Raw genomic sequence first — 57,671 nt, 5'->3', positions numbered from 1 at the left:
CGGGCCGCGTCCAGCCCGCGCCCGGCGAACCCGTGCTCGCCGAGGTGCACAGCGTCTCGGGCCCCGGCGCGGGCCGCAGTTGGCAGCTCGCGCAGGGCAGTTACGAGATCGGCACGGATGTCCGCTGCGCGATCCGGGTCCGCGGCGCCGACGCGCCCGAGTACGGGCTGTGGGTGACGATCGCCGCGGACGGCAGCGCGTACTGGCACCGCGAGCGCGCCGAGGACCGGATCGACGGCGGCTCCGTACGGCTCTGCGTCCCCGTCCCGCCCTCCGATGTCGACCCGCTGACCGGCACCGCGCCCGACCGGACCACACCCGAGGAGCGGATGGACGCGGCGCGCGCCGTGGACGAGGCGGAGAAGGCGGCGCGGGCCGCGCGGAAGGCGGCCAGGAAGGCGGCGCGCGGACCGGCCGCCGACCCCCGTACCGTCGCGGCCCGTACGCCCGCGCAGGCCGACACCACCGCCCGCCGTGAGGCCGACCACCGCACCGCGTGGCCGGTTGACGTCGACCTCGCCGTCGGCACGACGCTGCTGCGCATGGTCGCCCCCGTGGAGGCGGACGCCGCGGTCGCCGACTCCGCCGACGGCATCGGCGTCGACTTCAACCGGCCGCCGCGCATCGCGCCGCACCTGGACGCCGAGTCGCTGCGCCTGCCGTCCCCGCCGGGACAGCGCGTCCGCGTGCCGTTCCCGCTGCTGATGATGTTCGCGCCGGTCGTGCTCGGCCTGGTCATGGTCGGCATCTTCCACTCGTACTTCTACCTGGTGTTCATCCTCTTCACGCCGCTGATGGCGATCTCCAACTGGGTGATGGGCCGCCGCAACAACCACAAGACGCACGTGGAGTCGCGCCGCCGCTACCGGGCCCGCCGCCGCGTGGTGGAGCGGGAGATCCGCGCGGCCGTCGTACGCGAGCGCCGGGTGCGCTGCGACACCGGACCCGACCCGGCGGCCCTCGGCCTGATCGCCACCGGACCCGGCAGCCGGCTGTGGGAACGCCGCCGCCGCGACCCCGACCACCTCGTGCTGCGGGTCGGCACCGTCGACATGCCGTCGGTGAAGGCGATCGAGGACCCGGCGCAGGACGAGAACCACCGCACCGTGCGCTGGAATCTGCCCGACATCCCGATCGGCGTGGAGATCACCGAACTCGGCGTCGTGGGCGTCGCGGGCACCGCCGCGCCCGTCCAGGCGCTGGCCCGCTGGTGCGTGGCCCAGTCCGCGGTCCTGCACAGTCCGCGCGACCTGCGGATCGTCGTGCTCACCGAACCGTCCCGCGCGCAGGAGTGGGGCTGGGTGCGATGGCTGCCGCACCTGCGGCCGTACTCGCCCAACGGCCCGGTCGTGGCCATCGGCAACGACCCGGAGAGCGTCGCCAACCGCGTCTCGGAACTGGTCTCGCAGATCCAGGCACGGCAGCGGGCGCTCGGCTCGTCCATCGGACGCGCGATGTTCACCGCGCCCGACATCCTCGTGATCGCCGACAGCGCACGGCAGTTGCGCGACGTGCCGGGCATGGTGCAGATCCTCACCGAGGGTCCGCCGGTCCGTGTCTTCAGCCTCTGCCTCGACGAGCAGGAACGGCTGCTCCCCGAGGAGTGCGGCGCGGTCGTCACCGTCTCCGGCACCGGTCTGACGGTCCGCAGGACCGGATTGCCCGAAGTCACCGGCGTACGGCCCGATCTGGTCGCCTCCGCCTGGTGCGAGCGGGTGGCCAGGGCGCTCGCGCCGCTGCGCGACGTCAGCCCGGACAACGACAGCGGACTGCCCGACGAGGTACGGCTGCTGGACCTGCTCGGCCAGGAACCCCCGGACGCCCGGGCGCTGGTGGACCGCTGGACCAGGCGCCCGGCGACCACCACCTTCGTACTGGGCACCGGATACGACGGGCCGATGTCGCTGGACCTGGTACGCGACGGGCCGCACGGCCTGGTCGCCGGGACCACCGGATCCGGCAAGTCCGAACTCCTCCAGTCCTTCGTCGCCTCCCTCGCCGCGGGCAACCGCCCCGACGAACTCACCTTCGTACTGGTCGACTACAAGGGCGGCAGCGCCTTCCGCGAGTGCGCCAACCTGCCGCACACCCTCGGCATGGTCACCGACCTCGACGCGCACCTCGTCCAGCGCGCCCTGGACTCGCTCGCCGCCGAACTGCGGCGCAGGGAACGGATCCTGGCCGAGCACGACGCCAAGGACCACCCCGAGTACCGGGCCAAGCGCGCCGCCGCCGCTGGCTCCGCCACCGGCCCGCAACTCCCCCCGCTGCCGAGGCTGTTGCTGGTCATCGACGAATTCGCCACGCTGGTGCGCGAGGTGCCGGACTTCGTCACCGGGCTGATCAGCATCGCCCAGCGCGGCCGGTCGCTCGGCATCCACCTCATCCTCGCCACGCAGCGCCCGGCGGGCGCGGTCACCGCGGACATCAAGGCCAACACCAACCTGCGGATCGCGCTGCGCGTCACCGACATGGTCGAGAGCCAGGACATCATCGACACCGGCGACGCCGTGCACATCTCGCCGAGCACCCCGGGACGCGCGCTGGTCCGCTACGGACACCGCTCGGCCGTCCCGTTCCAGTCCGCGTGGGTCGGCGCGGAACGCCCCGCCGAGGAGAGCGAGGACCCGGACGGCCGGCCGCGCCCCGCGCTCGCCCGGCCCAAGGTCCACGCCGCGGAACTGTCCTGGACCCGGCTCGGCCGCCCCGCCGCCCCGCCCGCGGGCGACGACGACACCCCGCAGGAGCAGGGGCCGCTCGCGCCCACCGACCTCCAGGTCCTGGTGGCGGCGCTGCGCGAGGCCGCCGACCTGCTCGACGACTACGAGCCGCAGCCCAGCCCGTGGCTGCCCGCACTGGAGCCGAAGGTGCTGCTGGAGGAGCTGCCCGCGGTCGAACGCCCCGGCGCCACCGGCCTGAAGACGCTCCCACCGCCGTTCCCGTACGCCCTGGAGGACATCCCGCAGCTCCAGGAACGCCGGGTCGCCACCGTGGACCTGGCCACCTTCGGGCACCTCTACGTGATCGGCGCCCCGCGCTCGGGCCGCACCCAGGCGCTGCGCACCATCGCGGGTTCCGCCGCGCGCACCGCCCGCCTCAGCGACCTGCACATCTACGGGATCGACGCGGCGGGCGGCGGACTGGCCGCCGTGGCCGCGCTGCCGCACTGCGGAGCCGTGGTGTCCCGGCACGACTTCGAGCACCTGGAACGCCTCCTCGGCCGCCTGGTAAGGGAGTTGACCGAGCGTCAGGAGGCGTGCTCGGCGCGGAGCTGTTCCGGGCTCAACGAACTGCGCGACCTGCTGCCGGAGGCGGAACGGCCCGCGCACATCCTGCTGCTCGTGGACGGCTGGGACGCGCTGTCCCCGCTGATCGACGACTACGACAACGGGCGGCTGCTCGGCGACATCACCCGCCTGCTGCGCGAGGGCGCGGCCGCGGGCATCCACGTCGTCGCCACCTCGGAACGCTCCCTGATCGCGGGCCGGATCGCCGCCCACAACGACCACAAGCTGCTGCTGCGGCAGGCCGACCGCAGCGACTACAACCTCATCGGCATGCTGCCCAGCCAGGTCCCCGCGTCCGTCCCCGACGGCCGCGGCTGGCACATCGTCAGCCGCACCGAGACGCAGATCGCGCTCCTCGACGCCGACGACAGCGGCCAGGGCCAGGTCGAGGCGCTGCGCAGGATCGGCGCCGCGGCCGCCCGGCGCGCGGTGAACGTACCCGACGACCGGCGCCCGTTCCCGGTCGCCCCGCTGCCCGCGGTGGCCGACTTCTCCGAGGTCTACGAGAAGGTGCCCGCCAATCTGCGCCGCCCGATGTGGGGCCTGCTGGGCGTCGGCGGCGACGGCGCGGGCGCGGTCGGCGTGGACTTCGCGCAGGGCGCGCCGTCCTTCCTCGTCGCCGGGCCGCCCGGCTCCGGGCGCAGCAACACCCTTGCCTGCCTGGCCGTTTCGCTGCTCGCGGGCGGCACCTCGCTGGTGGTGCTGACCCCGCGCGAGTCGCCGCTGCGGGCGCTCGCCCGGCACCCGCAGGTCCGGCTGCTGACCGAGCCCGACCCGTCCGCCGACGCCGTGCGCGAGGCGCTGGACGCGATGGCGGGACCGCGCGTGGTCATCGTGGACGACGCCGACCTGGTCGCGATGGGCGGCGCGGAGAAGATCCTCAAGGACATCGTGGTCTCCGGAAGGGAACGCGGCATCGGCCTGCTCGCCGCCGGTCCCGCCGACTCCCTCTCGCTGGGCCTGGGCAGTTGGCTCACCGCGGCCAAGCGGTCCCGGCGCGGCCTGGTCCTCGCCCCGCGCAACATGTCCGACGGCGACCTGATCGGCGCCCGGCTGTCCATCAGCGCCGTACGGTCGCACGCCCGCGCGGGCCGCGCCTGGACCTCGGGCCCCGGCGGCACGGCGCTCACCGTGCAGGTCCCGGTCACCACGCTCAAGACGTCCTGAACGCACAAGCGCCGGGCTCCCGTACCAACGGGAAGCCCGGCGCGAGTGCGTGACGGACCGTCAGCCGTTGGCGGCGTCGCGGATCTTCTTCGCCAGGTCGGCGTCGTTGTCCGCCATCGACTGCTTGATGCCGCGGAACTGCTCCGCGAAGTCCTTGATGCCCTTCACCGCGAGCAGCAGGCTGGAGTTGAACTTCTCGTACGACTCCTTCAGCGCCGCGCTGGACTGCTCGAAGACCATGCCGTCGTCCAGCAAATTGTTCACGTCGGTGCGGAGCTGGTTGAGCATCGGGACGATGTTCTCGTTGGCGGTGTCCAGCTTGGACGAAGTGGTCTCGATCTTCTCGTAGTCGAGGGAGATGTTGGGCATCGCGGGTGTGCTCCTCGCGGGTTGACGGGCCGGGCTGACGGGCAGGTTGACGGCGCTAGTAGCCGATGTAGTCGTAACTGGGGTCGGGTTCTTCCTCGCTGTCCACCACGCCGTCGCCGTCCTCGTCGCCGACGAGCTTCCACTCCGCGCCCGCCCCGGTGCGCGTGTAGTCGCTCTCCTTGCCGTCACCGTCGGTGACGGCCATGGTGCCGCTGCCGTCCTCGTTGATGTGGACGTCGGAGTGCGCCTTGCTGCCGTCGGCGTAGACGGTGTCCGTGATGTACGACCGGTGGTCGTCCTGGTACGTGGTGGTCGAGGTGTACGTCTGACCCGCGCCGGTGGTGACGGTGGTCTTCTCCGTGACGACGTTGTAGTCGTCGTCCAGGGTCAGTTGGGTGTGTACGGTGCCGCCGTCCGCGGTGGTCAGCGTCTTGTCGGTGGGCGGCGCGCCGGGGTCGGTGGGCTCGGGCCCCGGGTCGGACGCCGAGCAGTACGCCGGGGCGGTCTCGCCCGGCGCGACCTCGCAGGAGTCCGGATTCGCCTGGTACTGCTCCCACAGGTCGTGGTCCTTGACCCACTGGTCGTGGCCCAGCCACGCCTTGTGCTTGGCGACCCAGTCGCTCAGGCCCATGTCGGCGCTCATGATGCCCGCGCCCTCGGCGATCTGCGCGTCCATGTTGAAGAAGCCGTCGGCCACCGCCCCGAAGGTGTCCCCGAGTTGCCGCAGGTCGTCCTCGGCCTTCTCCATCGGGTGCTTGGAGCGGTAGTACAGCGTGCTGAAGGCGGCGGTGAGCTGGGCGTCGCCGAACACGTCCTGCGCGTCGCCCGAGTCGTCGTTGCCGAGCGTGGCGTAGTCGCTGTTCTTGAGCGTCGGCCCGATCTTGTCGGCCAGCTCGTGCAGGTCGTTGCGGGCGGTGTGCAGAACGGTGTAGTCGAGCGCGAAGTCGACCAATGCCATCTCCTCCTTACGGGCGCCGGGCGCCGGGGGCCGCCGGGGTCACCGGAACCAGCCGGTCCGACATGTTCACGTACCAGCGGTCCCCGCGGTTCACCCAGGTCCGGGACGTGGGTCCGGGACTTCCCGCAGTGAACCGCCGGGGCTCCTCGTACGTGAGACATGCGGCAGACCTTCGCGGCACACGGCGGTACGGCAGGAGAGGACCCGGAATGCCACGCCCCATGGACTGGGACGCGCTCGGTGTGAGCGGCGACCCCACGCCCGGCGACCCGGTGCGGATCCACACCGTGGCGACCTCGATCGGCGACCTGGGCAGGACCGCCCGGGAGATCGACACCGCGATGGAGACGGTCCTCAACAAGACCGGGCCTGAGGCGTTCTCGGGCGAGACCGCCGAGGCGCTGCGGGACCAGATCAGCGGGCGGCTGCGCGGCTTCGTACAGAGCATCGCCGAGGCGTTCGAGTGGTCGAGCACCGCTCTGACCACGTACGCGGACGCCATGTCGACCGCGCAGAGCAAGGCGGACGCGGCGCTCGACCAGGGGCGCGGGCTGGCCAAGGACGACCCGAATCTGGAGACGCTGGCGAGCACCGCGCGCGACGCGGGTCAGACGCAGAAGGACGCGGCGAGTGCCGCCACCACCACGCTGCGCAAGGCGTCGGGCAACATCAAGTCGCCGGTGTCCGGCTGCGCGGAGTTCTGGGAGATCTTCCAGTGGATCGCCATCGCGCTGATCCTGCCCGCGCTGATCTTCGGCGGTCCGATCGCGCTGGTCGCGATGGCGGTCAACCTCACCATCTTCATCAAGACCGCGGTGGACTTCGCGCAGGGCAAGGTCGGCGCGCTCGACCTGTTCCTGTCCGCGCTCGGCATGATCGCGCCCACCACCCGCGCCGTGCCGATCTTCTCGCTGATCGCGAAGGGCTTCAAACTCGGCTGGCAGGCCATCAAGGCGGGCGGCATCGCCACCCTGACCTTCCTCAAGGACATGATGACCGGCATCGCCAAGCCGTTCGTCGCGCTGCCCTCGTTCAGTGAACTCGCCCACCTGACCGGGAGCTGGACCAAGGCGGGCGGGCTGTGGCTGTCGGGCGTCGGCAAGGGCCTCGGCCAACTCGGCGCCAACGCCTTCAAGGTCGGCTCGCTCACCGTCCTCACCGGCATCAAGGGAATTCCCGCCTTCTTCAAGGGAGTTCCGGAATTCGTCACCAACTTCGGCAAGGGCAGCGCGACGTTCTTCAAGAACGAGTTCGGCGGCGCGAAGTGGCTGCGGGTGTTCCTGCCCGCCGAGGGCGACGAGATCGGGAAGTTCGGCGTCTTCGGCGCCATGAAGATCGCGCTCGTCGACCGCGGTGTGTTCGGCAAGTTCAAGTACGGCGCGGCGGACATCGTACGGCCCGGCGTGCAGGCCGTCGGCAGCGGCGTCAGCCACCTGCCGACGCCGGAGTTCAGCGGCGCGGGCCACTCGGCGCCCGGCCTGTTCATCCCCGACCCGCCCAAGCTCAGCCTCGACCTCGGGCCCAAATTCAGCGACTCGATCACCTTCAGCTTCCAGGCGATCATGGGCAAGGACGCGCTGCTTGACACCCCGATCACCGAACTGTCCTCGATGCACCTGGGCGAGTGGGCGAACGTCACGCACACCCCGACCGGCATCACCTTCGACGTCGGCGCAGGGGTGCACGCGCTGCCGCCGCCCGCCGCCGCGATCCTGGCTCCGCCGCCGCCGATCCACATCTCCACCACCGGCATCAACACCGCGGGCATCGGCGCGACCGGCGTGCACGCCCAGGTCGGCGCGCCCTCCTTCCACGTGCCGGGCATCGGCGCCAACGCCGTCCCCAGCCACATCGTCACGCAGGCCACCGACCTGGTCGTGCCGCCGCAGACCGTGGTCTCCTCGATCGGGGTCCCGCACATCACCCCGGCGGCCGTCGTGACCACCCCGCCCGCCGGGACCGTGCACACCTTCACCCCGACCACCCCGGTGACCAGCGCCCATCTGACGAACCCGGCCGCGGCGATCGCCACCCCGCCGCCCGCCTCGGCCGTCAACGTCAATGTGAACGTCAACGTGAGCGTGGCGGGCGCGGTCTCGATGCCGCCGCCCGCCGCCACCGCCGGTTTCGCCCACACGGTGCCCGCGCCCGCCTTGCCGCACCTGGCCACCAACGGCGCGTTGAACTTCCACGCGGCGACCGTGCCGGTCACCGGGCACGTCCCCGCGACCTTCACCGGCGGCGTCACCCACGTGGTCACCGACATCCACACCGGCGGCTCCTTCAACGCGCTCGACCTGCTGCACACCCCGAACCCGGTCGCCGTGCACGCCCTGGCGCCGACCCCCAACGCGCTCATCACCGGCACCGCCGCGAACATCGCCAACAGCCACACGATGGCGACGCTCGCCCAGCACATCTCGGTGGACCTCGGCCCGGTCCACACCGTCGGGCACACCGCGAGCGACCTCACCCCGCCGCCGACCACCGCGCTGACCGCGACCCCGCCGCCCGCGTCGGTCGTCTCCGCCCCGCCGCCCGCGAGCGTCACCCACATGCCGCCGCCCGCGACGGTCGCCCAGGTCCCGCCGTCCGCCGCGGTCACGCACATGCCGCCGCCCGTGGCCGTCACCCACATGCCGGGTACGCCCGCGGTGACCACCTTCGACCTCGGCGGTACGGGCGCGGGGGTGGGCAAGGGCAAGGGGCCCGAAGTCCTCACGGCCAACGGCAGCGGAAGCGGCGCGGCGGGCGTGGACCTCCCGCCCGCGCACCGCTTCGACGCCGCGATGGACCTGCTCGACAACGGCTCACTCGGCCGCCCCTCGCCGCTGCCGCACCCCGCGTCCGGACACGGCACAGCTGGCCACGGCGCTTCGGGCCACGGGGCTTCGGGCCACGGCGCGGACGGCCCGGCCTTCGCCGGCACCGCCGTGCCGGGACTCGGCGACAAGGCGTTCGCGGGCGCCCCTGCGCGTTTCCCCGAACCGGCACACGTCCCAGAACCGGCACACGTCCCAGAACCGGCCCCCGCTCCCGAACCGGCCCCCGTGCCCGCCGCGACCCCGCACACGACCGGTGACGTACGGCTCGGCGGACCGCCGCCGCGGCTGACCGCCAAGGAACTGGACCGGGCGTGGTCGGCCGACAGCGAGCGGATCGGCGCGCTGTTCGGCCCGGCGACCGACCCGTCACGGCCGCTGCGCTTCGACGCCTGGGGCGACTTCGTCCTGGCACGCCACTACCTCGGGCGCCTCGAACAGCACCTGGACGACCTGCGCGCGATGCCCGGCGGACCCTCCAGCGGCGAGTCCCGCGCGGTCACCGAGATCAGGACCCAACTGGCCGCCGCCCAGCAGCAGTTCAACGTCGCGGTACGCGGCCTGCGCGAGCACGGCATCAACCCGGCCGCGATGGACCAGCACATCACCGACCTCAACCTCCAGTCGCTGCGCGAGCGGCCCCGGCTCCTCGGCGGCGCGGTGCCGCCGCCCGTCATCCGGGTCGAGGGCGCCGAAGGCGGGCGTCTCATCGAGGAGTCGGTGCCGCTGAGCGGCCCGACCGGCCTGCCGCACGGCCTCAGCGTCAGCATCGGCTACCACGTCAACGGCGTGGACATCAGGCTCCTCGACGGCGCGGGCAACGACCTGACCGCCACCACCCACCAGGTCGTCCAGGTCAACGGCGGCGGACTGTCCGTCCACGACGTGAACACCGGCATCCGGCAGACGTTCGACTCGCACGGATCGCTGCGCGCCGAGACCGTCCCGCTGCGCGGCCCGCAGGCGCCGCTCGGCACCGGCATCTCCGTCACCTTCGACCCGACGGGCGCGGCCACCCACCACCTGGTCACCGGCGGCGCCGTGGACGCGGGCGCCACCGTCACCCGGCTGCCCGTACCCGGCGACGGCTTCCGCGTCGACCGCGCCGCGACACCCGGCACGTCCGCCACCTACCAGCTCTTCGACTCCGGCGGCCTGCACCTCGCCGACGGCCACGGGCTCCACACCGCCACCGGAGCCCCGCACTTCGTGGAATTCCCCGCGCCCGGCCGGGGCGGCGGCGCACAGCTCCTCGACGCCAACGGCGCGCCCGTGCACGGCTTCACGCCGGTCCGCGAGACCGACGCGACCGGCGCCACCGTCGCCGTGCGGATCGACCGCAACGGCGCGGACGGCGCCTTCGTCCGCCACGACATCACCGGCGGGCAAGCCGTGGAGACCGGTACGCCGCTGCGGCTGCCCGGCGGCGCGGCGGACGGGCGGCTCGTGGTGCGCCCGGTGGGCAGCGGCGCCCCGCACATCGAACTGGCGGGCGGCGTCAGGCTCGGCGGCGTCCAGGTCTTCGACCACGCGGGAGGCGGCCTGCGCGTCGAACGGCCCGGCGGCGCGGGACAGGCCATGACGTACCAGCGCTTCGGCCCCGACCACATGCTGGCCGGGAACGGCCGCCAACTCCTCGGCGCGGACGGCCGACCGAGCGGCGCCGTGGACTTCCCCGTCGGCGGCGGCGCTGCCGGGCACCTGGACGGCGCGTGGCAGCCGGTGCCGCACCACGCGGTACGCGTCGACCTCGACCCGGCCACCGGCAACCCCGCCACGATCCGCGTCACCGACACCGGCCGCGGCGACTACTGGACGCACGACCACGCGGGCGGCCACCTCGGCGACCACGCCGTGATGCTGCACGGCCCCGGCGGCGCGCCCCTGCACGAATTCGGCGTCACCCGCCATCCGGCGCCCGGCACCATGGGCGCCGCCCAGCGGCTCGCGATCGACGCCAACGGCGTAGCGCTGCCGCACTTCGCGCCGCACGGCGACGGCTGGCGCGTCACGGACCGCACGGCGGGCGTACGCGGCGGCGAGTACCGGCAGTTCGGCGCGGACGGCGGCATCCACCAGCAGGCGATCAACGTCACGCGCGACGGCGTCCGCGTGCCGGGACAGCGGTTCGTCCTCACCTTCACGCCGAACGCGAAGACCTGGCAGCTCATGGACACTGTCGCGGGCGCCCCCTTCACGGGCGCCGGGCGCGGCCTGCTGCACTCCGGGACGGTCGACGTGGCCACCGACGCGGGCCACGTCAAGCTGGTCGCCAAGCCCGGCAAGAGCGCCGTGGAGGTCTTCGAACGCCGACCGCTGGCGACCGGCGGCTTCCTCGACTCCCTCCGCCGTACCGACGCGAGCGGCTTCGGCAGGCTCTCCGGCCAGAACACCCGCTGGACGCACACCGACAACGCGGGCAATGTCACCAACTGGGGCCTGCGCAACGTCGGGACGCTGGACGGCAAGGCGTGGCGGGGCATCGACCACCACGGCACCCTGGTCCACGAGTTCCGCACCGGCATCGACGGCGGCGGCGTCCTCGGCGTCCGCGACGGCGCGGGCGACTGGTCGTGGGTGCGCTACGACGCCCACCACCGGCCGGTGCTCGGCGGCAGGCGCACGATGGACGCCGACGGCGGCTGGACCGACCATCTGCGGCTCGGGGGCGACGACATCGTCGTGCAGCGCCAGTGGGGCCCCGCGCACCTGCCGCAGTCCCACGCCAACCACTACCGCGAGGCCGTGCTCGACCCGGCCAACGGGCACCTGCCCAAGACGGTCACCATCGACCCCAACGGGGCGAATTCCACCAGGCAGTTGTGGAAGGAGCAGTCGGAGCACGGCAAGTCGGCCGGAGCCCTGGAGAAGCTGCCGGACCACCAACTCCTGGAAGTCCGGCGCTGGTCCGAGCAGCGCCCGCCGCAGTGGGTCCGCAAACATCTCATCGGCATCGGCGACGCCGTGTGGGACACGCACGGCTTCCTCAAGGGCGACACCCGCTTCCAGATGTCGAAGTGGACCAGGACGGATCTGGCGACCGGCGCCGAGACCCACGGCTTCCGCTTCACCGCCATGAACGACAACGTGCTGGACATCGCGGCGGACGGCACCTTGACGCGCGGCACGTTCAAGCTGGACCACGGCAACACCCTCACCGTCGGCGACTCCGTCACGCTGCCCGCGGGCGTCGCCCCCGTCGCCCATCGGATGCCGTGGACCGAGGGGGCGGGGAAGCTCTCCGGCTACCGGATCGAGACGCCCGGCGCGCCCGGCGGCCGGATCTGGGAGGACCACTTCAAGGTCGACCACAACGGGGCCTTCACCGGCGGCGACTGGTACGGCGCGGACGCCACCCCGACCCGGGTGGCGCGCGCGGGCTACGCGGACGGCACCGTCGTGGAGTTCCAGCCGGTCCCGGCCGCCGGGACCGTCCTGGACGGCGGCCCGGGCGTGCGGGCGGGCGCCTTCGAGGGCAACGGCGGCCCGGCCCTGACCAAGAACGTGCACGGCGCGCCCATCGGCGACGTACGGACCTGGCCCGGCGCCGACCTGCGGCCCGGCCACGGACACGGCCCGACGACCGTCACCACCACCGCGCCGCGCTCCCGGCACTGGGACTGGTCGGGCTACAACGGCCGGTCCGACACCCGCCATTGGGCCTGGGACGGACTCGACGGCGCGGGCAACCGCACCACCGGATTCACCGAGTTCGGCCGCGGCTTCAACGGCGCCACACCGTTCGACGACTCCTTCCGCGCGTATCTCCGCACCGACAACGGCCCGGTGGCGATCCGCGGCCGGGACATGCTCGGCGGCGGCGAGCACGTGGACTCCTGGCGCGTCACCAACCCCGACGGCAGCCACCAGTGGCGCTGGGCGAAGTACGACGCGTTCGGCAACGCCGTGGACTTCCACGGCGCCGGCACCCGCCAGTGGTGGAATCCGCGGGCGGGCGGCGGGGCCGGCGCGTACGTGGACGACTGGTTCACCGGCGCCCGGTTCTTCCGCGACCGGGTCGACCTCGGCGGCGGCGCCGCGCCGATCACCGTCCGCGAGGTGCCCACCACCAGCACCACGGGACGCGTGCGCGAGTACCTGCCCGACGGCACCCGCCTCGGCCCCGGCGCCCCCAACCCCGTGAACCTGAACGTGTGGAAGGAGTTCGACCACAACGCGGCCGTCGTGGAGAGCAAGGCCGTCGGCACCAACCAGATCCTGACCACCGACGCCTGGCGCGGCCAGTGGGTACGGCACGACGGCAACGGCGTCATCCACGCCCAGGGCTCCGACAGCGGCTACATCTTCGAGGCGGACACCTTCGGACGCCTCCAACTCACCGGACGCGGCGTCGACTTCCGCGGCCCGGCGGCCGAACTGCGCGGCTGGGGACGACGGCTGCGCGAGCCCAACCGCATGCAGTGGAAGACCGACCTCAGCGGCCTGGACATCTCCCGGATCGGCGACGGCCTCTACCAGCCGCAGTGGAAGCTGGTCATGGAGAAGGCCGCCATCGAACTCTTCCAGGAATTCGTCCTGGAGTTCACCGCGAATCTCGCTGTCAACGCGATCGTCGCGGACATCCAGAACAGGCCGTTCTCCGGGAAGGACGCGCTCAAGGCGTTCGCGAACGCGAGCGTGAGCGCGGGCATCAAGACCGCCGTCGGCAGCCTCGTCCACGACAACAAGATCAGCGGGTTGCAGCGCACCGGCGACTGGCGCAACGGCCTGGCCAACACCGACAGCGGAAAGCCCTGGTACCGCAAGCCGATGAACCACGACAAGCACTGGTCCAACGAGTGGGCGGGCAACGAGGCCCCCACCCGCTGGCGCGGCGGCATGTACGACTTCGGCTACAACGCGGGCACCTCCACGCTCGCCGCGTGGGTCAACGGCAGCATGAACGCCTCGGTGTTCGGCATCACCGACGCCAATGGCGACACCGTCTACCTCAGCGGCGGAGCCGCGGCCCTGGACGGCCTGATCAACGCCGTCTCCGGCATGACCGGCGCGGTCAGCGTCGGCGCCATGAAGAACCTGTTCATCATGGGCGGCGGCAGCCGGCTCTTCCATCGGCAGGGCTTCGCCGAGTTCTTCCTCCAGTTCGGCTGGAAGCTCCCCGAGAAGGTCTTCACCTCCCAGCTCACCAACTGGTACCGCGCCGGCATCAACCCCTGGTGGTACCAGGGCGGTTACGGCGACACCGGCACCGCCGAGACCGGCACCGGCACCTCCGACACCAGCGGGGAGCCGCAGCCGTGACCACCGAGCGTACGACCGCCCACACCGTCCACGTCGCCGCCAAGGGACGCGGCGCCCACCGTACGATCGCCGCCGCCGTACGCGCCGCCCGGCCCGGCGCGACCGTCCTGGTGGAGCCCGGCGAGTACCGGGAGTCGCTGACCGTGGACCGGCCGGTGGTGCTGCGCGCCGAACACGGCGCGGGCAGCGTCACGCTGTACCCGGCGGCCGAGGGAACGCCCGCGCTGACCGTGGCCGACGCGCACTGCGCGGTCCACGGATTCACCCTGCGCGGCGCCGGCCCCGGAGAGGCGGCGGTCCGGGTGACCGACGGTTCGACGCTGGCGCTGCACGACTGCGTGGTCCTCGGCGGCCGGGTCGAGGTGACGGGCACGGACGCCGACGACGGCTCCCAAGGGATGCACGGAACAAGGGAGTTGGCTGTCCCCGACCCCGACGGCCTGGACTTCGACGCCGACCCCGACCCCGATCCGGCCCCGACCCGCGACCCGGGACCCGCGCTGCTCCTGCTGCGCTGCCGGATCGCGGGCGCGGGCGGCGCGGGCCTGCACCTGTCGGGCACCGCCCGCGCCCGCGCCGACGACCTGCGGATCGAGGCCGTCGACGGCACCGCGGTCGTCCTGTCCGGCACCGCCCGGCTCTCCGCCGAGCGGCTGCGCGTACGCGACTGCACCGGCACGGGCCTGCGGATCCGGGGCCGGGCCGCCGCCGCACTGGTGGACTGCGCGCTGGAAGGGACCGGCGGCAGCGGACTGCTCGTCGAGGACGAGGCGGCGCTCGTCGCGGGCGACACCCGCGTCACCGGCGCGGGCGCGGTCGGCATCCGCCTCACCGGCTCCGCCACCGCCGAGATCGCCGACTGCCGGATCACCGGCTCCGTCACCAGCGGTCTCGTCGCTCAGGACGCCGCGCGGCTGGCCGCCACCGGCTGCGCGGTCACCGACTCCCGCGCCAACGGCCTGCTGGTCCTCGGCGCCGCCACGGCCCGCCTCGCCGACTGCGCGATCTCCGGCACCGGCTACAGCGCCGTCCACCTCGCCGACGCCGCCCAAGCCGACCTGCTCGACTGCCGGATACGCGACAGCGCCGAGCACGGCCTGCACGCCGTCGGCACCGCGCACGCCGACCTCACCGAATGCGGCCTGTCCCGTATCGCCATGACCGGCCTGCACACCGCGCAGACCGCGACCCTCACCGCCCGCGGCTGCCGCCTCACCGACACCGCGACCGGAGTGCACGCCGTCTCCGCCGCGGGCACCGAGTTGGAGCACTGCACGGTGCTGCGCGCCGCGAAGACCGGCGTCGAGGTCGGCGCGGGCGGCGGCGTACGGCTCTCCCACGTGCGGGTCGTCGCCGCGGGAGCGGCCGGGATCGTGGTCGACTCCGGCGGCACCGCGCGGGTCGACGGCGGCTCCGTCGAAGGCAGCGCCGGCTCCGCGATCGTCGTGTGGACCGGCGCGTTCCCCGAGGTCAGCGGGGTCTTCATCGACGCGCCCGCGAAGAACGGCATCTACCTCGCCGAGGACGCGGGCGGCACCTTCACCTCCTGCGAGGTCGCGGGCGCGGGCTTCCCCGCCCTCCACGTGGCACGCGGCGCCGCCCCGGTCTTCCGCCGCTGCCGGGTCCGCGACTGCGCCGAGGATCTGGGCCAGGACGAGGGAGCGCGGCCCGCCTTCGAGGACTGCGTCTCCTACGACGTACGGCGGCCGACGATTCCGCAGCTCGGCGGGGGAGCGGCGGGCCGGGCCGGGGGCCTGCCCGCGTCGCCGTCCGGGACGGCCCCGCCCGGCGCACCCGGTGACGACGGACCGGACCCGGACGCGCCGGAGGAGGATCTGGACGACCTGCTCGCCGAACTCCACTCGCTGGTCGGCCTCGACGGCGTCAAGGGCGATGTCGGCTCCCTGGTCAAGCTGATGCGGACGGTACGGCGACGGCAGGAGGCCGGGCTGCCCGCGCCGCCGCTCAGCCGCCACCTGGTCTTCGCGGGCAACCCCGGCACCGGCAAGACCACCGTCGCCCGGCTCTACGGCCGTCTGCTCAAGGCGCTCGGCCTGCTGCGCCGCGGCCACCTGATCGAGGTCGACCGCAGCGCGCTGGTCGGCGAGTACGTCGGCCACACCGGGCCGCGTACCACCGCCGCCTTCCAACAGGCCCTGGGCGGCGTGCTGTTCATCGACGAGGCGTACGCGCTGTCGCCGCTGCACAGCGGCAACGACTTCGGCACCGAGGCCGTCTCGACGCTCGTCAAGCTCATGGAGGACCACCGCGACGACATCGTGGTGATCGCCGCGGGCTACCCCACCGAGATGGACCGCTTCGTCTCCTCCAACCCCGGCCTGTCCTCCCGCTTCAGCCGCACCCTGCACTTCGTGGACTACGACGCGGCGGAACTCGTCTCGATCGTGGAGCACCAGGCGGCCGAGCACCGCTACGAACTCACCGAGAAGGCCCGCGCGGAACTGAGCGGCTTCTTCGACCGGATGCCGCGCGGCGAGGGCTTCGGCAACGGCCGCTCCGCGCGCCAGGTGTTCCAGGAGATGACGGAACGTCAGGCGCAACGGGTCGCGGAACTGGCCGATCCGCGCGCCGAGGACCTGGTCGCCCTCGAAGCCGACGACTTGCCGCCGCAATCCGTGGCCCTGCCCGCGGCACCCGCCGTCGCCCGCCCCGTCCTCAGACTCTGAGGAGACGCCGAGGCCCCGGCCCCGAGCGAACACCCCGCCCCCGCGCCCGACATCCCCCCGGAGACACCCCGTGCCGACGCCCGACTTCCCGCCGCCCGCCCTGGACAAGCCCGCGTCCGCGCCGCCGCCCGCCGCCTCGGACTTCTCCGCCACCTTCGCCGAGCACGCCTCCGTGCCCCGCCGCGGCCTGGTGCCCGGCGTGCGCGTGTGGGGCACGATCGGCGGCGCCGCGGCGGTGACGGCCGTCTGCGTGCTCGTCGTCCCGCTGCTCGGCGCTCTCGGCGGCGACAACGGCGGGGACGGCGGCCGTACGTCGGACACGGTGGTCGCCGCCGCGCGGACCGAGTCGCCGAGCGCGACGCCGTCGAGCACCGCCACCACCCCCGAGGCGGCGGTGACCACGACGAACCCGCCGCCGACGACCAGGCCGCCCGCGGCCAAGCACGCCGCCGCCCCGCCCGCCGGGAACTCCAGCGGTTCCGGCGGCTCGGGGGGCTCGGCCGGACCAGGGGGCGGCGCTCCGCGCACCCAGGCGACGAAGAAGGCCACGAGCCCGGCGACCAGGCAGACCGCCAAGCCGCCGGCGAAGGCGACCAAGGCCGCCGCGCCGCCCGCTCCGGCCAGGGTCGGCGACTTCCTGGTCAGCGCCGGGTCGGGCAAGTGCCTGAACGCCTCGGCCGGTTCGGACGGCACCCACCTGCAACTGTGGACCTGCAACGGCAACGTCAACGAGCAGTGGACCTTCGCCTCCGACGGCACGATCCGCAGCAAGGGCCTGTGCATGGACGCCGCTTGGGGCAGCACGGACGACGGGACGATCGTCCAGATCGCCTATTGCAGCGGCAATCCGGCGCAGCAGTTCACGCTGAGCGGCGGCGTGATCCGCGGCGACCAGTCGGGCCTGTGCGTCGACGTATGGATGGCCGCGACCTCCGACGGCACTCCGATCAAGCTCCACCCGTGCAACGGCGGCAGCAACCAGGCGTGGAAACGCAAGGGTTGACGGTCGACGGCCCCGAACTCCGGGCCCGTGCGGGCGTGCGGTGTCGGCTCGGCGACAGCGGGGGCCGCGGCGCGACAGGGTGATACACCGTCAGATCACCCTGCCGTGCCGGAACTCCCGCTGCCGCCGGTGCCGGAGGGCGTCCAGCGGTTCCGGCGCCAGCGACGACGGATGGCGGGCCTCCTTGACCAGGAAGTGCGGGTGCCGCTTGGTCTCGTAGGAGATCCGGCCGATGTACTCGCCGATCAGGCCGGGCATCACCATCTGGACGCCGCCCAGGCCCACGACGATGGCGACCAGGGTGACACAACCGGGCGCGTCGACCCCGGTGACCAGCGCGTCCACCGTGACCCAGGCCGCGGAGAGCCCGCCGAGCACGGCACGGGTCCGCGCGTCGAAGCGGTCGATGACCGCCTCCTCGTCGTCACAGGGCACGACGACCGAGAGCTTCGTCATGCGCGCCTCCCGGGGCGACGGAGACCGAGGGCGGTTCCGCGGAGCGCGGACCCGGCCAAGAGCCCGTCCGGCGTGGGGCGTTGGGGGAAGAGCCGCCGTGCGAGGGTGCGTCCGGCGGTACCCGAGGAGCCGTCGCGCCCCGAGCGGTCGCGGAACCGGCCGCCGACGCCGACCGCGAGCAGCACGGCCAGGGCGAGGCCGGAGGCCGGGAGCCCGGCGTTCAGACCGGGTGTGCGGAACGAGCAGGAGACCCGCGAACCGCCGCCCAGATCCACGGCGATGAGGCCGCCGAGGGTGCGGGGGGCCGTCGACGCGCCGCCGTCGACCGAACAGCGCCAGCCGGTCACGGCGGGCACGGCGAGGACCGCGGTGCCGTGGCCGCCCCGGCGGAAGGCGGCCGTGATCGTGTGGCCGCCCGCCGTGACCTCGGCCGGCCCGGTGGCCCGCAGCTTCGCGACCGCGCGCCGCAGCGCGCCCTGGTCGAGGCAGCCGACCGGGAACCGCGGGATGTCCTGCGCGGTGGTGGTGCCCAGCGCCAGCCGGATCCGGCCGCTCGCGGGCACGGCGCCGAGCGGCATGATCCCGTTGGCGGCCAGGTCGTGGACGCCGACCGCCCGGTACTCGGCGCCGTTCGCACGGACCGGGCCGGAGAACCAGGGCACGTACAGATACGCGAGGGTGCCCGGCGCGCAGGTCGCGGTGAACGACGTCCAGGCCGCGCCCTTGGCGTTGCCCGGCAGCCGCCAGGTGCCGTTCGGCTCGGGGACGGGCCGGGGCCCGGAGGCGGGAGAGAGCAGCGGCACGCGGTAGACCCGGGCGCCGAGCACGCGCTGCTGCCGGGCGAAGACCGAGGTGTCGCGGACGGCGCCGTCGAAGGCGGCGCCGGGCCTGAGGGTGACGATCGGGGGAGCGGGCGCGGTGTGCTGGGCGACGGCGCTCGGCGCGCCGGGCACAATGCCGAGGGAACTGCTCACTCCCATGATCGCCCGGCCCACCGGGTCGTCGAGGCCGTAGATGTGACGGCCCCTCATGGTCCAGGCGGAGCCGAGGGCCTGGAGGGTGGCCGCGGTCCGCGCGGGCAGATAGCTGCTGTAGTACGAGCCGCCCTCGCCGCCGAGCAGCAGCGGGTCGTTGGCGGTGTACTGGTGCGGACCGGGGTCGGTGCGGGTCGCGGGCCAGTCGTCCCGCGCGCCGACCGCCGCGTGCGCGGTGAGCGACGCGGCGCTGATCGTCTCCCTCGGCGTCCACCGGGGGTTGTCGTCCCTGATCACGCTGACGGAGAAGACGCTGTAGGCGGTGGCGAGGAAGACCGAGCAGGTCAGCGCGGCGAACACGCCGATACGTACCCGGCGGTCGGTCCGGTGGCGGGCGAGCAGCAGCAGAAGGCCGAGGACGAGGGCGCTGTCGGCGAGGATCAGGATCCACTCGCCGCGCGTGAAGTAGTGGCCGCCGCTCACCACGGCGAGCAGGGCCGCCAACGCGGCCCCGCCCGCGAGCAGTTCACGTGGGCGTGGCCTGCGGGAGAGCGCCAGCCAGGCGACCGCCACCAGCATGGACGTCAGCGCGATGGCGGCGCGGTAGGGGCTGCCGTTGGGCATGGCCAGGCCGTGCCACAGCAGGACCGTCGGCTTCCAGACGTACGACAGGGCCACCAGGACCAGCAGCCCGGTCCAGACCGCGCGTTCCCTGCCCGGCACCCGCCGCATGAAGGGGAAGGCGAGCACGAGCAGCAGCGGCAGCAGCCCGACGGAGATCCGCGGGGCGGACGGGTAGAGGCCGCCGGGCAGCAGGTGCGCGAGGTAGTCGAGGGCGGCGGGCGGCGTGTAGTCCTGGGGCCCGGCGGGCTGGGACGCCTTGCTGGCGGTGTAACTCACCGTCAGCACGGGCGCGGCCAGCAGCAGGCCGGTCGCGGTCGCCGCCGCGGCGCGCAGCAGTGCGCGCCAACGGTCCCGCACCGGACGGGAGTCGAGCAGCAGGCGGGCGCCGAGGACCAGACCCATGCCGAGGGTCGCCATGGCCGCGGTGTAGAAGTTCGCCGCCCAGCACAGGGTGATCACCAGCGTCGCGGGCACCCAACGGCGGTTGTGCAGACACCAGTCGTAGGCGATGCCGAGCAGCGGGAAGGACGACAGGCCCCACATCCACATGGGGTCGCCGAAGCCGTCCGAGACCGTCCAGGTGCTCACCGCGTAGCCGACCGCGAGCAGCGCGCGCAGCCACGGCGAGCCCGGCCGCAGCCTGCCGAGGCAGACCGTCATCAGGGCCGCGCCGAGTCCGATGCTCAGCACCGTGGCCGTGAAGACGGCCGCGTTGACGGCGTCGCGCGGGAAGAGCCCGACCAGCCAGGAGAACGGGTTCATCAGATACGTGAAGAAGTCGGCGAGGAAGGGGACGCCGTATCCGCTGCCCCAGTTGACGATCAGGTCGCCGGTGGCGCGGCCGTGCATCAGGTCCCACAAGTGGGCGTGGTACGGCACGAATTGGTTGCCGAGGTCGTTGACGGCCCGCGATCTCGGTCCGAACGGGTACGTCCCGTGCACGGCCAGCGCCAGGCAGTAGGCACCCATGGAGACGGCCGCCGCGAGCAGCGCCGCCAGCGGTGTCGCGGCGGCCCGGAGCGCCGGGCGGCGCGGCGGACCGGCGGGCGGCGCCGCTGGGGGTGTGTCGATGGCCGCGGAGGAGGAGGTCAGCACCGTGTCCCGCTTGCTCGTATGCCTCGGATCGTCTCCCGGCGTATCCTACTACGTTCTTTGTAGTAGTTTTCGGCATCTCGTCGCTTCGTCGTCCTCCGGCGCCGACCGCCGGGGTTCATACCGCGGACGCCGTCGTACGCGACCGGCTCCGCAGCCGTCTCAGGGCCACGTCGAAGGCCCCGCGCGCGCCGGGTGCCAGGCGCAGCGCCAGCGAACCGCCCGCCGTCCGGTACGCCTGGATCAGCGCGACGCCGTACCGCCCGCAGGGGGTGACCGTGCGCCGCAGCCCCGAGTCCTGGGCGCGCGGCGCGAGCGGGGCCGTCACCGTGCCGTCGGCGTACCGCAGCCGCACCCGTACGTCCCAGGTCTGGGTGCCGCGACAGCCCGCGGCGGCGAGCCGGCCCACGTCGAGCGGGACGCTGGCGCGCCAGCGACCGCACTCGTCGTACGCCGTGGCCGTGGTGGTGACGGCGGGTTCCGCGCCGTCCCGTGCGATGACGTCGACCTCCACGGCGACCGGGCCGCCGACCGCGGCGAGGCGGCCGTACAGATCGCGGATTCGCAGCCGCAGGCGCCCGTGGCGGCCGGTGAACAGCGTGCCGTCGACCGTCAACGGCAGTGCTTGGAGCGGAAGTTGGCCGAGCCCGTCGAGCCTGACGTCGCGCAGGCCGTCCGACCAGACGGGACCGGCCGACGTCCGCGCGTACGGCGGGGCCAGTCTGGCCGGGTCCGCCGCGAGCTGCGCGAGCCGCGCCAGGTCGCGCGGGGCGTCACCGGCCAGCACCACCGCGGCGATCCAGCGGGCGGGGGCCGCAGCCGCGGCTCGCTCGGCGTCGGTGAAGGAGGCCAGGTAGGCGCGGGCCAGTCTCCACCACGCGCGCTGGTACGCGGGGTCGCGGCCGGGCAGTTCGCGGACGTACAGGCACAGGTCGTCGTCGAGGAATTTGGTGCGGCAGGCGGCGGCGAGCAGGGGGCGGCGGGCGGCGGTGAAGACGTCGACGGCCTGGCGGTGGGCGGCGACGCGGGCGGCCCAGTCGCCGATGCCCCGGCGGGCGGGCGCGACCGGCTCCCCGGCCTCGCGGCGCGCCCGCCGGACGCAGACGGTGTCGGGCACGACGGCGATCGGCGGTCCCGCCGCCAGCACGCGGGCGGTGAAGACGAAGTCCTCGTAGGCGAAGGTGCCTTCGGGGCAGCGGAGCCGGTGCCGGTCGAGGAAGGCGCGCCGGTAGAGCTTGTTGACGCACAGGGTGTCGCGCAGGAGCTCCGGATGGTCCTCGGGGGACGCGAGGACGGCGGCCTCGCGGTAGAGCGCGGGCTGCCAGCGCACCTCACGGCCGCCGGGCAGTTCGCGGCGGACGGCGACGCCGACGGTGACCGGCGTGCCGTGGGTCTCCGCGGCGGTCAGCAGCGCGCGTACGGCGCCGTCCGGCAGCACGCCGTCGCTGTCGAGGAACATCACGTACTCGGCGGTGGCGACCGCGACGCCGTCGTTGCGGGGCGTGCCGCGACCGCCGCTGTTCTCGGCGCGGTGCACGACGCGCAGCCGGGGCTCGCGGGCGGCCAGCGCGTCCAGGACGTCGGGCGTCCGGTCGCGGGAGGCGTCGTCCACCGCGACGACCTCGGTGACGGCCGGGCCCTGCGCGAGCGCGGACCGTACGGCGGCGCCGACGGTTTCAGCGTCGTCGCGGGCGATGACGACGACGCACACGCCCGGCCCTGTCATCCGCATGGCGAACGGTCCATGGCGGCCACTCCCTGTCGGCCCTCTCCCGGTCGGCGGCCCGGTGCTCCGGGACGCCGTGATGCCGGTGGTTACTACACTCCTTGTAGTAGCCACCCGGAACCGGAAGCTACTACAGACCTTGTAGTAGCGTAATAAGGGGAGACGAGATCACCGATGGCCCCTCAGCGCCGGAGCCGCGGCAGTCTGGCACGCGACATCCAGGCCGTACTCGCCGCGGGCGCAGGACCGATGACCCCCGCGCAGGTCCGCGACGCGCTCGGCGGGGAGCTGGCCTACACGACGGTGATGACGGTGCTCACCCGGCTGCACGCCAAGGGCGAGGTCACCCGGCGGCAGGAGGGCCGCGGCTACGCGTACACCGCGCCCGCGCACCCGGCCGAGGTCACCGCGCAGCGCATGCAGCGACTGCTCGACGCCGACGACGACCGCGCCGGTGTGCTCGTCCGCTTCGTCGGCACGCTCAAGGCCGCCGACGAACACCTCCTGCGCAGCCTCCTCGACCCTCCGGGCCCCGAAAGTCGCCGGAACGGCGAGGCAACCGACGGCGCGGCCGATCCGTCTGACGGACCGGAGCCGGACGGAGAGCGGTGAAGGTGCTGACAGCGGTGGACGCGACGAACGGGCGGCACGCGACGGGCGCGACCGCCGTGCGCGGGCCGACGCCCAGGGACCCGACCGCGTCACGCCGTTCGGCGTCCCCGGACCCGACCGCTGTGCGCGGGCCGACGCCTCAAGACCCGACCGCCGTGCCCGGATCGGCGTCCCCGGACCCGACCGACTCGACCGCGTCGCGCGGATCGACGCCCCAGGACCCGACCTGCTCGACCGCGTCGCGCCGTCCGGCACCCCCGGACCGGCGGCCGGCGGCCGACACCGGGGAGGCGACGTGACCGGAGCCGTCTGCGCGACCACCCTCGTCTGCCTGCTGTTCGCGCTCACCGCGCCCCGGCTCGGAAAGCTGCTGCCGCCCGCCACGGCCACCCGGCTGCTCGTGCCCGCCGCGCTCGCGGTGGCCGCCTCGACCCTGTTCGTCCTCGGCGAGCTGGGCTTCACCTGGCTCGGACAGGTGCCCGCGATCGCCGCGCTCGGACCGTGGTCGCCCAAGCGCCTCGACGCCCTCGACCCCGTGCCCGACCCGCTGGCGGCGGCCAGCCTCGTCCTGCTGGCCGCGGCCGTCGCGCACGCCTCGCTCACCGTCGTCCGCCGACTGCGCGCGCTGGCCGCCGTCTACCGGATCGCCCGCGGCCCGCGCACCGCCGACCCCGTGCTCGTCGTCGACAACGCGTGGCCCGACGCCTTCACCACCCCCGCTCCCGCCGCGCGCATCGTCATCACCACCGGCCTGCTCAGGGCGCTCACCCCGCAGGAGCGGCAGGTCGTCCTCGCCCACGAGCACTCCCACCTCAACCACCGGCACGTCTGGTGGATCCTCGCCGCCGAACTGGCCGCGGGCGTCAACCCGTTGCTGCGCCGTACCGCCAAGGCTGCCGGTCAGGCCGTCGAGCGCTGGGCGGACGAGGACGCCGCCCGCAGCGTCGGCGACCGGCAGCTCGTCGCCAGGACCATCGCCCGCGCGGCGCTGCTCCAGCACGACGCGCCGCACCCGGCCGCCGGAGCCGCGCCCGTCGCGGCGGCCACCGGCAGCGACGTCCCCGCGCGGGTGCACGCCCTGCTCGGCCGCCCGCCGCGCCGCCGCCCGCTGGCCCTCACGACACTGGCCGCGCTGCTGGTCGCCAGTACGGTCGCCACCGCCGCCGTCGAACGCACCGGCGAGCACCTCTTCGACCGCGCGGCCCAGCCGCCGCCCGCCACCGTGCGCGACCACGTCCATGTGCACGCGCGCGTCCCCGCGCCCCACCGCGCGCACACCCCCGCACCGGGCCGGGTCACCCGCCACCTCCACTCGTCGCTGGTGCCCGCCCTCGCACGGGACCGGGTCGACCGCGACACGGGCGGCGACCGCCTCCCGGGGTGAGCGCGGCTCGCACCGCCCTTGGCGCGCCCTGTTCCGCGCCGGTACGGACCGGCGTAGGTTCTGGGGCGGAGACCGCGGCCGCAACGGCCGCCGGGGGAGGGCTGCATGACCGTGCTCAAGGGCAAGACCGCTGTGGTCACCGGCGGTTCGCGGGGCATCGGCCGGGCGATCGTGGAACGGCTCGCACGCGACGGCGCGGACGTCGTGTTCGGCTACGCGCGCGACGCCGAGGCCGCGGCCGATGTCGTACGCACCGTCGAAGAGGCGGGCGGGACCGCGCGGGCGCTCCGGGCCGACCTCGTGGAACCCGGCGCCGCCGAGCGGCTGATGGCCACCGCCGACCGCCACCTCGGCGGCCTGGACATCCTGGTCAACAACGCCGCGCTGAGCATCACCCCCGCGCCCCTGGCCGACACCGACGAGGAGATGTACGACCGCGTGATGGCGGGCAACGCCAAGTCCACCTTCCTGACCATGCGTTACGCGGCCAGGCACCTGCGCGACGACGGCCGTGTCATCAACATCTCCACCCTCAACACGCTCCGCCCGGCGCCCGGGAACGCGCCCTACGCGGCCAGCAAGGGCGCGATCGAGCAACTGACCCGAGTGGCCTCCCGCGAGCTCGGCGCGCGCGGCATCACCGTCAACACGGTCTCGCCCGGCGCCACCGACACCGACCTCCTGCGCGAGGCCAACCCGGGTGCGGACTTCCAGCCGCTCATCGACCTCACCCCGCTCGGCCGCCTGGGCCGCCCCGCCGACATCGCGGACGTCGTCGCCTTCCTCGCCGGCCCCGCCGCCCGCTGGCTCACCGGCCAGAATCTCCGCGCGGACGGCGGCCTCAGCTAGTGGGGACCTGCGGTCTCCCCGCCGTGTCCCCACGGTGGCCCCGCGACAGACCATCGGATTCCGGCTCCGAACGAGACCGCCGGACGACTCGCCAGACGAACACGGAGAAGACGTCATGACAGCATCCATCCTGGTCACCGGCGGTACGGGCACCCTCGGGCGGCACGTGATCCCGCTCCTGCCGGAGGCGGGCACCAAACCCCGGGTGCTGAGCCGTACGGCCCACGCGTCCGGCGACGGCGTCGAGTACGTCACCGGCGACCTGCTCACGGGCGAGGGAATCGACGCGGCGGTGGACGGCATCGAGACCGTCCTGCACCTCGCGGGCGACGCGAAGAGCGACGACAAGTCCACCCGTGCCCTGCTGACCGCCGCGTCGGCCGCGGGCGTACGGCACTTCGTCTACATCTCGGTCGTCGCGGCGGACAAGGTCCCGCTCGGCTACTTCAAGGTGAAACTGGCCGCCGAGCGGATGGTGGCCGAGTCCGGGCTGCCGTGGACGACGCTGCGCGCCGCGCAGTTCCACGAGTTCGCCTTCACCGTGATCGGGAAGATGGCCAAGCTGCCGGTGCTGCCGATCCCCGGCGTGATGCGGCTCCAGCCGGTCGACTCACGCGAAGTCGCCGCCCGCATGGTGGAGTTGGCCCTCGCCGAGCCCGCGGGGCGGGTCCCCGACATGGTGGGTCCCACCGTCTACACGCTGGCCGAGGCGGCCCGCGGCTACCTCCAGGCGGTCGGCAAGCGCCGCCCGATCATGCCGGTCCCGATGCCGGGCAAGGCCGGGCGCGTGTACCGGGACGGGGAGAATCTGACGACTGAGGGCGCCACCGTCGGCGAGCGCACCTGGGAGGCGTTCCTGGCCGAACGGGCGGTCTGACCACGGTACGTGGGCACACCGCGGGCCGCCGTCCGCTCCGCGTACGAGGGGGCGGCCCTCACGTACGCGGAGGTTCGCCCCTGCCCCGGACCGGATGCTCCGGCTGCCCGGACGCGTCCCCCGGCGGGCGCGGCTCGGGTACGGGGGCGGGGGCCGCGCCGCCCGCGACCCGTGTGCTCGACCGGCGGGTACCGGTCGTCGCGTAGGCCGAATAGCGCGGCACCCAGCGCAGCAGCGCGCCCGCCGCCGCGAGGCCGACCGCGCCCATGAGGGCGATCCCGGCCGCGAGGCTGCCGAGGGCGGCGGCGGCCGAGACGACCAGCGGACCGCCCGCCGCGCCGGAGTCCGCGCACAGCCGCCACACACCGAGGAACTGCGAGCGGGCGCGCGGCGGCGCGACATCGGCGCCGAGGGTCATGAGGATGCCGCTGCCGATCCCGTTGCCGAAGCCCATCAGCATGGCGACGACGGTCAGCGACGCCAGGCTGTGGGTCAGCGGCAGCGCGGCCTGCGCGCAGCCCAGCACCACCATGGACGGCACGGCGATCCACAGGCGGCCCGCCCGGTCCATCACCTGCCCCGACGGGTAGAAGGTCAGGGTGTCGACCAGCCCCGCGATCCCGAAGACCACACTGGTGGACGAAGGGCTCAGACCCAGATGGTCGGCCCACAGCGGCAGCACCGTCTGCCGGGTCGCGCGGACCGAGGCCACCAGCAGGACGGCCAGGCCCAGCGTCAGGAAGACCCGGCGGTGGCCGCGCAGCACCGACCGTACCGAGGCGGTCTCCCGTACGGCCCCCGCCGCCGGGTCCGCGACGTCGCGCACGGTCAGCAGCACCACGACCGTCACCGCCGTGCACAGCAGCGCCAGCCAGTAGATGTCGTGCACCGGGAACCTGGTGAGCACGGCCGCGCCGAGGAACGGCCCGACGAAGGCGCCGACGCGCGACATGCCGCCGAGTGTGGACATCGCCCGCGCGCGCAGCCCGGTGGGCACGACCTCGGTGAGATACGACTGTCTGGCCAGGATGAAGACGGCGTTGGAGGCGCCGGTGACGGTCACCGCCACCGCGAGCTGCCACACGCTGCGGGCCAGCGCGCAGCCGGACAGCGTCACCGCCGTGACCCCGGAGGCGACCAGCATCGCCTTGCGGTCGCCGAGCCGCGCCGCCAGCGCACCGGCCGGCACGTCGCCGAGGATCTGCCCGACGCCGAGCAGCGCCAGCACCAGCCCGGCGCTGCCGACGCTCGCGCCCAGCGCTCTGCCGCTGAGCGCGAGCACCGGAGCGAGGGCGCCCATGCCCGTCTCGAAGATCAGGACCGGCAGGAAGACCGCCGGTATCAGACTCCTCAGGGACACGGGACGCGCACTCACCTGTTGATTGCCTCACCTCGGGCCGGACCTCACCGGGCACGCCCTCGGTCGGCGGCGGGCCGTCCACCATTCAACAACAGCCGAGATGTCGATCCGGGCCCGACCCGTTCGTATGGACAGTGAGAGCCGGTCGGCGCACCGGCCGCAGGAACCGGGCAGGAGCCCGGTACGGACCCGGGAGGCACCCCATGCCGCAGTATCTGCTCAGCGTCTACCAGCCCGACACCGACGAGCCGCCGTCCGCCGAATTCCTCGCCCCGATCCGGCGCGACCTCGACACGCTCAACGCCGAGATGAAGGCGGCCGGGGCCTGGGTCTTCGCCGCGGGCCTGTTCCCGGCGGGCACGGCCACCGTGCTGCGGCACAAGGGCGACGACATCCTGACCACGGACGGCCCGTACGTCGAGGGCAAGGAGCACCTCGGCGGCTTCACGATCGTCGAGGCGCCCGACCTGGACGCCGCCCTCGCGTGGGGCCGCGCGCTCGCCCGCGCGACGACCCTCCCGATCGAGGTCAGGCCGCTCCGGTACGGGCCGTCCGAGTGACGTCGGCATGACGCGCGAGCCGGAGCGACGGCCGCCGTACGAGGGGCCGGAGCCGGGGCCGGAGCCACGGGCGGCGTACGGGCCGGGAAAGGGGGCGGCGCCCGAGCCGGAGGCCGCCCGCGTCTTCCGCGAGCAGTACGGCCGCGCCGTCGCCGTCCTCGTCCGCTCCTTCGGCGACATCGACGTCGCCGAGGAGGCGGTCCAGGACGCGTTCACCACGGCGGTACGGCGCTGGCCGGCCGACGGGGTGCCGCCGAGCCCGGCGGGCTGGATCATCACCACGGCGCGCAACCGCGCGATCGACCGGCTGCGCCGCGAGTCCTCCCGCGCGGACCACCAGGCCCAGGCCGCGCTGCTGCGGGCCGACCGGGAACCGGCGCGAGAGGAGGGCCCCGTGCACGACGACCGGCTGCGGCTGATCTTCACCTGCTGCCACCCGGCCCTCTCCCCGGCGGCCAGGACCGCCCTGACGCTGCGGCTGCTCGGCGGGCTGACCACGGCCGAGATCGCGCGGGCCTTCCTGGTGCCCGAGCCGACCATGGCGCAGCGGCTGGTGCGGGCCAAGAGCAAGATCCGCGACGCGCGCATCCCGTACCGCGTCCCGTCCGACGCCGACCTGCCCGACCGGCTCCGCGCGGTGCTCGCCGTCGTCTATTTGATCTTCAACGAGGGCCACACGGCCGGTTCGGGCGACCGGCTGGTCCGCGCCGACCTGTGCGCCGAGGCGGTACGGCTCGGCCGCCTGCTGCACGCGCTGATGCCCGACGAGCCCGAAGTGCCCGGCCTGCTGGCGCTGATGCTGCTCACCCGGTCGCGGGAGGCGGCGCGCACCGCCGGGGACGGCGGCCTCGTCCTCCTCGCCGACCAGGACCGGAGCCGGTGGGACCGCGCCCTGATCGCGGAGGGCCAGGATCTCGTACGGCAGTGCCTGCGGCGGGGGCAGCCGGGTCCGTACCAGATCCAGGCGGCGATCAACGCCGTGCACAGCGACGCGCCGACGGCGGCGGCCACGGACTGGCCGCAGATCGTGACGCTGTACGACCAGTTGCTCGCCGTCGCCCCCGGCCCGGTCGTCGCCCTCAACCGCGCGGTCGCGGTGGCCGAGGTCCAGGGACCGGCGGCGGCGCTCGCCCTCGTCGACCGCCTCGACCTGGACGCCTACCACGTCCTGCACGCCGTCCGCGCCGACCTGTTGCGCCGCCTGGGCCGTACGCGGGAGGCCGCGGCGGCCTACGACGCGGCGCTCGGGCGGACCGACAACGCGGCCGAGCGGGCCTTTCTGCGCGGCAGGCGGCGGTCGCTCGACGGGCCGACGCCGTAGGGCCGGTGGGGGCGGCCCCGTATGCCCCTCGTCAACCGGCGCGCAGCGCGGCCAGGCGGTCGAGGAAGACGCGCTGCCCCTCCACGATCTTCTCGTGGGCCTGCGGCAGACCGAGCCAGGCCACCCGGTCGATCTCCGGGAACTCCTGGAGGCGGCCCGACCCCTTCGGCCACTCCATCGTGAAGGTGCCGGGCACGGCGAGGGCCGGGTCGAAGTCGGCGTGCAGCGCCCAGGCCGTGACGACCTTGCCGCCGGACTGCTCGGTCTCGCCGAGCGGGAGGAGTTCGCCGTCGGGCAGCGGCAGGCCGACCTCCTCCCGGAACTCGCGCCGGGCGGCGTCCACCGCGGCTTCGTCCGCCCCGTACTCGCCCTTGACGATCGACCACGCGCCCGCGTCGCGCCGGGCCCAGAAGGGCCCGCCCATGTGCCCGAGAAGGACCTCGATCCCGGCGTCCCGGTCCGCGCCGCCGACCTCGCGGAAGAGCAGGACCCCGGCGCTGCGCTTGTTCACCACACCGCCAAGTCTGGCCTCCCGGCCGAGGTTTACGGGAGAGGCGCACCAGACAGACGCCTGCCGGACCGGGCCCGCGCAAGGCCGCGTCCCCCCGCGCCCCGGTCGGCACCCTCGCACGGCGCCGCTTTGGCCGCAGCCGTCGCCGTCCGCGCGGCGGGGGGATCTCCATGGCGACGTCGACCGGGTGCCACCAGGCGTCCTGGGCGGCGCGGGGCGCCGATCGGGCGCGTGGCACGATGATCGGACCGCGAAGAGCGGCCCTGACCTCAAGCCGTGACCTGAAGCGCTTCACCTGAAGCACCTGACCTGAAGCCCTTCACCGTCCCCCGAACCCCCGAACCCCCGGAGCAGCGCGTGCGCCACCTCGACTATGACGACATCCGGCAGGCGGCCGACCGCATCGACGGCCACATCAGGCCGGTGGCCGTCACCAGGGCCGACCCCGGCCTCGTCGGCGGCGGCCGGGGCGGCGAGCCCTACGAGCTGTGGTTCGCCCTGGAATACCTCCAGTTCACGGGCTCCTTCAAGGCGCGCGGCGCGCGGAATTTCCTGCTCGCGCACAGCGCCGCCGGCACCCTCCCGGCCGCGGGCGTCACCATCGCGTCCGGCGGCAACGCCGGGCTCGCCTGCGCGTGGGCGGCCAAGGCTCTCGGCGTCCCCGCCACCGTCTTCGTGCCCGAGACGGCCCCCGCGGTGAAGGTCGCGCGCCTGCGGGCCTACGGCGCGGACGTACGCCTGGTGGGCAAGGAGTACGCCGAAGCGCTCGCCGCCTGCGAGGAGTTCACCGCCACCGCGGGCGCGCTGGGCAGCCACGCCTACGACCACCCGTACATCGCCGCGGGGGCGGGCACCGTACTGGACGAGATCCGTACCGCGATTCCCGGCCTGGACACCGTCCTTGTGGCGGTCGGCGGCGGCGGACTGTTCGCCGGGGTCGCCACCGCCGCGCGCGAGCACGGCATCCGCGCCGTCGCCGTGGAGCCGGAGAACGCCCGTACGCTGCACGCGGCCGTCGAGGCCGGCCACCCGGTCGACGTGACCGTGGACTCCGTCGCGGGCGACTCGCTCGGCGCGCGCCGCGCCACCGAGATGGCGGTCCACGCGGGCCGTCAGGACAACGCGCGGTCCGTCCTGGTGCCCGACCGGGCCATCATCGCCGCCCGCCAGACGCTCTGGGACGAGCTGAGGATCGTCACCGAGGTGGGCGGGGCCACCGCCTTCGCGCCGCTGCTGCCGACCGGGGGAGAGGACGGCGGCGGGCGGCCGTACGAGCCGCGCCCCGGCGAGAAGGTGGCGGTCCTGCTGTGCGGGGCCAACACCGACCCCGGCGATCTGGTAGCCCGCGCGGAAGGCTGAGCCGCGGCCGTTCGAGGGCGTCCCGCTGCGGCGGGGCGTTCCGAGCGGCACCGCTCAGCGCAGGACGGCCGCCAGCGCCGAGCGGCGCCGCTCAGCGCAGGACGGCCGCCAGCAGATCGGAGCCGAGCGACGTCAGATCGGGCGCGTTGAGGGTGTACCGGACGTAACGGCCGTGGCGTTGGCTCGTGAGCAGGCCCGCGCGGCGCAGGACGGCGAGGTGGCGGGAGACCTCGGGGGGCGACAGCTCCCAGGCGTGGGCCAGTTCGACGGTGGTGTGCGGGCCGCGCGCGAGGGTGCGCAGCAGCCGCAGCCGTACCGGATGCGCGAGCGCCTCCAGCCGGAGGGTGACCGTCTCCATCGGCACCTGCTCGGACGGGCCCGGCTCGGCCACCGGGTACTGCACCACCGGCCGCCACCCGGGCGCGTGCACCGCCACCAGGTGCGGGCGGCCGAAGACGCTCGGGATGAAGGTGACCCCGTCGTCGCGGGCGGCGGTCGCGCTGTCCTGGAGCTTGTCCACGACGATCCGGTCACCGCCCGGCGCCAGGGCGACCGCGCCGGAGACCGAGGCGAGCGCCGCACCGAGACCCTGCCGCTTGAGCAGGTCGTGCTTCAGGCGCAGGTCGGAGGCGATGCTTACGGCGGCCCCCGACCAGGCGGCGTCGAAGAACGCCCCGGCGCACTGTTCGAGGGTGTCGCGCACCCGCGCCCGCACGGCGGCCGGGTCCGCGAGCAGCCGTTCCGCGAACGCCTCCTGCAACGCGCCGCGCGCCTGGGCGAGGTCCAGGGCCCGTTCGCGCGCGGTCGCGTCGGTGAGCGGCGACGGGGAGCCGAAGTGGATCCGGTTGCTGCCGCAGGTGGTGACCAGCGCGGCGGTCACGTACCGGGCGTCGTCGATCCGGTCCACATCGTCCAGTTCCTCGGCGAGGGTCGGCCGGGGCCGGGCGGGCACCAGGAAGTCGGCGCGCGAGGACCGCCACAGGAACTCCGCCTCCCGCAGCCGCTCGGCCAGCTCGGGCCGCAGCGCGGCCCACACGTCCGCGGCCCACCCGGCGAGCCGCGGATGGTGTCCGGGTTCCGCCAGGACGTGCAGCATCGCCGTCAGCTCCGCCAGCGGGGAGGCGGCGAACCGCAGCCGCTCGGGCGGCAGGCCGCCGATGTCGATCCGCAAGGTCACCCGCCCATTATGAGCAGCGCAAAGGCCCCTGGCCGCGTCGGTTGACGGTCTGCGTCAACCGACACGGCGGGCGCGGCGGCCGAACGCACCGTTGTCGCCATGGCAACCACCACCCAGATCCGGCCCCGCGCCCTCGTCCGCGCCTTCGGAGGCCCCCGCTACGCCGTCGCCATGACCGTGGACGCGCTCGGCACCGGCCTGCTCCGGCCGTTCCTGCTGCTCTACGGGGTGACGGTGCTGAGCCTGTCCGCGCCCGCCACCGGCATCGCCATGACGGCCGGTGTCGTCGTGGGGCTGGTGTGCGTGCCCGCCGTGGGGCTGTGGCTGGACCGGGGCGCGCGCAGTACGGCCGTGGCGGCGTCGATGCTGGTGCGCGTGCTGGGCGTGGCGCTGCTGCTGGCCACCCCGGCGGGCAACGGCTGGATGTTCGCGGCGGCGGCGCTCTTCCTCGGCATCGGCAACCAGGCGTGGCCCGCCGCCCACGCCGCCGTGGTGGCCACCGTCGCCCACGGCAGGGACCGCGACACCGCGCTCGCGGCGGGCCGCGCCCTGCGCAACGCCGGTATGGGCGCGGGCGCGCTGCTCGCCACCGCGTGCCTGGCGGGCGGCGCCGCCGCGTTGCAGGTCCTGGCGGGCGTCACCGGGCTCGCGTATCTCACCGCCGCGGCCCTGGCGTGGTCGGTCCGGCTGCGCGCGGACCCGGCCGCCGCCCCCGCCGAGGGCGGCGACAGCGGTCCCGCGCCCCGGATGCGCGCGCTGCTGGCCGCCAACGTGGTCTACGTCTTCTGCCTCAACGTCCCCGAGATCGCGCTCCCGTTGGTCCTGGTGACCCAACTGCACGCGTCCCCGGTGTGGTCGGCGGCCGTCTTCGTGGCCAACACCGTGCTGGTGGTCACCCTCCAGGTCCCGGTCACCGTCCTGATGTCCCGCTTCTCCCGGCGGTCCGTGCTCGCCCTCGCCGGTGTCGTCCTCACCGCGTCCTACCTCGGCTTCCTCGCGGCCACCGAACTGCGGCACGGCTGGGGCGCCCCGGCCGTGGCCACCGTGTCCGTGGTCTGCACGCTCGGCGAGATCATCTACGCCGGAAGCGCCACCGCGCTCGTCACCGCCCTCGCCCCGGCCCACGTCCTGGGGCGCACCCTCGCCCGCTTCCAACTCTCCACCGGCTTCGGCCTCGCCGTCTCTCCCGCGGCCATCACCGCCCTCGCCCCGTACGGCTCGACGGCTCTGTGGGGCAGCCTCGCCGCCGCGACGCTCCTGTCCTCCGCCGCGGTCGCCACGGAGAAGGACCAGGGGGCACGGCTCAGCGGTTGACGCGGACAGAACGCCTCCTGCCGGACGGCCCTCCTGCCGGACGCCCCTCCTCAAAGCCGGTCTTCGCTGCTACGGTGAGAGTTCGGAAGGTTAACAAACTCAGACGGCCGGACCGGCGCTGCCGTGCTGCCCGGGCGCGCGCGGACCGCGAGGACACCGCCGCGCGGGCCGCCGTACCGCCGCTCGCCCGTACCCGAGGCGCGGCGCCACCGGGACCCGCACCGCAACACCCGTACTTCGACCAGTGCTTCGACACGGAGGCCCGTTATGCCGACCCCATCCACGCCGCGCGCCCGGGACGGCGCTCTCTTCGTCGGCGGGGCCTTCGTCCCGGCCGAGAACGGGCGTACGTCGACGGTCCTCGACAAGGCGCGCCAGGAACCGCTCGGCCGGGCGGGCTGGGCCTCGCCCGCTGACCTGGACCGCGCCGCGCGGGAGGCCGCCGTCGCCGGACGGGCCTGGGCCGCCGCGGACTTCGGCGCCCGCGCCGACGTGCTGCGCGAGGCCGCCGCCCGACTGCGCGCCCGCGCGGGGGAGTTCGCCGACCTCATCGTCCGCGAGACCGGCTCGATCCGCGGCAAGGCCGAGTACGAGATCGCCGGAGCGGTCGAAGAACTCCACCTGGCCGCCGCGCTCGCCGGTCACATACGGGCCGAGACGCTGCCCACGCGCGCGCCCGGCCGGGAAAGCGTCGCGCAGCGCGTCCCGTTGGGCGTCGTCGGTGTGATCACCCCGTGGAACTTCCCGCTGGTGCTGGCCATGCGCGTCCTCGCGCCCGCCCTCGCCGTCGGCAACGCCGTCGTCCTCAAGCCCTCACCGCACACCCCGCTCAGCGGCGGACTGCTGATCGCCGATGTCTTCGCCGAGGCCGGACTGCCCGCGGGCGTGCTCCAGGTCGTGCCCGGCGGGCAGGACACCGGCGAGGCGCTGACCGCGCACCCCGACATCGCCATGGTCCACTTCACCGGATCCAGCGCCGTCGGCCGCACCATCGCGCGGGAGGCGGGCGAGCGCCTGAAGAAGGTCTCCCTCGAACTCGGCGGCAACAACGCCCTGATCGTCCTGGACGACGCCGACCTCGACCAGGCCGGACAGATCGGCGCCTGGTCCGCCTTCCACTACCAGGGCCAGACCTGCATCACCGCGGGCCGGCACATCGTCCAGCGGCCCGTCTTCGACGCCTACGTCGCCGATCTCGCCGCGCGTGCCGCCCGGATCACCGTCGGCGACCCGACCAGGGACGGCGTCGGCCTCGGCCCGATGATCAGCGCCGAACAGCGCGAACGGGCCCGCGAACTGCTCGCCGAGGCCGTCGCCGCGGGTGCCACGGTCGTCGAGGGCGGCGACGGCGACGGCCTCTTCCACCGGCCCACCGTCGTCACCGATGTCACCCGCGACATGGCCCTGTGGACCGAGGAGATCTTCGCCCCCATCGCCCCCGTGCTGGCCGTCGACACCGACGCCGAGGCTCTCGCCGTCGCCAACGACACCCCGTACGGCCTGGTCGACGCCGTCCTCACCTCCGACCTCGCGCGCGGTCGCCGCCTCGCCGCGGGGCTCGGCTCCGCCATGGTCCACGTCAACGACTCGACCTGCCTCGACGAGCCCCAGGCGCCCTTCGGCGGCCTCGCCGCGTCCGGCCTCGGCGGCCGTTCCGGCGGTGAGTCCAACCTCCACGAATTCACCCAACTGCGGTGGCTGACCGTGCAGTCCACGCCGGTCCACTACCCGTACTGACCGGGTCGGGTGGGGCCGTTGAGGGGGAGGGGGCCGGTGGGGGATGATCGGGGGCATGAGGGCACTGGTGATCGGAGCTTCCGGAACCGTCGGGAGCGCGGTGGCCGCCGCGCTGACAGCGGCACGGCACGAGGTGGTCGCGGCCTCGCGCCGGGGTCCGCTGAAGGTGGACCTCGAAGTCCCGTCCACGATGGACACGCTCTTCGGTGAGGTCGACGGTCTGGACGCGGTCGTGTGCTGCGCCGCCAACGGCCCGCTGCTGGAGCTGGCGTCGGCCACGGACGAGGACTTCGCGACCGGGGTGCGGGCCAAACTCTGGGGCCAGGTCGCCCTGGTCCAGCGCGCGGCCCGCCATGTGCGCGACGGCGGCTCCATCACCCTGACCGGCGGCACCTTCGCCGCGCCCATGGCGGGCGGCTCGCTGGGCGCGCTCATCAACAGCGGCCTCGAGGGCTTCGTCCGCAACGCCGCGAGCGAACTCCCGCGCGGACTGCGCCTCAACCTCGTCAGCCCCGGCTGGATCAGTGAGACCCTCCGGGCCATGTCCGCCGATCCCGCCGCGGGCACCCCCGTCCGCGAGGTCGCGGAGGTCTACGTCGGGATCGCGGAGGGGACGGTGCGGGGCCGCACCTTCCGCCCGTGAGCCGCGGGCGGACTTTCTCTGCCTGAGCCGCGGGTCGCTGCGTCCCGTCCCTGGCGTTCCCGGCGGTCGTCGCGTTCCCCGCGTCCTTCGCGTTCCTCACGCCTGCCGTGAGGGGCGGGCGGCCTCCCAGGCCGCCTCGATCATCGCGAAGACCTCGTCCACCGCGGCCTGCGGATCGGCCGACTCGCGGGCCAGCGAGAAGGCGTCGATCACGAACCTCGCGAGCGTCCGGCAGGCCGTCGCGCTCTGCGGCAGTCCGGGATCGGCGACGAGGGCCGCGGCCACCGACTCCGCGTGCCGCAGCCGCATCGACTCCTCGTACTTCCGCAGCGCGGGCGACCCGTCGATCATCCGCCAGACCGGCGCGGCGCCGTCCGCCGTGCAGTGCCGTACCAGGGCGTGTATCTCGCGGCGCAGCGCGGGCACGACCGGCTCGTCCGGCGCCCGGTCGGTGACCGCCCGCGTGAGGCGCTCCTCGAAGTCCTCGTCCTGCTCGAACACCAGCGCCTCTTTGGCGGCGAAGTGCGAGAAGAGCGTGGTGACGGCCACGTCGGCCTCGGCGGCCACGTCACGGATTCCCACCGCGTCGTAGCCGCGCTCCAGGAAGAGCCGCAGGGCGGTGTCGGCGATCTTCCGGCGGGTCGCGGCCTTCTTGCGCTCACGGCGTCCGGTCGGCACGGTCATGACCGCACACTATCAGCTACGAAAAAGGAACGGTTTCAAAAAACTAACCGTTAGTGTTACGGTCCGTCGCATGAAGAAAGTGAGCTTCGCCGAGTTCGGCGGCCCCGATGTCCTGCGCCTCATCGACGCCGAGGAGCCCCACGCGGGCCCCGGCCTGATACGCGTCGCCGTACGGGCGGCCGGTGTGAACCCCGCCGACTGGCGGGTCCGCGAAGGCCAGATCCTCAAGGCCCATCCGGTCCAACTGCCCGCGGGCGTCGGGCTGGACGCCGCCGGGGTGGTGGACGAGATCGGCGAGGGCGTCGACGGTGTCGAGATCGGCGACCACGTATTCGGCGAAGGGACCAGCACCTACGCCGAGTTCGCGGTCCTCTCGGCCTGGGCCCGGATGCCCGAAGGGCTGACCTTCGAAGAGGCGGCCGGATACCCCTCCGTGGTCGAGACCACGCTGCGGATCCTCCGCGAGGCCGGCGTCGAGCCGGGACAGACCCTGCTGGTCAGCGGCGCCTCCGGGGGCGTCGGATCAGCCGTCCTCCAGATCGCCCGCGACCGCGGCGTCACCGTCATCGGCACCGCGGGGCCCGCCAACCAGGACTACCTCCGCGAACTCGGCGCCCTCGCCACGACCTACGGCGACGGCTGGACCGACCGGGTCCGCGCCCTCGGCCCCGTCCACGCCGCGCTCGACCTCGCGGGCTCCGGCGTCGTCCCCGAACTCGTCGCCCTCACCGGCGACCCCCGCAAGGTCGTCTCCATCGCCGACCTCACCGCACCCGACCACGGCGTCCGCTTCTCCGGCACCGCGGGCAGCGTCCCCGCCGCCCTCGCCGAGGCCGCCGCCCTCATCACCCGCCGCGCGCTCCGCATCCCCGTCGACACCTCCTACCCCCTCGCCGAGGCCGCCGCGGCCCACGCCGACAGCCAGGCCGGCCACACCCGCGGCCGCAGAGTCCTGATCGTCTGACCCGCCAGCCGGACGAGACCGTGCGGACAGACCCTAGGTCATCGAGTCCAGGGCGCGGGTCAGGGCGACGTGGACGGCGCCGAGGAGGGTGGCGCGTTCGGCGAGGCCGCCGATGGTGATGTCGGTGGGCCAGGTCAGTTCGTGGACGGTGCGGCGGACTTCCAGGAGGACCAGCTGGTTCTGGCCCACGCCGCCGCCGAGGACGACGAGGCCGGGGTCGAGCAGGGCGACGACGGCGGCGACGAGGCGGCCGATGGCGGCGGCGTGTTCGTCGACGACGCGGCGGGCGGCGGCGTGGCCGGAGGCGGCGGACGCGAAGAGGGCCTTGGCGTCCAGCGGCACGGGCCCGCCGCCGGAGGCGGGCCAGGCGGCGCGGCAGCGTTCCATCAGGGCGTCGGAGCCGAGGAAGTGCTCGAGCCCGGCGCGCCGGGGCTGTTGGGACTCCGACCAGGGGAAGGGCAGCATGGCGGCCTCACCGGCGGCGCCGTTCGCACCCTGCATCAGGCGTCCGTCGAGCACGATGCCGACGCCGATCTTCACGCCGACCTGGATGTAGGCGAACATCTGCTGGTGGCGGGCGACACCGAAGCGGTGCTCGGCGACGGCGGCGCAGTTGACGTTGTTCTCGACGGTGACCGGCACGCCGTCGGGCACGGCGAGCGCGTCGGTGATCCGTACCGTGCCGTCCGGCTGAAGGCCACCGCCTCCGCGTCCCGCACCGGAAGCCCCCACATTCGGCAGCGTCGGCGCCGCGACCACCACCTCGCGCAGCGGCCCGTACCGCGCCCCGACCTCCTCGCGCACCGTACGCACCACCCCCGCCGCCGCGTCCGCCGCCTCCGGTGTGACCGTCGGCTGGTCGGAGGGCAGCCGCACCTCGGCGGTGCAGATCTCCTGCCCGTCGAGGGTGTACGCCGCCGCCCGGACCACGGTGGCGCCGATCTCGACGCCGAGGACGTGCCCGGCGGTCGGCGCGAGCGAGTAGAGGACGGCGCTGCGCCCGGTGGCGCCGCGTGAACTGCCCTGCCCCTCGACCAGCCCGAGCCGTGACAGCTCCGCCATGGCCACCGACATCGTGGGCCGGGACAGCGCGAGCGCGGTGCTGAGCTGCGGCCGGGTCGCCGGGCCGTCGGTGGCCAGCGCGCGCAGCACGGCGCGGGCGCTGGCGGGCAGTTCGAAGCGGTCGACGGCGGCGGTGGTGTCCATCAAGTCCCTTCTCGGACGGCGTCGGACGGTGCCGGACGGCGTCGGTCAGTGCCCGGACCGTGCCGGTCAGTGCCGACCAGGCCCCGGCGAAAGCCGCCCGGCCTGTGGGAGGGCGGCTCCCGATCCCACCCCGCGGCCCACGCGACAGGCGCGCAGGGCAAAGTTACCCGATCGACGTCACGGCACCCCGCTGTGTTCACCCGCTTGCCCGAACACCGCCGCCCGCGCGCACGCCGCGAGCCGTACGCGACACCGCCCCGACGCCGCGACTCCGCCTCCCGCCGAGCCGCCACCCCATCCCGCTCCGGGCCGCCGCCCCACCCCGCTCCGGGCCGCCACCCCACCCCGCCCGCGGGTACCTGACAACTCTTGACACCCTCCAACCCCGGGAGGAACATCTACAGTTGATCGTTTGACAACGTTGTCGTAAGCGATACACACGAAGGGCGGGAACCGTGTCGGACAGATCAGTGCGACCCGTGGACAGAAGGCGGTGGAAGGGTCGCGGCGTGCGCGCCGTGGCCGCGGTGGCGACGGCGGTCCTCGGCATCGGCCTGGGCCTCGGCGCCGGACCCGCCACCGCGAGTCCGGGCGCCTCAGGGGGGCATGACGCCGACCCGGCCTCGTACGTCAACCCCCTGATCGGCTCCTCGAACGCCGGCAACACCTACCCCGGCGCCGTGCTGCCGTTCGGCATGCTGGCGTGGAGCCCGCAGAATTCGACGGGCAACCAGTTCTCGACACCCGCCCCCGGCGGATACCGGTACGACGCGACGAAGATCCGCGGCTTCAGCCTGACCCACCTCAACGGCGTGGGCTGTTCCGGCGCCAACGGCGACATACCGATCATGCCGTACGTGGGCGACGTCGACTCTTCGCCGAGCGCCGACACCAAGGACGCGAAGTACGCCTCGACCTTCTCGCACGCCAACGAGACGGCGCAGGCGGGCTATTACCAGGTCGGCCTGGACAGCGGGGCCAGCGCGCGGCTGACCACCACCGAGCGCACCGGTACCGGCCAGTTCGGCTTCCCGGCCGACAAGCCCGCCAGCGTGCTGTTCCGTACGTCCAACTCCGAGAGCGGCAGCGCCGCGGCGGACGTCACCGTGAATGCGGCGGCCCGTACCGTGACCGGCTCGGTCAGCGCGGGCAACTTCTGCGGACCGCAGAGCGCGAACAACCGGCACGACGTCTACACCCTCTACTTCACGGCCCACTTCGACCAGCCCTTCGCCAAGGTCGGCACCTGGACCGACGGCACCCTGACGCCCGGCTCCACGTCGGCCAGCGGCGGCACCGGCTACAACTCCAGCGGCAACGCGACCGCGGGCAAGGGCTCGGGCGCGTATGTGACCTTCGCGTCCGGCACCAAGCAGGTGCAGGCCAAGGTCGCGATCTCGTACGTGAGCGCGCGCAACGCCGAGGCCAACCTGACGGCGGAGAACCCGCAGCGCGCCGGCTTCGACGCGATCAGGTCGAAGGCCACCGCCGCGTGGAACACCGCGCTGCGCAAGATCCAGGTGTCCGGCGGCTCCGCCGACCAGAACACCACCTTCTACACCGCGCTCTACCACTCGATGCTGGAGCCGACCCTCACCAGCGACGTCAACGGCCAGTATCTGGGCGGCGACCGCAAGACCCACTCGCTGGCCAGGGGACAGCACGAGCAGTACGGCACCTTCTCCGGCTGGGACCAGTACCGGGCGCAGGTGCAGTTGCTGACGCTGCTTCAGCCGAGAGTCGGCAGTGACTACGCGCAGTCGCTGTTCAACTATGCCCAGCAGCGCGACGGCGAATGGGACCGCTGGCTGCTGGAGAACGGCAAGACCAGCATCATGTCCGGCGACCCGTCCGACGCGGCGCTCGCGGGCATCTACGCCTTCGGCGGCCGGGACTTCGACGTCAGGGGCGCCCTCGCCTCGCTGGTGAAGGCGGCAACCGTGCCGACCGCCAACGACTCCGACAGCTCCGGCTGCAACGTCGAATGCGTCGGCCAGCGACCGGCGCTGGACAAGTACCTGACGCTCGGTTACGTGCCGTCCGACAACTGCCACTGCTGGGGCGGCGCCGCCGAGACCCTGGAGGACGCCGCCGCGGACTTCGGTCTCGCGGAGCTGGCGGGACAGGTCGGCGACCGAAAGAACCAGCGGAAGTTCCTCGACCGCAGCGGCAACTGGACCAACGTCTTCGATCCGAACGCGACCGCGCAGGGCGGCTACATGCGCGACCGCAAGTCCGACGGGTCGTGGGTGGGAGCCACCTTCAACCCCGCCACCGGCAGCGGCTTCGTCGAGGGCAGCAGCGCCCGCTACACGTGGATGGTCTACTCCGACATCGCCGGACTGGCCAAGGCCATGGGCGGCAACGCCACCGCGATCTCCCGCCTCGACGCCTTCTTCCGCAACCCGGACGGCACCTTCGACTTCTCCGCGAAGGACGACACGCGCTACGACGCCACCAACGAGCCCGACATCAACGCGCCGTACGTGTACGACTACCTGGGCGCCCCGTACAAGACCCAGGAGACCGTGCGCGCCGAGACCGACGGCCTGTGGACCAACGCGCCCGGCGGCATCCCCGGCAACGACGACGCGGGCACGATGTCGTCCTGGTACGTCTTCTCCGCGCTCGGCATGTACCCGCAGGTGCCCAGCCGCGCCGACCTGGTGCTCTCCAGCCCGGTCTTCCCGCGCGCGGTGATCCACACCGGGCTCGGGAAGACGATCACGGTCAACGCCCCGCGGGCGTCGGCCGAGAACATCTACATCCAGGGCCTGCGCGTCAACGGCAAGAAGTCCGACCAGCCGTGGGTCCCCGCCTCGTTCGTCACCCGCGGCGGCACCCTGGACTACACCCTGGGCGGCACCGCGAACACCACGTGGGGGAGCGCGGCCAAGAACGCGCCGCCGTCCTTCCGCGACGGTGAGGCCCCGTTCTTCGCCTCGACCGACCCCGGCCAGGTGAAGATCGAGCCCGGCGGCTCCGCGGACGCCGCCGTCAAGCTGTCCACGATCCAGGACAAGAAGGTCGACGTCCGCTGGACCGCGAAGCCGCCCGCGGGCATCACGCTCAAGCCCGCGTCCGGCACGGTGACCGTCCCGAAGGGCGGTGCCACCAGCGCGACGTTCTCCGTGTCGGTGGCCGCCGACACCAAGGCCGGGGTCTACACGGTCCCGATCACGCTCGGCTCCGCGCACGGCGGCACCGCCCCGGCGGCCTCGCTGTCGGTGACGGTCGGCGTACGCGGCACCCTCACCTGGTACGTCAACAACAACGGCATCTCCGCCGACGACACGAATCCGTCCGCCAACTTCGACGGCGAGGGCTGGAGTTACTCGGCGGCGGCGCTCGCCGCGGCCGGTGCCGCGCCCGGCGGCACGGTGTCCTCCGGGGGCTTCGACTTCACCTGGCCCCAGGTGGCGCCCGGCGCGCCCGACAACATCGTGGTGGGCGGCGGCGACCAGGTGCTCGACGTCTCCAAGTCCGCAGCCGGTGCGACCAAGTTGAGCCTGCTCGGCAGCGCCAGCGAGGGCCAGACCACCGGCACGGTGACGCTGACGTACACCGACGGCACCACTCAGAAGGCCGACATCGGCTTCAGCGACTGGACGCTCGGCGGCGGCTCCCAGCAGCCCTCGTACGGCAACGTCGTGGCGGTGCACACCGCGTACCGCGACGTCCAGGGCGGCGGAAAGGACCCGGTGGGCACCGAGATCTTCTCCACCGCGCCGATCGCGCTCCAGGCGGGCAAGCAACTGGCCAGTGTGACGCTGCCGTCCAGCACGAACGGCGGTGACATGCACATCTTCTCCGTGGCGACCGCCTGACCCCGGCAGCCCACCGCGGAGAGCGCGGGGCGGGCGAGGACCGGCACGACCGGCCCCGCCCGCCCCGCACCCATGTCCGGCGCGAACGAACCGATCGCCGCCCGTTCAGACCGAGTTGGCCCACGCGCTGTGGTGGCGTCGGCCCGTCAGGCCCTAGGGTCACTGCTGTCACAGGGCTGCCCCGTGCCGCGGGCGGCCCCCCACCGTCCACACCGGGGGTTCCGTTGACCGCACGCGCACTCCGTAGCCGCGCCGCCGCCCTGCTGCTCGCCACCGCGGCCCTGACCGCCGTGGGCACCTCCACCGCGCACGCCGACTCGCCCGGCGGGTGGGTGGCCGCAGGCAACACGGTGTACAGCACGCTCACCGCGGGCGAGGGCATCGCCACCCGCGCCGACGGCTCGGTCCTCACCCGCGGCCTCGGCTCGATCCCGCTGCGGCTGCGCATCGCGGGCTGGAACCACGTCGGAGACCCGGACATCGTCAACGGCTACGTCTTCGACGCCTACCAGGGCGGCGACAGCGCCACCTCGAAGATGTTCGAGGTCACCACGCCCGACGGGCACAGCTACGACTACGTGCACCCGCTGGACCAGGGCGAGTTGCTCAACAACTCCTTCGCGACCGTCTCGCCGGACGCGCGGTGGCTGGTCGAGGGGGAGTGGGGCACGGTCAACCGGCTCCAGGTCTTCCCCGCCCCGCTGACCAACCCGGCCACCCCGGCCACCGGCGGCACCCTCGCGCAGGCCGGACAGATCAGCCTCGACAAGGCCGTCACGGACGTCCAGGGCTGCGACTTCGTCTCCGCGACCCGGCTGGTCTGCGTTTCCGACAACGACGCCAAGGACGTCTTCCAGGTCGACCTGCCGCACGCGCTCGACGGCACGCCCGTCACCGGCCGGGTCGCCACCCTCTTCCAGGTGCCGCGCGTCAGCGTCTGCTCGGGCGGCTTCGAGACCGAGGGCGTCGACTACGACGCGAACGCGAAGGTGCTGCGGGTCGAGATCATCTCGCCGAGCGCGTGCGCGGTCTCCACCACCGCCTACACCTACCGTCCGACCACCGGCTGACCCTTCCGTATCCCCCGTCACTGTCGTCGCCGCACCACGGGCTTGGTCCAGACCTATTGACGAGTGGTTCAGACCACTTTACGATCCGGTCCACTACGGCCTGTGAGTGCGCGACGACACCACGAGGAGTACGACATGATCGGTCGGAGGGTGCGTCTGCTGGGAGTCGGCCTCGCCATGGCCTTCCTGGCGCAGATTCCGGTCGCCGCGGCGACCCACGCGGCACAACCGGCGTCGGCCGCGGCCGACACCTGCGCGACCAAGGCACGGCCCTCGGGCAAGGTGCTCCAGGGGTACTGGGAGAACTGGGACGGCGCCGCCAACGGCGTGCACCCCGGTCTCGGTTGGATCCCCATCACCGACAGCCGGATCGCCGCCCACGGCTACAACGTGATCAACGCGGCCTTCCCCGTCATCCAGTCCGACGGCACCGTGCTGTGGCAGGACGGCATGGACACCGGCGTCAAGGTCGCCACCCCGGCCGAGATGTGCCAGGCCAAGGCGGCGGGCGCCACGATCCTGATGTCCATCGGCGGGGCCGCGGCCGGCATCGACCTCAGCTCGAGCGCGGTCGCCGACCGCTTCGTCGCCACCGTCGTGCCGATCCTCCAGAAGTACAACTTCGACGGCATCGACATCGACATCGAGACCGGCCTGGTCGGCAGCGGCAACATCAACACCCTCTCCGCCTCGCAGGCCAACCTGGAGCGGATCATCGACGGCGTCCTGTCCCGGATGCCCGCGGGCTTCGGCCTGACGATGGCCCCCGAGACGGCGTACGTCACCGGCGGCAGCATCACCTACGGCTCGATCTGGGGCGCCTACCTGCCGATCGTGAAGAAGTACGCCGACAACGGCAAGCTCTGGTGGCTCAACATGCAGTACTACAACGGCAGCATGTACGGCTGCTCCGGCGACTCCTACCAGGCCGGTACGGTGGCCGGCTTCACCGCGCAGACCACCTGCCTCAACAAGGGGCTCGTCGTCCAGGGCGCCACCATCCGCGTCCCGTACGACAAGCAGGTCCCCGGCCTTCCCGCCCAACCCGGCGCGGGCGGCGGCTACATGACGACCGGTCTGGTCTCCCAGGCGTGGAACAGCTACAGCGGCGCGCTCAAGGGCCTGATGACCTGGTCGCTCAACTGGGACGGCTCGAAGAACTGGACCTTCGGCAACAACGTCAAGGCGCTGCAAGGCCGTTGATCCCGCGGGAATCCGGGGCGCCCGTCCGCGGCGGGCGGGCGTCCCGGTCAACTCCGCGCGAAAAAGCGGAGACTCAGCCCTCGATCAGCACCGGAGCGAGCCTGCGCCACTCCGCCAGCGGCAACGGCCGCGCCGGATCGCCGGTGACCACCTGGACCGCGAGGTGGTCGGCGCCCGCGGCGAGGAACTCCGCCGCCCGCGCCGCGATGACGCTCTCGTCGCCCACGGCGAAGACTGCGTCCACGAGCCGGTCGCTGCCACCGCCCGCCAGGTCCTCCTCGGTGAAGCCCGAACGCAGCAGATTGCTCGTGTAGTTGGGCAGCGCCAGGTACAGCTTCAGATGGTCCCTGGCCTTGGCACGCCCCGACTCCAGGTCCGTGTCCAGCACGACCTTGACCTCGGGCGCGAGCAGCGGCCCCGCACCGAGGACCGCGCGCGCCTTCGCGGTGTGCTCGGGGGTGACCAGATACGGGTGCGCGCCGCCCGCACGGTCACGGGACAGCTCCAGCATCTTCGGGCCGAGCGCCGCCAGCACCCGCCGCCCGGCGGGCACCGGCTCCGGCGCCGCGTCCAGCGCCGCCAGGTAGTCGACCATGGCGGAGTACGGCCGCGCGTAGCGCTTGACCAGCGGGCCGTGGCTGACGCCGAGCCCGAGCAGGAACCGGCCCGGATGCGTACGCTCCACCGCCGCCCACTGCGAGGCGACGTCCGCGGCCTCGTCGTTCCAGATGTTGAGGATGCCGGTCGCCACGGTCAGCCGGGTGGTGGCCTTCAGCAGCGGCTCCGCGACGGCGACGCCGGGACTCCCGCCCAGCCAGACGGCGCCGTACCCCAGCGCCTCGACCTCGGCGGCGGCCTCGTCGTACGCGCCGGTGTACGTCACTCCGGCGCCGTTCACCGCCGCCGTCCAGGCGCCGCTCCAGATCCCGATCCTGCCCAGCCGGTCGTGCTGTCCCATGTGAGCCCTTCCTCGATGCGCGCCGCGCGCCCGCCCGGTCGGCCGGGCGCGGTCCGTCACCCATGCAAGCGGAACGGGCGGCCCGTCTGTTCCGCACCCGGTGAGCCGAACGGGTACGAACAGCCGGGCCGCCCGTGTGAGGCGCCCTGGGACGGCGGCCCTAAGGGGTCAGCTCCACGATCCGGGTGAAGCTGTTCTGCGCCGCTGTCACCACGACGCGGACCCGCGTGGTGGTGACGGAGCCCGCGAAGGGGATCCAGCGGTACTGGTCGGTGTTGCCGGTGAGGTCGGCCTGTGTCACCCACGCCGCGCCGTCCCAGGTCTGGACGGTGAAGGCGGTCGGGACGCCGTCGCTGTGCGAGGCGAAGCCCACGCCGTTCAGTGTGGTCGGGGCGGGCGCGGTGACGGTCAGGGTGTCGGGGTACCGGGAGTCGGTGTCGTCGTTCCAGAAGGTGCTCAGATCACCGTCGACGGCATTGCCCGCGGTGTACGTACGGGTCGCGCCGTCCACGACGTTCGGCGCGTGTTCGCTGGAGGCGGCGGCCGTGGTGCCCTGCGGCCAACTGCCGAGGACCAGCACCTCGAGGGCGGCCTTGGCCGTCGTACCGTCGGACGACCGTACGGTCACAGTGACCGGATACGTACCGCTCCTCGTCCCGCTCGGCGGGGTGACCTTGACGTTCGCCAAGGTCGCGGTGGACGCCGGGGTCAGCGGGACGCGGGCGGGTGTGGACGTCACGGTCCAGCCCGCCGGGACGTCGGCGCCGACCGTGGCCGTGGCGCCGGGCGCGGTCGAGTGGCCCTCGACCACCGCGCCGATCGTCGTACCGCCGTCCCCCTTGACCAGTGCGGGCGCGGGCGCGCCCGCGGAGACCGACACCTGGGTGTACGGGGTCCGCGGCGGGCGGACGGTGAAGGTGTAGTCACCGGACCCGGCGGTCACGGTGAGCGTCGTGCCGTCCGCCGTGCCCACGCTCAGGCCGGGGTCGCTCCGGCCGCGGCGGCCGTCCGCGAAGATCGTCCGGCCGCTCTCGGTCACCGTCGACCGGGCGCCGCCGAGCAGCGGCACCTTGATGGTCGCGGTCGAGCCGACCGGCACCACCGCGTGGTAGGTCAGCGTGGACCCGTCGCGCTGCCAGGCGCTGACGACCGTGCCGCGCGCGGTCCGCTGCCGCGCGGAGACCCGGGTGAGGTCGCCGACCACGCTGGGCGCGAGGGTGAAGGCGCGGTACGCGGCGCCCGCCGGTCCCGTGTCCGGCTGGATGCCGCCGAGCTGCTGGTAGTACCACTGGCCGATCGAACCGGCGAGACCGATGTGGTCCTTGGACGAGGTGCCGTCCGCCGCCGAGGAGTTCGGCCACTTCTCCCAGATCGTGCCGGGGCCGTTGGCCACCATGTAGCCGAAGCTCGGGAAGTCGGTGCGCTCCGCGACGGCCAGCGCCACGTCGTTGCGGCCGGACATGCCGAGCGCCTGGTAAACGAAGGACGTGCCGACGAAGCCGGTCGTCACGTGATTGCCGTGCTTGGCGATGTCCTGGACGAGCCGGTCGACGGTCGCCTTCTGCTGAGCGGCCGGGACCAGACCGAGCACCAGGGGCATGGCGTAGGCCAGTTGGGTGCCGGTGCTCCACACACCGGTGTCGGCGTCGAGGAACCGCTTGGTGAAGCCCGCCCCGATCTGCCGCGCCAGGTCGGTGTAGCGCCTGGCGTCCGCGGTGTCGCCGACGACCGCGGCCATCTTCGCCAGCAGTGTGGCGTCCAGGTAGTAGTAGCCGGTCTGGAAGAAGACGTGCGGGGTGCTGACCGTCGCCACCCAGTCGTCGCCCCAGGAGCCGGGCGCGGCGGTGACGACGTGGTCGCTGTCGCTGATCGTGCCGAGGTAGTCGACCCAGCTCTTGACCTGCGCGTAATTGGCGCGCACCAGGCCCGCGTCGCCGTACTGCGTGTAGGAGTCCCAGATGATCTGCGGGTAGGCCGAGCCCCACGCGGGGTCGGTGAACCAGTCGGTGGCGCCCTGGGTGGGCGCGACCGAGGGCAGGCTGCCGTCGGGGTGGGCGCTGGTGACGACGGTCTGCGCCCACTGGTCGTAGAACGCCCGCATGTCGAAGTTGCTCATCGCCTCGACGTCGGTGTCGCCCGCGTCGCCGAGCCAGCCGTGCTTCTCACGCGTCGGGCAGTCCAGCGGAATCGACTGGAGGTTGTTCAACTGGGTCTGCACGAGGGCGGTCTGAATGCTGTTCAGCACCGTGTTCGACGTGTCGAACTGTCCGGTCGTGGCGACGTCGGAGTGCACTTCTTGCGCGGTGACGGTGACGGCGGTGCCCGCGGGCACGCCGGTGAGCTGGGCGTACCGGAAGCCGGAGTAGTTGAAGTGCGGGGCGTAGGTCTCGGCGCCCTTGCCCGCGAAGGTGTAATGCTCGGTCTGCCGGACCGGATCGCCGTCGCCGAAGCTGATGTTGGACGTGGTGACCTGGCCGTCCGAGGCGAGGATCTCGCCCTTCTTGATGTCAACGGTGGTGCCGGACGGGGCGCTTGCCCTGACCGTCACCCAGCCGACGATGTTCTGCCCGAAGTCGTACACCTGCGACCCGGCCACCGGGTGCGTGACGGCCACCGGCTTGAGGGTTTTGACGATACGTGTCGGAGGCGTCGTGTCGGCCTGGAGCCGGGTCAGCGCGCTGAAGACGGTGGCCGGGTGGGCGCCGTACACGCCGAGTTCGGCGAGCCGGAGATTGCACCCGGAGCCGTTGCAGTACAGCTTGGTGGCCGTGACGCGCACATAACGGGCCGTCACCTCGGCCGGTATCGAAACCGACGCCGTACCGGGGTTGGGCTGGTCGGCGCCGGTACGGTCCACGAGGGTCGTCGCGGTGGCGAAGGTCGGGTCGTCACCGGCCTCGACGCGGTAGCGGACCGGGAATCCGGCGCCGGGCAGGTCGCCCGCCGGGTCGTTGGTCGGCCGGGCGGGGAAGAGTCTGACGCCCGAGAGCGGCTGCGCGGAACCGAGGTCGACCTGCACCCACTTGGTGTCGTCCGCGGTCGTCGCGACGGCCGAGTGGTAGCCCTGGGAGGCGTCCGTCGAGCCGTCGACGCCGTCGGTGAGGGCGGCGGGCGACCAGCCGCAGCAGGAGGTCGTGTCCCGCGAGGTCACCGGCCGGCCCTGCGCGAGGCTCTGCGGGTGCGTCGCGGCGGCGACCGCCACGACGGGCTTCCACGCGCTGTCGTCGAAGCCCGCGGTGTCCCAGCCGGTCACGGCCCGACGGGCGTCGTACGTCTCGCCGAGGTAGAAGTCGTCGCCGGTCACCGGCCCCGCGGTGGTGCGCCAGGCCGGTCCGGTGCCGAATGTTGCGGAGGTGCCGTCGGTGTAGGTGACGTTGAGCTGCGCGACGAAGGTCGGCTCCCCGGAGAACTGTCCCTTGCCCGCCATGAAGGCCAACGCGTTGTGTCCGCGCACCAGTTGCCGGGTGACGTCGAAGTCGCGGTAGAGCACGCGCTTGGTGTAGTCGGTCACCGTCGAGTTGAGCACCTGGTCGGGTTCGGCCACGGCGCCGTTGACGTGCGGTTCCACGATGCCCTGCGCGCCGAAGTACAGCCGGGCGCGGGCGACGGACTTGGGGAGGTCGACGCCGCCGCGCACCAGCGCGCCGTCGGCGACCCGTAGCCAGGACGCGGACCAGTCGGACGCGGAGAACAGCGCGGTGTCGAAGTGCGCGGGGGCCGACCAGGGGGAGCGGTCGCCCGCCCGGTCCCAGGTGCGCACCGACCAGGTGTAGGTGGTGTTGCTCGCCAGCGCGGGACCACCATAAGAACGATTCACCGAATCGGCCGAACGAACGCGGCCCGAATCCCACACCTGATGCGCGTGGCCGCCCTTCCCGACGGCCGCCGCCTCGACCACGACCTGATACGCCGTCTGCGCCTCGGCACGCCGCGAGTCGTTCACCACCCACGACAACGTGGGGCGCTGACCGCCGACGACCGCGTCCGAGGACTCCCCGTCCACCTGCAAGGACGTCGGCGCGAGTGCGCCGAGGTGCCCGGACGACGCCTGGGCGGGCGTCACCGAGCCGACGGCGGGAAGCAGGGCCGCGACGGCCGCGGTCACCGCGAGGAGCGCCGAGCGGCGCCGGGGGGCGACGCGAGCGGCGGTCGTCCGGACCGGCCGCTTCACGGTGTTCTCCTGGTATGCGATCGAAACGTTTCAAGATGCATGGATAGATTCATACGGCGTGTGGCGGTGCCACGACAAGGTGTGCGACAGCGATTTCTGGGCTGGCCGAACCGGCGGTGACGCGACCCTTGACCCCCGGCGGTGCGGCCCTGCAAGAATCCGTGTGCGATTGGTTGATTCTGTTCAATGCCGGTTGTTCGCCCGTGAGTTGCCGACGCTCGGTCGAGGGCGCCGGAATGCGCGTACCTCAATGAGGAGGGATCCACCATGCCGGTCGATCGCAGGTCGTTCCTGATCGCGGGGGTGGCGGGGGCCGTTGCCGTACCCTCGCTCCCCGGTCTCACCGCAGTCGCGAGCGCCCGTTCCGGATCAACAGGAACCACCATTCCGCGGACGGTCGACCTCGCCGACGGGTGGCGTTTCGCCCTCGTCAACCCGGGCGGCATCACCGACCCGACCGGCGCCTACGCCGACGCCGCACAGCCCGGCTACGACGACTACCGCTGGCGCACCGTCCGCGTCCCGCACGACTGGAGCATCGAGCAGACCCCGACCACCGCCAACGGCACCTCGGGCGGCACCGGCTATCTGCCCGGCGGACTCGGCTGGTACCGCAAGGCGTTCACCCTGCCGCCCTCGGTCGCGGGACGCCGTGTCTCGGTCGAGTTCGACGGCGTCTACATGGACAGCAACGTCTACTGCAACGGCACACTCGTCGGCAACCACCCCTACGGCTACACGGGGTTCGCCCTCGACCTCACCGGCCTGCTGCACACCGACGGCCGCACCCCCAACGTCATCGCCGTCGAGGTCCGCAACCAACTCCCCAGCAGTCGCTGGTACTCCGGCAGCGGCATCTACCGCAACGCCCGCCTGGTCATCACCGACCCCGTGCATGTCGCGCGCTGGGGCACCCATGTGACGACGCCGGGACTCGCCGACACCCTCGCCGCCTCGCACGGCAAGGGCTACGCCACCGTCCGCGCGCAGGTCTCGGTCGTCAACGAGTCGGGCGCGGCGGCCTCCGCCACCGTCGTCAACACCGTCCTCGACCGGCGCGGCCGCCAGGTGGCGAAGGCCAGTTCACCGCTGACGCTGCCCGGCGCGGGCGGAGCGCGGGACGTCACCGCCGAACTGCGCGTGGACCGCCCCGACCTCTGGTCGTTCGACACCCCGGAACACCGGTACTCCCTGCTGACCGAAGTCCGCGTCAACGGACGGACGGTGGACACGTACACCACCGGCTTCGGCATCCGCCACGTCACGATCGACCCCGACCGCGGGCTGTTCGTCAACGGGCGGTACGCCAAGCTCAAGGGCGTCGACCTGCACCACGACCAGGGCGCGCTCGGCGCCGCCGTCCACATCGACGCGGTGCGCCGCCAGATGACGATCATGCGGTCGATGGGCGTCAACGCCTTCAGGACCTCGCACAATCCGCCGTCGCCGGAGATCGTCCAGGTCTGCGAGGAACTGGGCATCGTCATGATGGTCGAGGCGTTCGACTGCTGGCGCAGCGGCAAGAACACCTACGACTACGGCCGGTTCTTCGACGCCCACAGCGCCGCCGACATCACCGAGATGGTCGACGCGGCCCGCAACTCGCCCGCCGTCATCCTGTGGTCGATCGGCAACGAGATCCCCGACTCCACCAGCACCGCGGGCCTCGGCATGGCCGACGGGCTGATCACCGCGGTCCGCGCGCGCGACACCAGCCGTCCGGTCGTCATCGGCTCCGACAAATACCGCGGCCTGCCCGCGGTCGGCTCCGCCGCCGACCTCATGCTCGCCAAACTCGACGGCCTCGGCCTCAACTACAACACCGCGGCCTCCGTGGACGCCCTGCACGCCCGCTACCCGCACCTGTTCCTCTTCGAGTCCGAGTCGTCGTCCGAGACCTCGACCCGCGGCGCCTACCAGGAGCCGGAACACCTCAACACCGGCGAGAACCACACCCCGGGCAAGCGCGCCACCTCCAGTTACGACAACAACCTCGCGTCCTGGACGATGAGCGGCGAGTACGGCCTGAAGAAGGACCGCGACCGCGCCTTCTTCGCCGGCGAATTCCTCTGGTCGGGCACCGACTACATCGGCGAACCCACGCCCTACGGCGTCTTCCCGGTGAAGGCGTCCTTCTTCGGCGCCGTCGACACCGCGGGCTTCCCCAAGGACATGTACCACCTCTTCCGCAGCCAGTGGACGAGCGAGCCGATGGTCCACCTGGTGCCCATGGACTGGACCGACCACACGCCGGGCGAGACCGTCGAGGTCTGGGCGTACGCCAACGTGGACACCGTCGAGCTGTATCTCAACGGCCGCTCGCTCGGGGTGCGGCGCTTCGACACCAAGAAGACCGTCGACGGGCGGACGTATCTGGAGACCACCGAGGCGACCGGCGACGACAAGACGGTCACCGGCGGCCCGTACCCCGGCAGCTACACCAGCCCCAACGGCAGCGCGGGCAAGCTCCACCTGACCTGGAAAGTCCCCTTCGCGCCCGGTGAGTTGAAGGCCGTCGCCCGGAAGAACGGCAGAACGGTCGCGACCGATGTGCTGCGCACCGCGGGCGAGCCGCGCGGCCTGCGCCTGACGCCGGACCGCGACTCCATGACCGCCGACGGCGACCGCCTGGCCTTCGTCACCGCCGAGGTGATCGACGCGCACGGCACCGTCGTCCCCGGCGCCGGCCATCTGATCACCTTCAAGACCACCGGCGGCTCCCTGGCCGGAGTCGACAACGGACAGCAGGAGAGCGCCGAGCGCTACCAGGCCACCACCAGAACCGCCTTCCACGGCAAGGCACTCGCCATCGTCCGCTCGGGCACCGAGGCGGGCCGCCTCACCCTGACCGCGACCGCGCCGGGCCTGCACCCCGCGACCACCTCGATACGGACCGGCCGCGCGTCGGGACCCGTCGCCACCACGCCCCCGGTCCGCTTCTCACCCGACCCGGGCCCAGGGCCCGTCAGCTACCCGCTGGCGGACGCCAGTTACTCCGGCGCGGGCAACGCGCTGCCCGCGGCGATGCTCGACGGCAACCCCGCGACCGGCTGGTCCAACGCCTTCAACAAGAGCGCCACCGCCCTGCTGCCCGCCTTCCGCGGCGCCCGCCCCGCCGACTGGGTCTCGGTCGCCTGGGCCGCGCCGCAGCGGATCGACACCCTCTCGGTCACCTTCACCGTCGACGCCACCCACTCGCTGCCCGGCGCCGTCACGCTCTCCTACTGGGACGGCGACCGCTACGTGCCCGTCACGAACCCGGCGATCACCTGGGCGACGGCGAGCGGCGCGCCGACCGTCATCACCTTCCCCGCCGTCCGCACCCCGCGGCTGCGCCTCGACCTGACCAGCGCCGCCCCCGGCACACCCGACGGCGCCCAGCGCATCACCGACTTCACCGTCAGCGGGAGCTGACCGCGCCGCCGTCACCGTTCGGTCGTGGTCGGTACCCAGGCGCCCCCGCCTCCGGGCGCGGTCGGGGCGCCGGGCCCGGCGCAGACCGGGCACAACGGGCAGACCGGGAAGGCCGATCCCGCCGCGGTCGCCCGGATTCTGGCCGCCCAGCCGGGCACCCGCTCCTACCTCGGCACCGGGTCGGGCGAGGCGGTCGTCGCCGACCGGTTCCTGAAGGCGGCCGGGGTCCGGGTCGGCGACACCGTCACCCTGGAGCACGACGGCCGCGGCACGCCGGTCCGTATCGTCGGCGAAGCGCTCTCCACGGGCGACTCGGGCACGCGGGTTCTGATGGACGAACGGACGCTCACCCGCGTCGGACTGGCCTTCCGACCGGACACGTTCTCCGTGCGCCTGACGGCGGGCACCGACCGCGACCGCTACCTCGCGGCCCTCGACACCGCGCTCGGCCCGCTCGGCCTCGGCGTGTTCAAAGCGCTCGGCATGGCGCCGCGGCAGACCGTCGCCATGGTGCTCACCTCGGCGGGCTCGGTCGGCGCGGTCGCGGGACTCGCGGGTGTGCCGCTCGGTATCGCCCTGCACGGCCATGTGCCGCCGATCATGGGCGAAGCGGCCGGTACGGGTATCCCGCACGCCGACCTCGCGGTCTACCACGCCCCGCAGATCGCCCTGCTCGCGGTGGCGGGCCTGGCCATCGCCGCGGGCGGGGCGCTGCTCCCGGCGAGCTGGGCGGCCAGGAAGCGGACGGCGGTGGCGCTGCGGACCGAATGACGGGGTGACCGAACGACGTGGTGACCGGGTGACCCGGTGACGGGGTGACCGGGGCGGGACGGGGGCGCCGGTCGTTACGAGGCGTCCTCGTCCTCTTCCTCGTGCGGGGCCTCCGGCGGCGCGAGGAACGGGTCGTTGACCGGCGCCGGGTTGGGCACGGTGGCCGGGCGCGGGGCGGTCTGCTCCGGATTGGAGAAGAGCGAAGGCGAAGAGTCCATGAAGATCCCCCAGTGAGTGGTGATGACGGCGGTCGCCGCTGCCTCGGTCCGCCCGCGGCGGTCGTCGCCGTCATTGGTGACGGCTCCGCCCTGGTGCGTGGGAAAACGGCAGGTCGTCCTGGGACGACGGTACGCGCCGCCTATGACGGTACGCCCTGTGGGCCGCAGGACCGAACGTGGCGTTGGCCCTGGCGGGTCGGCGGGGTCCGGAGCAGGGTCGAAGCGGGGTCGAAGCGGGCCCGGTGCGGCCCGGCTCGGGCCTGTCGTGGCGCTGCGGCGGTCCCGTCGCGGCCCGGTCGCGGCCCGGTCCCGGTCCCGGTCCCGTCGCGGCCCGGTCCCGGTCCCGCGCGGTCAGTCGTGCGGGCGTCCGGGGGAGGGCGGGCCGGGGGCGGCGGCTTCGGGCGCGCCGCGCACCAGGGCGCGGCTCGTGGCCACCGCGAGGTCCGCGGTGCCGTCGACCCCCTCCCGCGGGCTCACGCGGCTGAAGAGGCCGCCGGGGTGCAGCGTCGCGTAGCCGTGGGCGGCCGTCACGTGCTGCTCCAGGAGCGTCAGCGCGGCGGCGGGACCCTGACCGAGGGCGTCCTGGGCCAGTTCGAAGAGCAGGTCCACCAGCCGGCGGCCCGCGTCGGCGAGGTCGCGGTCCTGGAGCGCCACCAGGGGCCTGGCGAAGATCACGTCGAAACCGGCGCCGCGCGCGCCGACGTAGCGGACGTACGCCCCCGCGGTCGCCGCGAAGCGCTCGGCCGGGTCCTGGCCCGCGCCGTCGGCCGCCTGCCGGAACCGCTCGGCCAGTTCCTCGGCGGCGCGGGTCGCGACCGCGGCCAAGAGGTGGTCGCGGTCGGCGAAGTGCCGGTAGGGCGCTGCCGTGCTCACCCCGAGCCTGCGGGCGACCCGCGCGACCGAGAAGGCCGCGGGCCCCGCCTCCGCCAGCAGATCGAAGCTCGCCTCGATCAGCGCGGGGCGCAGCTCGCCGTGGTGGTAGCGGCCCCGCTGGGGGCCGCCCTGCGCGTTCCCCGACACGGGCCGCCTCCTCGCGCGCTGGACGTGATAGCCCTCTTACCGTACCGTAGTGATAGCCCTCTTACATTCCTCGTGCGCGGAACTCCCCCCGCACACTCGAACCCCTCAATCCCGCAGGGACGGAAAAGTCATGACCGAAATCAAGGACAAGGTCGTCGCGATCACAGGAGCCAGCAGCGGAATCGGCGAGGCGACCGCGCTGCTGCTCGCCGAACGCGGCGCGAAAGTGGTGCTCGGCGCCCGTGGGACGGACCGGCTCGCCGCGGTCGCCGCACGGATCGGGAAAGCGGGCGGCGAGGTCGCCCACCTGCGCACCGACGTGCGCAGCCGCGCCGACGTCGCCGGGCTCGTGGGTCTGGCGACCGAGCGCTACGGGCGGCTCGACGTGCTGGTCAGCAACGCGGGGGCGATGCCGATCTCCCCGCTCGACGAACTGCGCGTCGAGGACTGGGAGGAGATGGTCGACGTCAATCTCAAAGGCGTGCTGTACGGCATCGCCGCCGCGCTTCCGGTATTCCGCGCGCAGGGCTTCGGCCATTTCGTGAACACCGCGTCCACGGCGGCCCACCGAATTGTGCCCAGCCAGTCGGTCTATTCCGGTACGAAAATGGCCGTGCGCGCCGTCTCCGAGGGCCTGCGGCAGGAAGCGGGGGGCAAGCTGCGGGTGACGATCGTCTCGCCCGGCATGACGAGGACCGAATTCGCGGGCGGCATGCGGCGCCCCGAAGCGCGCGCCAAGCTGACCGAGATGGTGGAAGGGATCGCGATGCCGCCGGACGCCGTCGCCCGCGCCATCGCCTTCGCGATCGAGCAGCCCGCCGACATCGACGTCGGCGAGATCGTCGTCCGCCCGACCGCGCAGAGCTGACGGCGCGGGACCGGGTCGGCCGGTCCCGCGCCGCCGGTACGCGAACGCCGCACGTCGGACGGTCACGGTCAGGGGTCCGGGGTCAGCGGTCAGGAGGCAGCAGGCAGGAGGCGGCGGGTCTCAGGCGGTCGTGGTCGTCATCTGGCCGGTGCCGCTGTCCTGGAGCCACTGCGACCAGGACAGGTTGAAGTCGGCGTAGCCGTTGTTCCCCGGGGCCTTGCCGCGCGGGGAGCCGGTGATGGTGACCGGGTCGCCCTGCTTGACGTAGTTGTAGAACCACTTGGCGTCGGTGAGCGACAGGTGGACGCAGCCGTGCGAACCGAAGCTGTGCCCCGGCTGCGGGTCCCCGGTCGAGTAGTGGATGTACGTGCCCGAATTCGTCAGGTGCACGTCCCACGGCAGGGTCAGGTCGTAGTAGTCCGGATTGCTCTTGTCGCAGGTTATGTGGACGCTGCAGGACGTCATGTGGACCTTCTCCGCCTTGTCGATGACGGCCATCGTCCCGTCCCAGGAGGGCCACGTGGGGCTGCCCGCGTCGATCGGCAGGGTCTTCACGACCTGTCCGTTGTGCGTGACCTTCATCGTGTGACCCGGCACCGACACGGTCGCCTCGTTGTCGTCGCCGACGGTGAACGCGTGGTGGTAGCCGTGCACCCCGTACCGCCCGTTGCCGTTGGGCACATCGGTCAGATTCGCGTCGACCGTGACCTTCGTGCCCGGCTTCCAGTACGACTCGGGCCGGAAGTCGACCCGGGTGGTGCTGAACCAGTGCCAGGCGCCGGTGGTCGGCACGGACGTGGTGATCTTGAGGTGCTTCTCTATGTTCGCGCGGGCCGAGGCCGCCACCGGGTTGGTGAAGAGCACCGAGACCGGCATCGCGACGCCGACCGTGGTCCCGGTCTGCGGGGTGATCGTGTCGAGCAGCATCGGCGGCCCCTTCGGGGTCGGCTTCGTCGGCGAGGGCGTGGCGCTCGGCTTCGCCGACGCCGACGCCTTCCCGTCGGCAGCGGACGAGGCGGCGTCGTGCCCGCTCCCGCCGCACGCGCTCGTGCCCGCGAGCACCGCTCCGGCCACCAGCGCGATACCCAAGCTGCCCCTGAACCGACTCATGCCCGTGCTCCACTCGTATCACTGCGTCACTTACGTCCGGTACGTACGGTCGTGTC

General features: G+C 73.4%; 35 protein-coding genes and 1 pseudogene (1 of these 36 cut by a window edge). 21 read left to right on the top strand and 15 right to left on the bottom strand.

The window, feature by feature from the left end:
- Positions 1-4,454: the 3' portion of an FtsK/SpoIIIE domain-containing protein gene (locus ACFZAM_RS14405; protein WP_391045926.1), read on the top strand. 334 nt of this gene lie to the left of the window's left edge; only the last 4,454 of its 4,788 coding nucleotides appear in the window; the start codon falls outside the window, past its left edge; it ends in the stop codon at positions 4,452-4,454.
- A 60-nt stretch (positions 4,455-4,514) separates the two neighbouring features.
- Here the strand turns inward: ACFZAM_RS14405 and ACFZAM_RS14400 are convergent, their stop codons facing one another.
- Both ACFZAM_RS14400 and ACFZAM_RS14395 read right to left on the bottom strand, forming a co-directional pair.
- Positions 4,515-4,823: a WXG100 family type VII secretion target gene (locus ACFZAM_RS14400; protein ID WP_188282265.1), complete on the bottom strand. Its 309-nt coding sequence runs from the start codon at positions 4,821-4,823 to the stop codon at positions 4,515-4,517.
- A gap of 55 nt (positions 4,824-4,878) precedes the next feature.
- Complete coding sequence (locus tag ACFZAM_RS14395) at positions 4,879-5,781, bottom strand: hypothetical protein (protein ID WP_391045924.1); 903 nt, start codon at positions 5,779-5,781, stop codon at positions 4,879-4,881.
- 209 nt (positions 5,782-5,990) lie between these two features.
- Between ACFZAM_RS14395 and ACFZAM_RS14390 the strand changes: the two genes are divergently transcribed.
- The 3 genes from ACFZAM_RS14390 to ACFZAM_RS14380 all read left to right on the top strand — a co-directional run bounded on the left by ACFZAM_RS14390 (position 5,991) and on the right by ACFZAM_RS14380 (position 17,555).
- Positions 5,991-13,865: a putative T7SS-secreted protein gene (locus ACFZAM_RS14390; RefSeq protein ID WP_391045922.1), complete on the top strand. Its 7,875-nt coding sequence runs from the start codon at positions 5,991-5,993 to the stop codon at positions 13,863-13,865.
- Positions 13,862-16,552 (top strand): right-handed parallel beta-helix repeat-containing protein, encoded by a 2,691-nt coding sequence (locus ACFZAM_RS14385; protein ID WP_391045920.1) that lies wholly within the window; start codon positions 13,862-13,864, stop codon positions 16,550-16,552. The genes ACFZAM_RS14390 and ACFZAM_RS14385 overlap by 4 nt, the downstream gene beginning before the upstream one ends.
- A gap of 70 nt (positions 16,553-16,622) precedes the next feature.
- A complete protein-coding gene (locus ACFZAM_RS14380) occupies positions 16,623-17,555 on the top strand; it encodes a ricin-type beta-trefoil lectin domain protein (protein WP_391045918.1) in 933 nt (310 codons plus the stop codon).
- Positions 17,556-17,645: 90 nt separating this feature from the next.
- Here the strand turns inward: ACFZAM_RS14380 and ACFZAM_RS14375 are convergent.
- From ACFZAM_RS14375 to ACFZAM_RS14365, 3 genes and pseudogenes are all read right to left on the bottom strand, one after another.
- Positions 17,646-17,933 (bottom strand): annotated as a pseudogene (locus ACFZAM_RS14375) (hypothetical protein); the annotation flags it as partial.
- Positions 17,934-18,007: 74 nt separating this feature from the next.
- Positions 18,008-20,704, bottom strand: a complete 2,697-nt coding sequence (locus ACFZAM_RS14370; protein WP_391045916.1) for a YfhO family protein — start codon at positions 20,702-20,704, stop codon at positions 18,008-18,010.
- 115 nt (positions 20,705-20,819) lie between these two features.
- Entirely contained in the window at positions 20,820-22,433 is a 1,614-nt protein-coding gene (locus ACFZAM_RS14365) for a glycosyltransferase (RefSeq protein ID WP_391045915.1), read from the bottom strand.
- Between the two features lie 168 nt (positions 22,434-22,601).
- Between ACFZAM_RS14365 and ACFZAM_RS14360 the strand changes: the two genes are divergently transcribed.
- From ACFZAM_RS14360 to ACFZAM_RS14345, 4 genes are all read left to right on the top strand, one after another.
- The gene (locus tag ACFZAM_RS14360; RefSeq protein WP_391045913.1) at positions 22,602-23,039 is read left to right on the top strand and encodes a BlaI/MecI/CopY family transcriptional regulator; all 438 of its coding nucleotides are present in this window, start codon (positions 22,602-22,604) and stop codon (positions 23,037-23,039) included.
- Between the two features lie 295 nt (positions 23,040-23,334).
- The gene (locus ACFZAM_RS14355) at positions 23,335-24,423 is read left to right on the top strand and encodes a M48 family metalloprotease (RefSeq protein WP_391045911.1); all 1,089 of its coding nucleotides are present in this window, start codon (positions 23,335-23,337) and stop codon (positions 24,421-24,423) included.
- A 105-nt stretch (positions 24,424-24,528) separates the two neighbouring features.
- Positions 24,529-25,272: a glucose 1-dehydrogenase gene (locus ACFZAM_RS14350; protein WP_355341557.1), complete on the top strand. Its 744-nt coding sequence runs from the start codon at positions 24,529-24,531 to the stop codon at positions 25,270-25,272.
- Positions 25,273-25,387: 115 nt separating this feature from the next.
- The gene (locus ACFZAM_RS14345; protein ID WP_391045909.1) at positions 25,388-26,149 is read left to right on the top strand and encodes an NAD(P)H-binding protein; all 762 of its coding nucleotides are present in this window, start codon (positions 25,388-25,390) and stop codon (positions 26,147-26,149) included.
- A 58-nt stretch (positions 26,150-26,207) separates the two neighbouring features.
- On the opposite strand, the gene ACFZAM_RS14340 is transcribed toward ACFZAM_RS14345, so the two are convergent.
- Positions 26,208-27,509 (bottom strand): MFS transporter, encoded by a 1,302-nt coding sequence (locus tag ACFZAM_RS14340; protein WP_391045908.1) that lies wholly within the window; start codon positions 27,507-27,509, stop codon positions 26,208-26,210.
- A 203-nt stretch (positions 27,510-27,712) separates the two neighbouring features.
- Between ACFZAM_RS14340 and ACFZAM_RS14335 the strand changes: the two genes are divergently transcribed.
- Together ACFZAM_RS14335 and ACFZAM_RS14330 are read left to right on the top strand one after the other, a co-directional pair.
- A complete protein-coding gene (locus tag ACFZAM_RS14335; RefSeq protein WP_391045906.1) occupies positions 27,713-28,069 on the top strand; it encodes a YciI family protein in 357 nt (118 codons plus the stop codon).
- A gap of 7 nt (positions 28,070-28,076) precedes the next feature.
- The gene (locus ACFZAM_RS14330) at positions 28,077-29,390 is read left to right on the top strand and encodes a sigma-70 family RNA polymerase sigma factor (protein WP_391045904.1); all 1,314 of its coding nucleotides are present in this window, start codon (positions 28,077-28,079) and stop codon (positions 29,388-29,390) included.
- Positions 29,391-29,421: 31 nt separating this feature from the next.
- Here ACFZAM_RS14330 and ACFZAM_RS14325 read toward each other — a convergent pair whose 3' ends face one another.
- Positions 29,422-29,904: an NUDIX domain-containing protein gene (locus ACFZAM_RS14325; RefSeq protein ID WP_391045902.1), complete on the bottom strand. Its 483-nt coding sequence runs from the start codon at positions 29,902-29,904 to the stop codon at positions 29,422-29,424.
- A 354-nt stretch (positions 29,905-30,258) separates the two neighbouring features.
- On the opposite strand from ACFZAM_RS14325, the gene ACFZAM_RS14320 reads away from it, so the two are divergent.
- Positions 30,259-31,260 (top strand): threonine/serine dehydratase, encoded by a 1,002-nt coding sequence (locus ACFZAM_RS14320; RefSeq protein ID WP_355341575.1) that lies wholly within the window; start codon positions 30,259-30,261, stop codon positions 31,258-31,260.
- Positions 31,261-31,351: 91 nt separating this feature from the next.
- Here ACFZAM_RS14320 and ACFZAM_RS14315 read toward each other — a convergent pair whose 3' ends face one another.
- Positions 31,352-32,437, bottom strand: a complete 1,086-nt coding sequence (locus tag ACFZAM_RS14315) for a DUF5937 family protein (RefSeq protein ID WP_391045899.1) — start codon at positions 32,435-32,437, stop codon at positions 31,352-31,354.
- A gap of 99 nt (positions 32,438-32,536) precedes the next feature.
- Between ACFZAM_RS14315 and ACFZAM_RS14310 the strand changes: the two genes are divergently transcribed.
- The 3 genes from ACFZAM_RS14310 to ACFZAM_RS14300 all read left to right on the top strand — a co-directional run bounded on the left by ACFZAM_RS14310 (position 32,537) and on the right by ACFZAM_RS14300 (position 36,131).
- A complete protein-coding gene (locus tag ACFZAM_RS14310; protein ID WP_391045897.1) occupies positions 32,537-33,751 on the top strand; it encodes an MFS transporter in 1,215 nt (404 codons plus the stop codon).
- Between the two features lie 267 nt (positions 33,752-34,018).
- The gene (locus ACFZAM_RS14305) at positions 34,019-35,488 is read left to right on the top strand and encodes an aldehyde dehydrogenase family protein (RefSeq protein WP_391045896.1); all 1,470 of its coding nucleotides are present in this window, start codon (positions 34,019-34,021) and stop codon (positions 35,486-35,488) included.
- A gap of 55 nt (positions 35,489-35,543) precedes the next feature.
- Entirely contained in the window at positions 35,544-36,131 is a 588-nt protein-coding gene (locus ACFZAM_RS14300) for a short chain dehydrogenase (protein WP_355341587.1), read from the top strand.
- A gap of 96 nt (positions 36,132-36,227) precedes the next feature.
- Here the strand turns inward: ACFZAM_RS14300 and ACFZAM_RS14295 are convergent, their stop codons facing one another.
- Positions 36,228-36,815: a TetR family transcriptional regulator gene (locus ACFZAM_RS14295; RefSeq protein ID WP_391045894.1), complete on the bottom strand. Its 588-nt coding sequence runs from the start codon at positions 36,813-36,815 to the stop codon at positions 36,228-36,230.
- A 70-nt stretch (positions 36,816-36,885) separates the two neighbouring features.
- On the opposite strand from ACFZAM_RS14295, the gene ACFZAM_RS14290 reads away from it, so the two are divergent.
- A complete protein-coding gene (locus ACFZAM_RS14290) occupies positions 36,886-37,779 on the top strand; it encodes an alcohol dehydrogenase catalytic domain-containing protein (RefSeq protein WP_391045892.1) in 894 nt (297 codons plus the stop codon).
- 33 nt (positions 37,780-37,812) lie between these two features.
- Here ACFZAM_RS14290 and ACFZAM_RS14285 read toward each other — a convergent pair whose 3' ends face one another.
- On the bottom strand, positions 37,813-38,985 hold the full coding sequence (locus tag ACFZAM_RS14285; protein ID WP_391045890.1) for an ROK family protein: 1,173 nt from the start codon (positions 38,983-38,985) through the stop codon (positions 37,813-37,815).
- A gap of 509 nt (positions 38,986-39,494) precedes the next feature.
- Between ACFZAM_RS14285 and ACFZAM_RS14280 the strand changes: the two genes are divergently transcribed.
- The 3 genes from ACFZAM_RS14280 to ACFZAM_RS14270 all read left to right on the top strand — a co-directional run bounded on the left by ACFZAM_RS14280 (position 39,495) and on the right by ACFZAM_RS14270 (position 45,085).
- Positions 39,495-42,812, top strand: coding sequence for a GH92 family glycosyl hydrolase (locus tag ACFZAM_RS14280; RefSeq protein ID WP_391045889.1), 3,318 nt, complete (start codon positions 39,495-39,497; stop codon positions 42,810-42,812).
- A 224-nt stretch (positions 42,813-43,036) separates the two neighbouring features.
- Entirely contained in the window at positions 43,037-43,882 is an 846-nt protein-coding gene (locus ACFZAM_RS14275; protein WP_391045887.1) for a hypothetical protein, read from the top strand.
- Between the two features lie 135 nt (positions 43,883-44,017).
- The gene (locus ACFZAM_RS14270) at positions 44,018-45,085 is read left to right on the top strand and encodes a chitinase (RefSeq protein WP_355341605.1); all 1,068 of its coding nucleotides are present in this window, start codon (positions 44,018-44,020) and stop codon (positions 45,083-45,085) included.
- A gap of 73 nt (positions 45,086-45,158) precedes the next feature.
- Here the strand turns inward: ACFZAM_RS14270 and ACFZAM_RS14265 are convergent, their stop codons facing one another.
- Together ACFZAM_RS14265 and ACFZAM_RS14260 are read right to left on the bottom strand one after the other, a co-directional pair.
- Complete coding sequence (locus tag ACFZAM_RS14265) at positions 45,159-46,043, bottom strand: TIGR03620 family F420-dependent LLM class oxidoreductase (protein WP_391045885.1); 885 nt, start codon at positions 46,041-46,043, stop codon at positions 45,159-45,161.
- Positions 46,044-46,203: 160 nt separating this feature from the next.
- Positions 46,204-50,214: a family 78 glycoside hydrolase catalytic domain gene (locus ACFZAM_RS14260; RefSeq protein WP_391045883.1), complete on the bottom strand. Its 4,011-nt coding sequence runs from the start codon at positions 50,212-50,214 to the stop codon at positions 46,204-46,206.
- A 267-nt stretch (positions 50,215-50,481) separates the two neighbouring features.
- Between ACFZAM_RS14260 and ACFZAM_RS14255 the strand changes: the two genes are divergently transcribed.
- Positions 50,482-53,628 carry a glycoside hydrolase family 2 TIM barrel-domain containing protein gene (locus ACFZAM_RS14255; RefSeq protein ID WP_391045882.1) on the top strand — a complete coding sequence of 1,049 codons (3,147 nt, stop codon included), beginning with the start codon at positions 50,482-50,484 and terminating at the stop codon, positions 53,626-53,628.
- A gap of 24 nt (positions 53,629-53,652) precedes the next feature.
- Positions 53,653-54,399, top strand: a complete 747-nt coding sequence (locus ACFZAM_RS14250; protein WP_391045881.1) for an FtsX-like permease family protein — start codon at positions 53,653-53,655, stop codon at positions 54,397-54,399.
- Positions 54,400-54,473: 74 nt separating this feature from the next.
- Here ACFZAM_RS14250 and ACFZAM_RS14245 read toward each other — a convergent pair whose 3' ends face one another.
- Entirely contained in the window at positions 54,474-54,617 is a 144-nt protein-coding gene (locus tag ACFZAM_RS14245) for a hypothetical protein (RefSeq protein WP_391045879.1), read from the bottom strand.
- A 351-nt stretch (positions 54,618-54,968) separates the two neighbouring features.
- Positions 54,969-55,637, bottom strand: coding sequence for a TetR family transcriptional regulator (locus tag ACFZAM_RS14240; protein WP_391045877.1), 669 nt, complete (start codon positions 55,635-55,637; stop codon positions 54,969-54,971).
- A 130-nt stretch (positions 55,638-55,767) separates the two neighbouring features.
- Between ACFZAM_RS14240 and ACFZAM_RS14235 the strand changes: the two genes are divergently transcribed.
- The gene (locus tag ACFZAM_RS14235; RefSeq protein WP_391045874.1) at positions 55,768-56,505 is read left to right on the top strand and encodes an SDR family NAD(P)-dependent oxidoreductase; all 738 of its coding nucleotides are present in this window, start codon (positions 55,768-55,770) and stop codon (positions 56,503-56,505) included.
- 120 nt (positions 56,506-56,625) lie between these two features.
- On the opposite strand, the gene ACFZAM_RS14230 is transcribed toward ACFZAM_RS14235, so the two are convergent.
- Positions 56,626-57,615, bottom strand: a complete 990-nt coding sequence (locus tag ACFZAM_RS14230; protein WP_391045872.1) for an Ig-like domain-containing protein — start codon at positions 57,613-57,615, stop codon at positions 56,626-56,628.
- Positions 57,616-57,671 lie beyond the last annotated feature (56 nt).

The sequence above is a fragment of the Streptomyces sp. NPDC008079 genome, from assembly GCF_042957385.1.
Taxonomy (GTDB): Bacteria; Actinomycetota; Actinomycetes; order Streptomycetales; family Streptomycetaceae; genus Actinacidiphila.
Note: the sequence above shows the minus strand (reverse complement) of the source record. Positions and strands in the feature narration are given on the sequence as shown.

Bases quoted from the DNA above. Each gene is read 5' to 3' on its own strand.
- ACFZAM_RS14400 (WP_188282265.1), bottom strand. From the start codon at position 4,823: ATGCCCAACATCTCCCTCGACTACGAGAAGATCGAGACCACTTCGTCC.
- ACFZAM_RS14395 (WP_391045924.1), bottom strand. From the start codon at position 5,781: ATGGCATTGGTCGACTTCGCGCTCGACTACACCGTTCTGCACACCGCC.
- ACFZAM_RS14390 (WP_391045922.1), top strand. From the start codon at position 5,991: ATGCCACGCCCCATGGACTGGGACGCGCTCGGTGTGAGCGGCGACCCC.
- ACFZAM_RS14365 (WP_391045915.1), bottom strand. From the start codon at position 22,433: ATGCGGATGACAGGGCCGGGCGTGTGCGTCGTCGTCATCGCCCGCGAC.
- ACFZAM_RS14360 (WP_391045913.1), top strand. From the start codon at position 22,602: ATGGCCCCTCAGCGCCGGAGCCGCGGCAGTCTGGCACGCGACATCCAG.
- ACFZAM_RS14350 (WP_355341557.1), top strand. From the start codon at position 24,529: ATGACCGTGCTCAAGGGCAAGACCGCTGTGGTCACCGGCGGTTCGCGG.
- ACFZAM_RS14345 (WP_391045909.1), top strand. From the start codon at position 25,388: ATGACAGCATCCATCCTGGTCACCGGCGGTACGGGCACCCTCGGGCGG.
- ACFZAM_RS14335 (WP_391045906.1), top strand. From the start codon at position 27,713: ATGCCGCAGTATCTGCTCAGCGTCTACCAGCCCGACACCGACGAGCCG.
- ACFZAM_RS14330 (WP_391045904.1), top strand. From the start codon at position 28,077: ATGACGCGCGAGCCGGAGCGACGGCCGCCGTACGAGGGGCCGGAGCCG.
- ACFZAM_RS14310 (WP_391045897.1), top strand. From the start codon at position 32,537: ATGGCAACCACCACCCAGATCCGGCCCCGCGCCCTCGTCCGCGCCTTC.
- ACFZAM_RS14305 (WP_391045896.1), top strand. From the start codon at position 34,019: ATGCCGACCCCATCCACGCCGCGCGCCCGGGACGGCGCTCTCTTCGTC.
- ACFZAM_RS14300 (WP_355341587.1), top strand. From the start codon at position 35,544: ATGAGGGCACTGGTGATCGGAGCTTCCGGAACCGTCGGGAGCGCGGTG.
- ACFZAM_RS14295 (WP_391045894.1), bottom strand. From the start codon at position 36,815: ATGACCGTGCCGACCGGACGCCGTGAGCGCAAGAAGGCCGCGACCCGC.
- ACFZAM_RS14290 (WP_391045892.1), top strand. From the start codon at position 36,886: ATGAAGAAAGTGAGCTTCGCCGAGTTCGGCGGCCCCGATGTCCTGCGC.
- ACFZAM_RS14285 (WP_391045890.1), bottom strand. From the start codon at position 38,985: ATGGACACCACCGCCGCCGTCGACCGCTTCGAACTGCCCGCCAGCGCC.
- ACFZAM_RS14270 (WP_355341605.1), top strand. From the start codon at position 44,018: ATGATCGGTCGGAGGGTGCGTCTGCTGGGAGTCGGCCTCGCCATGGCC.
- ACFZAM_RS14265 (WP_391045885.1), bottom strand. From the start codon at position 46,043: ATGGGACAGCACGACCGGCTGGGCAGGATCGGGATCTGGAGCGGCGCC.
- ACFZAM_RS14255 (WP_391045882.1), top strand. From the start codon at position 50,482: ATGCCGGTCGATCGCAGGTCGTTCCTGATCGCGGGGGTGGCGGGGGCC.
- ACFZAM_RS14245 (WP_391045879.1), bottom strand. From the start codon at position 54,617: ATGGACTCTTCGCCTTCGCTCTTCTCCAATCCGGAGCAGACCGCCCCG.
- ACFZAM_RS14235 (WP_391045874.1), top strand. From the start codon at position 55,768: ATGACCGAAATCAAGGACAAGGTCGTCGCGATCACAGGAGCCAGCAGC.
- ACFZAM_RS14230 (WP_391045872.1), bottom strand. From the start codon at position 57,615: ATGAGTCGGTTCAGGGGCAGCTTGGGTATCGCGCTGGTGGCCGGAGCG.